40 protein-coding genes and 2 pseudogenes are annotated in these 53,409 nt (G+C 56.8%); 16 read left to right on the forward strand and 26 right to left on the reverse strand.

Features of this window, described 5'->3' with window-relative positions:
• Positions 1-1,026, reverse strand: a 1,026-nt coding sequence (locus tag RE6C_RS26355; protein WP_008661598.1) for an aminotransferase class III-fold pyridoxal phosphate-dependent enzyme, incomplete at its 3' end; no start/stop codon positions are given.
• Positions 1,027-1,216: 190 nt separating this feature from the next.
• Between RE6C_RS26355 and RE6C_RS26360 the strand changes: the two genes are divergently transcribed.
• Together RE6C_RS26360 and RE6C_RS26365 are read left to right on the forward strand one after the other, a co-directional pair.
• Positions 1,217-2,047, forward strand: coding sequence for a phosphoribosylformylglycinamidine synthase subunit PurQ (locus RE6C_RS26360; protein ID WP_008661600.1), 831 nt, complete (start codon positions 1,217-1,219; stop codon positions 2,045-2,047).
• Positions 2,035-2,895, forward strand: a complete 861-nt coding sequence (locus RE6C_RS26365) for a class I SAM-dependent methyltransferase (protein ID WP_039963533.1) — start codon at positions 2,035-2,037, stop codon at positions 2,893-2,895. Before RE6C_RS26360 ends, RE6C_RS26365 begins: the two co-directional genes overlap by 13 nt.
• Positions 2,896-3,045: 150 nt before the next feature.
• On the opposite strand, the gene ccsA is transcribed toward RE6C_RS26365, so the two are convergent.
• The 12 genes from ccsA to hpf form a co-directional block, all read right to left on the reverse strand.
• On the reverse strand, positions 3,046-6,699 hold the full coding sequence (gene ccsA / locus RE6C_RS26370; RefSeq protein ID WP_008661603.1) for a cytochrome c biogenesis protein: 3,654 nt from the start codon (positions 6,697-6,699) through the stop codon (positions 3,046-3,048).
• 67 nt (positions 6,700-6,766) lie between these two features.
• Positions 6,767-8,002 (reverse strand): hypothetical protein, encoded by a 1,236-nt coding sequence (locus RE6C_RS26375; protein WP_008661605.1) that lies wholly within the window; start codon positions 8,000-8,002, stop codon positions 6,767-6,769.
• 406 nt (positions 8,003-8,408) lie between these two features.
• Entirely contained in the window at positions 8,409-10,604 is a 2,196-nt protein-coding gene (locus RE6C_RS26380) for an FdhF/YdeP family oxidoreductase (protein WP_008661606.1), read from the reverse strand.
• A gap of 21 nt (positions 10,605-10,625) precedes the next feature.
• Positions 10,626-11,963 (reverse strand): sulfatase family protein, encoded by a 1,338-nt coding sequence (locus tag RE6C_RS26385; protein ID WP_008661607.1) that lies wholly within the window; start codon positions 11,961-11,963, stop codon positions 10,626-10,628.
• 29 nt (positions 11,964-11,992) lie between these two features.
• Positions 11,993-13,555 (reverse strand): sulfatase family protein, encoded by a 1,563-nt coding sequence (locus RE6C_RS26390; protein ID WP_008661608.1) that lies wholly within the window; start codon positions 13,553-13,555, stop codon positions 11,993-11,995.
• A 5-nt stretch (positions 13,556-13,560) separates the two neighbouring features.
• The gene (locus tag RE6C_RS26395) at positions 13,561-15,165 is read right to left on the reverse strand and encodes an Rne/Rng family ribonuclease (RefSeq protein WP_007328924.1); all 1,605 of its coding nucleotides are present in this window, start codon (positions 15,163-15,165) and stop codon (positions 13,561-13,563) included.
• Positions 15,166-15,276: 111 nt separating this feature from the next.
• Positions 15,277-15,978: a TIGR03936 family radical SAM-associated protein gene (locus RE6C_RS26400; protein WP_008661609.1), complete on the reverse strand. Its 702-nt coding sequence runs from the start codon at positions 15,976-15,978 to the stop codon at positions 15,277-15,279.
• The gene (gene ptsP, locus RE6C_RS26405; protein WP_008661610.1) at positions 15,975-17,795 is read right to left on the reverse strand and encodes a phosphoenolpyruvate--protein phosphotransferase; all 1,821 of its coding nucleotides are present in this window, start codon (positions 17,793-17,795) and stop codon (positions 15,975-15,977) included. The genes RE6C_RS26400 and ptsP overlap by 4 nt, the downstream gene beginning before the upstream one ends.
• Entirely contained in the window at positions 17,770-17,988 is a 219-nt protein-coding gene (locus tag RE6C_RS33155) for a hypothetical protein (protein ID WP_236618543.1), read from the reverse strand. The genes ptsP and RE6C_RS33155 overlap by 26 nt, the downstream gene beginning before the upstream one ends.
• A gap of 167 nt (positions 17,989-18,155) precedes the next feature.
• Positions 18,156-18,503: an HPr family phosphocarrier protein gene (locus RE6C_RS26415; protein WP_008661616.1), complete on the reverse strand. Its 348-nt coding sequence runs from the start codon at positions 18,501-18,503 to the stop codon at positions 18,156-18,158.
• A gap of 139 nt (positions 18,504-18,642) precedes the next feature.
• Positions 18,643-19,122: a PTS sugar transporter subunit IIA gene (locus RE6C_RS26420; RefSeq protein WP_007328918.1), complete on the reverse strand. Its 480-nt coding sequence runs from the start codon at positions 19,120-19,122 to the stop codon at positions 18,643-18,645.
• 84 nt (positions 19,123-19,206) lie between these two features.
• Positions 19,207-19,548: a ribosome hibernation-promoting factor, HPF/YfiA family gene (gene hpf / locus RE6C_RS26425; protein WP_008661619.1), complete on the reverse strand. Its 342-nt coding sequence runs from the start codon at positions 19,546-19,548 to the stop codon at positions 19,207-19,209.
• Positions 19,549-19,808: 260 nt separating this feature from the next.
• Between hpf and RE6C_RS26430 the strand changes: the two genes are divergently transcribed.
• From RE6C_RS26430 to RE6C_RS26470, 8 genes are all read left to right on the forward strand, one after another.
• Positions 19,809-20,099, forward strand: coding sequence for a hypothetical protein (locus RE6C_RS26430; RefSeq protein ID WP_007328915.1), 291 nt, complete (start codon positions 19,809-19,811; stop codon positions 20,097-20,099).
• Between the two features lie 104 nt (positions 20,100-20,203).
• Positions 20,204-21,214, forward strand: coding sequence for an agmatine deiminase family protein (locus RE6C_RS26435; RefSeq protein ID WP_236618547.1), 1,011 nt, complete (start codon positions 20,204-20,206; stop codon positions 21,212-21,214).
• 539 nt (positions 21,215-21,753) lie between these two features.
• Positions 21,754-23,520: a hypothetical protein gene (locus RE6C_RS26445; protein WP_008661627.1), complete on the forward strand. Its 1,767-nt coding sequence runs from the start codon at positions 21,754-21,756 to the stop codon at positions 23,518-23,520.
• Between the two features lie 87 nt (positions 23,521-23,607).
• The gene (locus RE6C_RS26450) at positions 23,608-24,525 is read left to right on the forward strand and encodes a sugar phosphate isomerase/epimerase family protein (RefSeq protein WP_008661630.1); all 918 of its coding nucleotides are present in this window, start codon (positions 23,608-23,610) and stop codon (positions 24,523-24,525) included.
• A 21-nt stretch (positions 24,526-24,546) separates the two neighbouring features.
• Entirely contained in the window at positions 24,547-24,930 is a 384-nt protein-coding gene (locus RE6C_RS26455; protein WP_201766890.1) for a group I truncated hemoglobin, read from the forward strand.
• Between the two features lie 132 nt (positions 24,931-25,062).
• Positions 25,063-26,694: a 2,3-bisphosphoglycerate-independent phosphoglycerate mutase gene (gene gpmI, locus RE6C_RS26460; RefSeq protein ID WP_081605762.1), complete on the forward strand. Its 1,632-nt coding sequence runs from the start codon at positions 25,063-25,065 to the stop codon at positions 26,692-26,694.
• Positions 26,694-28,013: a glycosyltransferase family 87 protein gene (locus RE6C_RS26465; protein WP_008661637.1), complete on the forward strand. Its 1,320-nt coding sequence runs from the start codon at positions 26,694-26,696 to the stop codon at positions 28,011-28,013. Before gpmI ends, RE6C_RS26465 begins: the two co-directional genes overlap by 1 nt.
• 150 nt (positions 28,014-28,163) lie before the next feature.
• Entirely contained in the window at positions 28,164-28,670 is a 507-nt protein-coding gene (locus RE6C_RS26470; protein ID WP_236618544.1) for a hypothetical protein, read from the forward strand.
• A 153-nt stretch (positions 28,671-28,823) separates the two neighbouring features.
• On the opposite strand, the gene RE6C_RS26475 is transcribed toward RE6C_RS26470, so the two are convergent.
• From RE6C_RS26475 to RE6C_RS26490, 4 genes are all read right to left on the reverse strand, one after another.
• Positions 28,824-29,825, reverse strand: coding sequence for an NAD-dependent epimerase/dehydratase family protein (locus tag RE6C_RS26475; protein ID WP_008661642.1), 1,002 nt, complete (start codon positions 29,823-29,825; stop codon positions 28,824-28,826).
• 109 nt (positions 29,826-29,934) lie between these two features.
• On the reverse strand, positions 29,935-31,287 hold the full coding sequence (gene accC, locus RE6C_RS26480; RefSeq protein WP_008661643.1) for an acetyl-CoA carboxylase biotin carboxylase subunit: 1,353 nt from the start codon (positions 31,285-31,287) through the stop codon (positions 29,935-29,937).
• A gap of 3 nt (positions 31,288-31,290) precedes the next feature.
• Complete coding sequence (gene accB / locus RE6C_RS26485; RefSeq protein WP_008661645.1) at positions 31,291-31,794, reverse strand: acetyl-CoA carboxylase biotin carboxyl carrier protein; 504 nt, start codon at positions 31,792-31,794, stop codon at positions 31,291-31,293.
• Between the two features lie 91 nt (positions 31,795-31,885).
• A complete protein-coding gene (locus RE6C_RS26490) occupies positions 31,886-32,992 on the reverse strand; it encodes a M24 family metallopeptidase (RefSeq protein WP_008661646.1) in 1,107 nt (368 codons plus the stop codon).
• Positions 32,993-33,213: 221 nt separating this feature from the next.
• On the opposite strand from RE6C_RS26490, the pseudogene alaS reads away from it, so the two are divergent.
• Positions 33,214-36,050, forward strand: a pseudogene (alaS, locus tag RE6C_RS26495) (alanine--tRNA ligase).
• Between the two features lie 65 nt (positions 36,051-36,115).
• Entirely contained in the window at positions 36,116-37,153 is a 1,038-nt protein-coding gene (locus tag RE6C_RS26500; protein WP_008661653.1) for a nucleoside monophosphate kinase, read from the forward strand.
• Between the two features lie 198 nt (positions 37,154-37,351).
• Here RE6C_RS26500 and RE6C_RS26505 read toward each other — a convergent pair whose 3' ends face one another.
• The 4 genes from RE6C_RS26505 to RE6C_RS26530 form a co-directional block, all read right to left on the reverse strand.
• The gene (locus RE6C_RS26505; protein WP_008661655.1) at positions 37,352-38,413 is read right to left on the reverse strand and encodes a M42 family metallopeptidase; all 1,062 of its coding nucleotides are present in this window, start codon (positions 38,411-38,413) and stop codon (positions 37,352-37,354) included.
• 1 nt (position 38,414) lies between these two features.
• Positions 38,415-38,843, reverse strand: a complete 429-nt coding sequence (locus RE6C_RS26510; protein ID WP_008671794.1) for a GNAT family N-acetyltransferase — start codon at positions 38,841-38,843, stop codon at positions 38,415-38,417.
• A gap of 273 nt (positions 38,844-39,116) precedes the next feature.
• Positions 39,117-40,085, reverse strand: coding sequence for a hypothetical protein (locus RE6C_RS26520; RefSeq protein ID WP_039963539.1), 969 nt, complete (start codon positions 40,083-40,085; stop codon positions 39,117-39,119).
• A 171-nt stretch (positions 40,086-40,256) separates the two neighbouring features.
• Complete coding sequence (locus RE6C_RS26530; RefSeq protein ID WP_039963537.1) at positions 40,257-40,838, reverse strand: type 1 glutamine amidotransferase domain-containing protein; 582 nt, start codon at positions 40,836-40,838, stop codon at positions 40,257-40,259.
• 112 nt (positions 40,839-40,950) lie between these two features.
• On the opposite strand from RE6C_RS26530, the gene tatC reads away from it, so the two are divergent.
• Positions 40,951-42,096 (forward strand): twin-arginine translocase subunit TatC, encoded by a 1,146-nt coding sequence (tatC, locus tag RE6C_RS26535; protein WP_008661661.1) that lies wholly within the window; start codon positions 40,951-40,953, stop codon positions 42,094-42,096.
• On the opposite strand, the gene RE6C_RS26540 is transcribed toward tatC, so the two are convergent.
• Both RE6C_RS26540 and RE6C_RS26545 read right to left on the reverse strand, forming a co-directional pair.
• On the reverse strand, positions 42,081-43,568 hold the full coding sequence (locus RE6C_RS26540; RefSeq protein ID WP_008661663.1) for a class I adenylate-forming enzyme family protein: 1,488 nt from the start codon (positions 43,566-43,568) through the stop codon (positions 42,081-42,083). The genes tatC and RE6C_RS26540 overlap by 16 nt on opposite strands.
• Positions 43,555-44,364, reverse strand: a complete 810-nt coding sequence (locus tag RE6C_RS26545; RefSeq protein ID WP_008661665.1) for a TrmH family RNA methyltransferase — start codon at positions 44,362-44,364, stop codon at positions 43,555-43,557. The genes RE6C_RS26540 and RE6C_RS26545 overlap by 14 nt, the downstream gene beginning before the upstream one ends.
• 385 nt (positions 44,365-44,749) lie before the next feature.
• On the opposite strand from RE6C_RS26545, the gene RE6C_RS26550 reads away from it, so the two are divergent.
• Complete coding sequence (locus tag RE6C_RS26550) at positions 44,750-45,556, forward strand: hypothetical protein (protein ID WP_236618546.1); 807 nt, start codon at positions 44,750-44,752, stop codon at positions 45,554-45,556.
• 104 nt (positions 45,557-45,660) lie between these two features.
• Positions 45,661-47,736, forward strand: coding sequence for a TolC family protein (locus RE6C_RS26555; RefSeq protein ID WP_008661668.1), 2,076 nt, complete (start codon positions 45,661-45,663; stop codon positions 47,734-47,736).
• Positions 47,737-47,758: 22 nt separating this feature from the next.
• On the opposite strand, the gene RE6C_RS26560 is transcribed toward RE6C_RS26555, so the two are convergent.
• Positions 47,759-49,366: a DUF4332 domain-containing protein gene (locus RE6C_RS26560; protein ID WP_008661669.1), complete on the reverse strand. Its 1,608-nt coding sequence runs from the start codon at positions 49,364-49,366 to the stop codon at positions 47,759-47,761.
• On the reverse strand, positions 49,366-49,671 hold the full coding sequence (locus tag RE6C_RS26565) for a hypothetical protein (RefSeq protein ID WP_008661670.1): 306 nt from the start codon (positions 49,669-49,671) through the stop codon (positions 49,366-49,368). Before RE6C_RS26565 ends, RE6C_RS26560 begins: the two co-directional genes overlap by 1 nt.
• Positions 49,672-50,238: 567 nt before the next feature.
• Between RE6C_RS26565 and RE6C_RS26575 the strand changes: the two genes are divergently transcribed.
• Complete coding sequence (locus RE6C_RS26575) at positions 50,239-51,585, forward strand: homoserine dehydrogenase (RefSeq protein ID WP_008661672.1); 1,347 nt, start codon at positions 50,239-50,241, stop codon at positions 51,583-51,585.
• 329 nt (positions 51,586-51,914) lie between these two features.
• Here the strand turns inward: RE6C_RS26575 and RE6C_RS26580 are convergent.
• Positions 51,915-53,060: pseudogene (locus RE6C_RS26580) on the reverse strand (sialidase family protein).
• Between the last annotated feature and the right edge of the window lie 349 nt (positions 53,061-53,409).

The raw sequence follows: 53,409 nt of genomic DNA on the forward strand, positions 1-53,409 counted from the left end.
GGTCGAAATCGCGGCAGTCGATCCGGTGAAGGTTTGGCTGAGGATCGGTGCCTTGGGGTGGAAGTCACTTCGGTACAGCGTCGCGCAGACCTGAGTGATCTTGCCAACGGTGACGATGTCGGCGAATTGGTCCAGTCCGTAGTGTTGGAAGGCAAATGGTCGGCTGGTTCGTGAAAACGTTTGCACTTCATCGAAGATGATCGGCACGCCCGCTTCCCGCAGTGGCTCGCACAATGCGGTGAAGAAATCGTGGCTGCCTGGGTAGTAGCCGCCTTCGCCTGCGATCGGTTCGGCCCAGAAAGCAGCGTGTTTTCCTGGATAGCGTTTGAGCAATCGTTTCAATTCCTCGACGGCCCATCGCTGAGATTTCTCGGGATGGTCCGGATGCAGGAAGGGCAAGTAGTCGACCTGGATCGCTTTGGGCAAGCCGTTTCGATAGGCGGGCCGGTCGGTCAAGGCTGCTAGCGCGATCGATCGACCGGCGAACGCATTGTCAAACGCGATGATTCGGTCAGCGGGTTGTCGGTGGTGGAAGGCGAGTTTCAATGCGTTCTCGTTCGCCATCGCGCCGCTGGTTGAAAGCAACACGTGTTCGAGCGGTGCTCCCGATTCGGAGGCGAGCGAGACGAGTCGCTGCATCATTTCGACACTGGCCGTGTTCTGCTGCAAGTTTCCCTGCATGACCGTGTCTTCGATCGCCGCATCAATGCTGGCCGAAACCAGATCCGAATTCGAGTGACCACCGCCGTGCACGCCGATTCCACCGATGAAATCCAGTTTGACGCTGCCGTCGGCCAGTTCGACGTAGGGACCGTTTCCGAGTCCGGACGCGAAATAGGGCCAGATGGGTGGGCCGCCTCGAGCGGAGGTGAACCCGTCGATCAGGGATTGGTAGCTCGCCGATTGGTCGGGATCGCGGGGCGAAACATCCGTCATGGAAGCGGAATGATCACGCATTGCTTCGGCAATCAATTGCTTGGCTTGTGCGATCCGGGGGTCCTGACGAAGTGATTCGGCGTGAAGCATGTTCAAAAGCGATTGGCGAAAACGGTATCAAACGCGGGGGATCCCCGAGCTACAACAGAGAGCACGCATCTTGGTTCCCGGTTCGGTTCTTGGCAATCGCTGCGCGACGATCGTTGCCGATCAGGGCGGAAAAAACTAAGCTCTGCGGATTGAATTCTGTTCCGCCACTTGTCTGCCAAACTGCATTCCCATGCCTCAGCCTCGCGTTCTTGTCCTGCGTGCTCCCGGTACCAACTGCGATGTCGAAACCGCCCATGCCTTTGAGTTGGCCGGTGCGGTCGCCGAACGCGTCCACGTCGGGCGATTGATGGAAAACGCGGCTTTGGCGAGCCGCTACCAAATCCTCTGTTTGCCCGGTGGATTCAGCTACGGCGACGACATCGCGGCCGGCCGAATTTTGGCGACTCGGATGCGTCGGCACCTGGGTGACCTGATGCATCACTTCGTCGACAGCGGCGACAACTTGGTGCTGGGGATTTGCAACGGGATGCAGGTGCTGATGCGGTTGGGCGTTTTGACCAGCGGCGTCGGGCAATTGCAAACCGCGGGCGGACCCGCTGAATCGGCAGACGACTCCATCCCGCCCGCCACTTTGACCTGGAACAATCACGGTCGATTCGAAGACCGCTGGGTGAACTTGGCCGTCGACAAAACGCCATGCGTGTTCCTGCGAGACATCGAACAAATGTATCTGCCAATGGCTCACGCTGAAGGCAAGTTCATCGCCCGCGACGCGGAGGTGTTGGAAGAGCTGCGATCGGCCGGGCGACTGGCTTTGCGATACTGCGAGCCATCGGGCGAGATCCAATCCGAAACGTTGCCGTTCCCGATCAACCCCAACGGTGGTGATGCCAACGTGGCGGGAGTGTGTGATGCCAGCGGCCGCGTGTTCGGTTTGATGCCGCACCCCGAGCGACACATTGATCCGACTCAGCATCCGTTTTGGACTCGTCGTAAAGAGCAACCTGAGCACGGCGAAGGATTGCAGATGTTCCGAAACGCGGTGGAGTGGTTTGCTTGAGCGAGCCCGTGGCGCCCGTCGAAGAGTCGGAAACCCGGTTCGCGTTTGGCAAGAACTGGGCGTCGTTTCTGGATCGGTTTGACACCGAAAGGTTGCAGCACGCGACGGCTTCCTTGAAGACGCTCTTGCAGGTGGAATCACTTGCAGGCAAACGGTTTCTCGACATTGGATCTGGCAGCGGTCTGTTTTCTTTAGCGGCTGTTTCGATGGGTGCCGAAGTCGTCAGCATGGATTTGGACGATGACAGCGTGGCTTGCACTCGAGAGCTTCGCGAGCGAGCGGTCACGGAGGATCCGGCTGTGGCTGAGCAATGGCAGATCCAACAAGGCTCGGCGCTCGATGCGGAGTGGTTGACTTCGCTTGGAGCATTTGATGTTGTCTACAGTTGGGGAGTGCTTCATCACACCGGCCAAATGAACGCGGCGATCGAGGCAACCTCATCAGTGGTCGCACCTGGTGGTCAGTACGCGATTGCTATCTACAACGATCAAGGTGGAGGGAGCCGGCGATGGTTGCAGATCAAGCAAGGTTATCATCGCCTGCCTGCATTTTTACGTCCGGCGTATGTCGTTCTGGTCGCAGGTTGCTACGAAGTGAAGTTCGCACTCGCGAGGCTGGCCCGAGGACGCAACCCGCTGCCGTTCGCAGATTGGCGAGCGAAGAAGTCTGACCGCGGCATGAACGCCTGGCATGACTGGGTCGATTGGATTGGTGGCCTCCCGTTTGAGGTCGCCAAACCAGAAGCCATTATCCTTCCGCTGCGTGAAAAAGGATTTGTGCTCGACAACCTCACAACGGTTGGATCCGGATGGGGATGCAACGAGTACGTGTTTCGACGTTGCAAATGAGGCGACGGAATCATCGCCGTAGGCCATTCTCACATGGCGATGGTTGTTGCCCGGACGATTTACCTCGTCAATGACATGCCCAACCGCGAACACGCCTCGCTTTGTTCCCAAGCATCGGCGTGGACGCCATGTGGAACATGGCCTACCGATTTACGATTCGTCGGAGAGCGGACTGCGAGAGGGAATGAGCAAGCCCGCGGCGATGAATGCAAATTGGGTGGCAAAGAAGATCGCTAGGTTGCGAAGCATGCCTTCGGTGAAGCCATAACTGTGCAGACCGATGCCCAGTTCGTTGGTGCCGAACCAGCTCCAAGCCGTGATGATGTTGCCGCCGATCGCCAAGATGGCAAACCCGCGTGCCTTCACCATGCCGTCCCAGCGAGCGTGGAGCATCAATGCGTTCCAGATCACGATCAAGAGCGCACCGTTTTCTTTTGGGTCCCAGCCCCAGAAGCGACCCCAGGAATCGTCGGCCCAAAGCCCGCCAAGCACGGTGCCGATGAAGCTGAACAGAATGCCAAAGCAAGAGGCTCCGTAAACACAGCGATACAAATCGCGACGGGCTCGGTCGCTGGCGTTGATCCAACCAGAGATCAAATACCCAATGCCGAGCAGGCCGGCGACAAGCGTTGCAACGTATCCGAGTGAAACGCTGATCACGTGCGTGCTGAGCCAGAACTGAGTGTCCAGAACTGCTTGCAGCACGCCCATCGTTTCGGCTTGGCCAACGTTCAGCGTCAGGTTGTAAGCGACTCGCAAAGTCATCATGCCAGCAACGGCGGCAAGCATGTTGCCGGTGCCGTAACGGAAAATTCGTTCGACCACCAAGCCGAATAGCACGGCTGCCCAGCCGATGAAGATCGCCGATGAGTAAAGGTTGATGACGGGAGCACGACCGGTGATGTAGACGCGAGACAGAATCACGATCGTGTGAATGATGAACGCGATCGCGATGGTTCCCCAAACCGCGTTGCCCAACCGAGGTGAATCCACCGCGAAGTAGATCAACCCCAAGATGATCGCCAGGATATAGAGCCCCGTTGCAATCGCGGTTGGGTTAGCGGCACCCAGCCATTGTTCCAGCGAAACGGCAAAGTGGTCGTAGCCGGGAATGTTGTAGGCTTGGACTGCGGTCAAGTGGTCGTCGAGAGCTTGGTTGAACGCAGCAGGATCGCCCTCGCCATATTCTCGAATCAATTCACCGAAAGTACGAATGCCAGGTTGGCTGCTTTTCGGAGCGATGCCGTTCTTGGCCATGTCAAAGAATGCGGGGGCAAAAGCGGTCCAGTCGGCTTGCTGTTCGCTGTCGGTGGCCTGTTCCATTGATGGTGGAATGATCGCCGGAGCCGGCATTTGAGCCAAGCTATTCATCTGACGCTCAAGTTGGCGCAAAGCGAACAATTGCCGCGTTTGTTCGCTGGTTCCTTCGGGAAAGAATTCTTCTGGAATGTCTTCTGGCACTGGCAAACGCATCGCGGCGGCGGCAACGGTGTATTGCCGGGTTCGCATGTCCAGTTCAATCGCTTTCTTGTCCTTGAAGTCTTGATCTAGAGATTCTTTCTCCCGAGCGTCCTTCACCATCTTTGTGAATCGTTCGAGGTTTTCGCCAATTTCGTCCAGCGAATAGAGTTTGCTTTCACGCCGGTCCAGATCCAGTTCGGCTCGAATTTCTTCGGCATCGATGCGGAACATGGGCAGGTAACGCAGCGCCGGTTCGTCGACGGCAACCTCCATCAACCACTGCACCGCCGACAGCTTTTTCGTTTCAACTCGATCTTTGATTTCGCTTGGGGCAGCATCCAGTGGCAATGAATCCTTGTTAGTCATTGCTTTCATTGTCTGCCGCGCATAAGCGTCGAGCGGCATCACTCGGCCGCCGTACTGCACTGGCACTTGGCCAAGAGCTGCCAAGTCAAATTCGCTGGCTCGGTCAACCGGTTTCAATTTGTTCTTCAGAGAGACGCTTGGAGCAAGAATCACCGTCACCAGCGCCGCGACGGCGGCGAGATACACGATGACGGGCAAGTTCTTCCGCGATGCTGGTTCGGCAGTGACCTCGATGCCTTCGGAGAACTTCGAGGTGCCTTCTGATTTCTCACTGCCAAATTCGGCCAACGCTCGTTCGTTTTCACGTCGTCGGCGAGAGATGAATCGAGTGAGTGTTCCCCAGAAGTGAACCAACATTCCAAGTCCGGTGATGCTGCACGCGACATAGGGAATCAGCCACCCCGAGTTGCGGACAACTTGAATTCCGGTCAGCTCTTTTCCACCGGGAAGCGGTGTGTAATTGGATTGATAGAACGTTTCGCCGCGATAGCGAAGCGGGTTGTTCATCCAGACCCTTTCTTTGCGGTCTTCGCCCGTTTCGCTGTCGACGATGCGAATGAATGATGAGTAGTCGCGAGGTGTGTCGGTGTTGCTGTAGTTGACTCGTCGAACGTCTTCGAGCTGAACCCAGTAAGGTTTGACTTCTCGGTGTAAACGCAGTCCGATCTCGTATTCTTTGCCGCCCACGGTGATCGAATCGAACGTATCTTTCGACGTCCCGTCTGGTACTAACATTTCGCGATCATTGATCGACTGGCTAACCAAAAAGACTCCGAGTGATTTGTCCGATTCTGGATCAATCAACTCGACGTAAGCGGCGGGCAAATTCATTGCCATATCTGCGCCGCCTGATTTGGGACGTTCAATAGCGGAGACTTCTAGGCCAATTCCCTTGGTGGCGGGAGCGTCATCCTGGTGATCTTGGATTCCCGCATTCTCAAAGTATTCGAGCACCTTGATTTTCACGGGAAGCGAATCGTTTTCGATCGTTGATTCTCTCGAAGCAGCAGCGGCCAATCGTTGAGCGGGAACGGCAACGACATTTTGAATGTCATCTTCGGTGTGGATGAACTGAAGTTCGATTTCGTCCAAGTTCACAAACGTGTTGGTGGATTGACCTTCAACGAGACTGAGGCGTTGTTCCATTTGGCGGTCACCAAAAGCGAACTGGCCTACCATCAACAATCCAACACCGAGATGCAGCAGCACGTTTCCGCCCTGTTTGCCAAACGCCAATTGGCATCCAACCAACATGATCAAACCGGCGCCCACACCCTTGGCGAGTTGCCAGACGATGCGAAGTCCGGGATCGTCGATGCGAGTTCCGGTAAACAAGCAATACAGCACGGTCAGCCCCAACGCTACGGTAGCGAAGTAGGTTAGCCATCGCAGGATAGGAAGTTTGACGGAGGATGCCGCCATGCCCATCGCAACGGTTCCGATCGCCAAAACCGCCATGACGACCGCCCACAATTGATCGTAGGAAAGCCAACTGGGCGGCGTGCCTTGCAGTCCATCATCATTGTGTCCGGTAAAGACAATCAGTCCGGCAACCAGAATGCCCGCAACCAAAAATGCCAGTCCGGCGGCCAAGCGACCGCCGCTGGCTTGTAATCGGAACCGAGTAATCTTGGCCGCGATCAGATTGACCATCAGCAGCATCCCGATCATTGCTCCGCCGGGAAACGGCAAGATGCCTGGGATCGGTTGGCTATGACGGTAGAAGGCTTGAGGGAAGAAGTCATCGAAGTGCAACGGAGCGATCCAAGAAAGGAAGTACCGTTGCTTGACCTCCTGCATGTTCATTTCGTCTTGAGCCAATGTGCCCACGAGCACCAGCACGATCGACATTGCAAACAATGCGACGGTGAACTTCAGCGACCCAGCCAACGCGAGAAATCGTGAAGGGGCTAGCCAATCCGTGATGGATGAGACGCGATCGTCAGTGGCGTGGGTATCGTTGGTGACGGATGCCATCGAATGACTCTTGTAAGGGTGGGTCGCCAAATGAGCGGCGGGCAGGGCAGGGCGTGTGCTTTGAAAGTCAGTACTTCAAGGACTTCAAAAAACTTCGCATCGCTTCGTCTTGATCCGCGATCACGTCGGCCGGACCAACCATCTTAATGAACAGACTAAAATCGTTTTCGAGCGGCACGATCGTCGCGTCGATCGAAGTCGCCTGGCTGTCTTCATCTTTGGGATGAAGAATAAACCGCTGGGCATCGCGTCCGGCAACGGTCAACTTTTCCGCCGATTCGAGGGCTTGGTCAACATCGGCGTCGTCGGGCTGGCCGCCTTCGACTTGTCCCATCCATCTCGCCACGTTGCCACGCAAATCGCCACCGGCGGTGATAACGGTGATCTCGGCGGAGGATTCTTCGGGGCCAGCATTGAACGCCGCCATCCGCATCATGCTCATTCGCCCATCACGCCATCCTTCGGGACGATCGAAGTCGAGAGCCGGGTCCGATTTGGGGGCGTCATCGCTGGCGGACTCTTTCGGAAATGCCTTTTCTTTTGCCGCCGGCATGGATGCGCCACTGGCTTTGGCTTGTTCAATTGCTTCCTGTGCATCGCGTGGCAAACCAGCGTGCGGATCAGCCGCCGCATCCGCGGTTCCACCCCCATTGGGGCCGCCAGCCATTGATGCAAATGGAGCTCCGCCTGCCATCATTGGCGGCCCGGAGTCCGAGGCTTTTCCAGTGACATCGACCCATATGGCAGGAACGTCGGCGAACTCATCCAATTCCAAACCTGACCAAGTCATGGTTTCTGCTGAGGCCCATTCTTTTTGGCTTTCGGCGAGCCCGACTTGCTTTCGCCATCGGTTGACATTCATGACAACCAGTTCCGACCAGTCGTCCATTCGTGTGAGCTGCGAAACGCTTAGGTCGAGTTGCTGAACAGGCGTGTTGATGTCGAAGGAGGCGAAACGCATCGTTCGGGCGGCACCCTTTCGCCAGTCCGAAGGGACAGAATCCAAATTGGGTTTGCCGTCTTCGAACTCGATGTTTTCGACGAATTCACGGAAGGTGTCGTCGATCGAGTCGACGGCCGATTCACGGCCCATGATTTTGAAGAACCACGCTTGGTCCTTTTGCGGCAAAATTGCAGCGATCATGCGAGTGTCTTCGGCAGCCAAAACCGCAGGCATCTTCGTTGGCACCTGGTACGTGATGATCGGCGCTTCTTGCGAGCAACCGGCCAGGACGCTCAGCAATCCGACGCACCAGAGGCTGGCGAGGATCGGGACGCATGACGTCCAGCGGGAATCAGGCATGCGACAAATGGGGGACGGCATAGGTGGGACGACGAAGAGAGTGGGGAGGCGGGGAGCAGCCGTGAAAGGACGCTGTGAAACTGCCAGAAGCGGGCCGTTTCAACAGGAACGCAATTTCAAATCCGGCATCCATCATGGTGACCGATTTTCACGCAAATCCAAGATCAGATTAGCTGCTATCACTATTGAAACGCGGCTGCGACCCGAATTGTTCTCACCGCGAAGTCGATGGGCCGCTCGGGGGAGGCGATTTCGACCGACGGAAGCGACAAAGCGTCGCGGGCGGGGGATGGATACCGTTTTGTGGCGGTTTCGAGTGGGTAGCTGGAAATCAGCGGAGTCCCGCTGCGGGAACGTGCGGCAGGTCAGCGAATATCGCCTGATTTGCAAGCCATTCAGGGCGTTTTCATTCCGCCGCGACCCGGACGACGACGCCTTTGAAAGCCGGTGTCTTGCTCTGTGGGTCGGCGTAGCGGGCGACCAAGACGTTCGACTCGGGGTAGTACATCAAAGCGTTGCCCGGACGGATTTTCTCATAACCTCTCGCCAGAATTCCGGGCATCGATCCGATTTCATTTTCCACCGTCACACGTTGATCGTGAGTCAGTCCGAGTCGTTGCAGGTCATCAGGATTCATCAGGATGATGTCCCGGCGATCTTGGTTCCGGTACAGGTCTTCTTCTTCATAAACGACCGTGTTGAATTGGCCCTCGCTGCGAACCGTCATCAATCGCAGTTCGTTTTCGCCGGTGCCTTTCAAATCTGGAATCGAATGGCAATGCAAAACCGCTCGCCCGTCCTCGGTACCGAATTGAGGTTCGTAGAACGTACGCCCATCGATCTGGAACTCTTCTTTGGTTTTGTCGATCGAGCTGATCTTTCCGTAGCCAGGTACAACCCGCCCGATCCAATCTCGGATCGTGGATGTGTGATGCATTTGTTTCCAGTCGATGCCTTTTGCATCGGGAAGCAAACGTTCGCCCAGTGTCGCGATGATTTCGACTTCGCTGCGAGGTCCCGGCAATCGTCGAGGACCACCGTCGCTCAACCTGACAAAGTTGAACATGGATTCTTGCGTCGTGGGTTCGGGTTCTTCATCCCGAGCGAGGACGGGCAAGATGATCGTTTCCTTGGCGAGCCCGTGAGCATGTCCCGTGTTCATCGTGGTGTTCATCATCACGTTGAGATCGAGATTTGAAAGAGCTTCGCCGGCGAAGGTTGCATCCGGGTTGGAGCCAAACAGATTGCCGCCCAAGCAGAACCCGGCTTTGATCTTTCCCGACGCGGCGTCTTCCATGCAGGCGAGTGTGTCCAGACCTTCGGTCGTTGGAAGCTCGACACCGAACTGTTCTTGCAACGCGTCAAAGATTTGTTGTTTCAATTTGGGCGTGACGCCAACGCTGCCGATGCCTTGCACGTTGCTGTGACCGCGAATTGGCATCAGCCCGCTGCCCGGACGTCCAACCATGCCGCGACACATGGCGAGGTTGGCGATCGCCTGAACGTTCTCGACACCGTGAGCGTGGTGAGTGATTCCCATCGTCCAAGAGAACACGGCTCGTTCGCTCTTGGCATACAAAGCCGCGATGGATTCCATTTCGGAGCGGTCGATGCCGGATTTGCGTTCGAGTTCTTCCCACTCAAACGCGTCCAACGCGGCGAGGTAGTCTTCGTGACCGTTGCAATGTTGCTGCAAAAACGGCAGGTCGATTTGGTTGGTCTGGTGCAGCGATTTCGCGATGCCCCATAGCAACGCTAGGTCGCCACCAATATGCGGCTTGATGTAATGCGTCGCGACCTTGGTGCCTTTCAGCAACGAGATCGGATCGCTTGGAATTCGGAACGTTACCAATCCCGTTTCTTCCACCGGGTTGATCACGATGACCTTTCCACCGCGGCGGCGGACGTGCATCAAGCTGGTCATCAATCGCGGGTGGTTGCTGGCGGGGTTACCACCAATCAAAAAGACGCAGTCGGATTTTTCGAGGTCCTCAAGCTGAATCGTTGCCGTGCCACTGCCAACACTGCTTTGCAGTCCAACGCCGCTGGCTTGGTGGCAATAGAAACTGCAATTGTTGACGTTGTTGGTGCCGTACACGCGAGCGAGCAGTTGCAACAAGAAGCCCGCTTCGTTGCTGCTACGTCCGCTGAAGTACCAAAACGTTTCTTCAGGTGACAACGAGGCGAGTTTGCCCGCGATGGTGTCGAAGGCCTCTTCCCAGGTGATCGTTTCGTAGTGCGAGTCACCTTGTCGGTAGCGAACCGGATGGATCAGTCGGCCCAGATGCTCCAGTTCGCGGGGAGTCATCGCCGCGAGTTGTTCAATGGTTGTCTTCTTCCAAAACGGCGGTTCGATCCCGGGCTGCATGTCCGCGACCATGGCCTGCAAGCTTTTCTTGCAGACTTCGGGGAAGGAGCCCGTTTCGTTAACCATGCCGCCTTTTTGGCCCCCCATGCCGACCGCGCAGGTCTTGCAAGAGTTTCGAGTTCGCATGGCTTTGTAGAGCTTCCAAACACTGCCGGTCTCACGCCCTTTTTTGAACGTGTACCAAATTGCTCGAAAGCCACCGCCACTGCCAACTTTCATCGAATCATCTTTCAAGACCGAGGGAGAAGCAAGGAATCACGCCGAGTCGGGCAAGTACCATTCATCCAGCAAGGATTGCAGGGTTTCGACCTTCTCGGGCTGTTGATCCGCCAGGTTCTGATTCTCGTGCGGATCCTTCACGACATTGTAAAGCTCCGGCGATTCCCCTGACATGCGTTTTGATGGATCGATCAACTTGTAATCGCCTTGGATGACCCAGCGGTACTGCAAACTGGGCGACGGATCGTCCATGTGTTGAATGTCGTGTTCGAAAATCTCTCCATAGATTGCGTCCCGCAGTTCCACTTCATCGGAATCCAAGACGTCAATTCCTGGCAACCCTTCGGGGACTTCGAACCCGAGAAGCTTTTGCGTGGTCGGAACAACATCGATGGTGGATGCCAAAGTCGTCGTGTCCATTCGCGGTTCGATCACACCGGGCAAACGGTACATGATCGGGGTGCGGGTGCCGCCTTCGTTGGGACTGCGCTTGCTGCGAGGTGCGTATCGACTGGCGTCGGTTTGGTTGATCCATCCGTTGTCGGTGACGTAAACGACGAGCGTGTTTTCGGCGAGCGAATGTTTGTCGAGCAGACCTAGCAGTTCGCCGCAGGTTTCATCGAACCACTCGCACATCGCCCAGTATTTGGCCATCGGCAAGGAGTCGGTTTTGTCTCGATATTTTGCAAGCAAACGTTCTGGTGGATTGTGCGGCGTGTGTGGCAAGAACGGTGCGTACCACAAATAGAACGGTTGTTTCTTGGCTTGAGTGTCAGCCAAGAATTCATCGATGACTTGCATGCCTTCTCGACCGATCTTCAATCCGTCATCGCCGTGGCGACCGTCGCGGGTGAAGTCAGCATGGGTCATCGCATCGGTGAAGCCAGCACGCGATGGTTTGCCTTCCCACCACTTTCCGGTTTGCAAACTGCGGTAACCGTGGCGAGCGAGCAGTTCGGGATGGCAATCCAATTTGTCCACATGTTGCAGGTAGTCCATTCGGTTTTGGACGTACGCTGGTTGATTGTGCGGTGGCCGACGCTCGCCGTTTTGCATGCCCGACCACGGAGGATCGTTTCCGACAATTCCATGTTGGTGTGGATAGAGTCCACTGATGATCGTGGCAAGCGATGGGCGGCATAGGCTGACCGGCGAATAGCCGCGGGTGAACGTCAGGCTTTCTTTTGCCAGCCGATCCAAGTTGGGCGTCTGGATGTGGGGATGGCCCATGAAGGAGTAATCCGTCCACGCCTGGTCATCACTGAGAATGACAACAACGTTGAGCTGATCATCTTGGGCGAATACTGGCTCGCTAAACGACAGGGCGAGACAGAGTGCTGGCAATGCCAGCAGCAATCGGTGGGGAGCGTTCATGATGGGTAGGACATGATGGAGGTGGGAAGTTACTTTTCCGAGAAGTATTCCTTCGGAAAAGCGGCTTGGGGAGATTGGTTCTTATCGCGAAGTGGAAACCGTGGGCCATGATCTTCCAGCAATGGCATCTCCATGCCGGTGCTGTTTTTCAGTAGCTGCCACAGTTGCTGGTTCAACGATTCAACGCGATCAGCATACCTGGAATCATGGATCAGGTTTTGCATTTCGCCCGGGTCTGATTCGAGGTCGTAAAGCTCATCTCGATCCCACAATCCGTGGTATCGGATGTACTTGAAACGACCGCCAATGATGGCATGCAGCGTCGGTGTGTGGGGGTAGTTCCGTTCCCAGTAGTATTCGTAAAGCAACGTGCGATCATTCAGGGACGAGGCGTCCAATGCACAAAGAGCTTTCCAAACACTCTGCCCGTTCATGTTCTTCGGAGCGGAGGCGTTGGCGGCTTCCAGTAGCGTGGGAGCGATGTCGATGTTGCCGACTAAACCGTCAAATGGAACGCCCGCTGGAATTTTGCCCGGCGCGACGACCAGCAAGGGTACTTTGGCACTGGCTTCGTAAGCGGTGCGTTTGTCGATCAGCCCGTGGTCGCCAAATTGAAAACCATTGTCGCCCATGTAGACGACGATCGTGTTCTGATCGAGATCTTGCTGCTTCAAAAATTCGCGGAGCTGACCGACGGATTCATCCACCGCCAACAATGATTCGCAATAGCGTCGGTAGTAAACCTCGGGACTGAAGCCGGGCAGGTTGTAACCAAAATCAACTCCGTGGCGACTGTTGCGTTGGTTGCGGACCCACATGGGTTTGTTGCCAGCTTCCATCGCTTCGGTAGTCGGGATTTCGATCGGCAACGGTTCGTTGTCGTATCGGCCGCGATGCCGATCGGCGGGGACGAAATCCGCATGCACCGCTTTGTGGCTGACATACAAAAAGAACGGTTTGTCAGTATCACGGCTCTTCAGCCAATCGAGCGAATATTCGGTCAATTCATCCGTGATGTAGCCGCGTTGTGGAACGCGTTTTCCATTGACGTTGAAACCATCGTAGGTGGTTTGTGGGACCTCGCGAGTCGTCCCGTGACCATCGGGCCAATACGTTCCTTGTCCACGGAACGAGACCCAGTGGTCAAAGCCACGTTGAGGGTCGTCGATGTCGCCACCCATGTGCCATTTGCCGATGAACGCGGTTTGGTAACCGGCGTCTTGCAATGACTCGGGGAAGAAAACCAAGTTTGGGTCCACGGCATGATAGTTGTCGACCACGCGATGATTATGGGCGTACTGCCCGGTCAAAATTGATGCACGACTGGGGGAACACAGCGACGTCGTTACATAGGCTCGGCGGAGCATTGCGCCGTCGCGAGCCATCGTATCGAGGTGAGGCGTTTCCAAAAACGGATGCCCCGCGACGCCAAGACAATCAAATCGATGGTCATCACAAAGGATGAACAGGATGTTGGGCGGGGAATCGTTCGCCGTTGTGTGGGTTGGGATGACCCAAGCGGCGACCAGTAGCGAAAAGAGCCCAACCACGAAACGAATTCGCGATTGGGCTTCGTTGACATCAATTTGCATTGGGTTCAGGAGTCGATTTCGACGCGTTCACCGTGCTCATCACGGCAATCCACTTCCAGGTGTTCCGGGAACAATCCTTCGCTGCCGAGAATTTGAACGGTCATGTTACCGCATTCTTCCATCTCGCTGACTGTTCGGCGTTTCTTGTTGTTCAAGAATGCGGAAACCTCATCGTTGACGCGAACGGTGACTCGAACGATGTGCTTGTTCTTCACCGCCAACGCGAGCATGCGGACGACTTCGATCGACATGCTTTCGGGCGTCTTGACCAGTCCCCGGCCTTCGCAGCATGGGCAGTCCTTGTAGATGCTGCGTTTCAGGCTGGGGCGAATCCGCTGGCGAGTCATTTCGATCAAGCCAAACGGGCTGGTTCGAAGGATCTTTGTGCGGGCACGGTCGTTTGCCATCGCGTCGCGAAGAACGCGTTCGACTTTGCGACGATAGCTTTCTTTTCGCATATCGATGAAGTCATTGACGATCACGCCGCCCAAGTCACGCAAGCGAAGCTGACGTGCGATTTCCTTGGCCGCAGCAATGTTCAGACGGAACGCGTTTTCTTCCGCCGATGCGTTGCCGCGGAAGTTGCCGCTGTTGACGTCGATGGCCACCAAGGCTTCCGTCGGGTCGATCACGATGGATCCGCCGTCGGGCAACGCAACTTGGCGTTGGTTGATCTTCACGATCTCCTCTTCCAAGTTGTATTTGTGGAACAGAGGTCCGGGCCCGTCGTAGTATTTCAAACGATCGACGACGCGAGGCATGACCATCTTCAAGAAGTCACGAGCCTTTTCGTAGGACTCTTTTTGGTCGATCAAAATGTGATCGATGTCATCGCTGTAGATATCGCGAATGGTGCGAATGATCAGATCGCTTTCTTCGTAGATCTCGCCAGGTTCAGTCGTGTTTTCGACGCGGCGAACAATCGCTTTCCACAATCGCAACAAGTAGTCCATGTCGCGTTGCAGTTCGTCTTCGCTGCGGCCGGCACCGGCGGTGCGGACGATGAAGCCGAGACCCTTGGGTGGGCTGAGCGACAGCAAGCACTTTTTCAGACGCTTGCGATCGTCTTCGTCTTCGATCTTGCGGCTGACGCCAACGCGTGACAGCGCGGGCATGAGCACGAGGTAACGACCGGGGATCGAGATGTAGGTGCTGAGCGTGGGGCCTTTGTTACCAATGCCTTCCTTGATGACTTGCACCAAGACTTCGTCGCCACGTTTGAAGATCTCTTGGATCGGTGGTTTGTTGCGAGGGCGTCCGCCTTTGAACACACGCGTGCTGCCGCGACCTGATTCGCGATTTCGTTGAGCAGCCGCTTCGGCCATCTCGTCCGATTCCCGCATGATTTCTTCGGGATCGTAACCGCCTTGGCGGAAGTATTGCGGCTCGATGTCGCTGATGTGCAAGAAGCCGTTGCGGCCCACGCCAAAGTCGACAAACGCCGCTTGGATGCTGGGTTCGAGATTGACAATCTTGCCGCGGTAAATGTTGCCGGAGTAATTCTCAACGCTCTTCCGTTCGACGTATAGCTCTTCGAGTCGATTGTTCTCGACCACAGCGATACGGCTTTCTTCGGGCTGAAGCACGTTGATCAGCATTTCACGTTTCATCTAAGTCACCTTTTCTTCGGTGTGAAATCGGCTTGATGTGATTGCCAACAAGGACATTCAAATGGACGCCGACGTTACGAAAGTATATGGGTGCTCCTGAATCAGGAGCGTTTAATTCGGGTTCGGCCCTTTGAGTTCAACGCCGGTGCGAACAATCGTCGCGCCGCGTTCGGGCCAGTCGCTCAGGTCCAACAGATCGAGCAAGTCCTGCATTTTCAGGGACGCTCCATCGGCTAAGACCATGCGGGCGAAAAGTTGGTTGTCTTGCAGTTCAATCGTGGGCAAATGTTCTTTCACGATTGCGGTGACCGTCTTGCCTTTGCGTTCGACGGAGACCGATTCTTTTTGTTTCAGAGCTTCGATGTTTTGGTTGACTTGTTCGCGTTTGGATTCGTCCCAGTCATCAGGGAACGACACGGTGTATTCGGTTGCCTTGATGCGAGCTTTCTTCACGCCTTCCGGGATCTTTTCGACCGAATGAATCGTGAGGCCGGGTTGCTCGTCGCCTCTTAGACGCTGCAGCAATTCGTCGGCTTCGAGGTCTTCGCACAAATCGATCTCGGCCACTTCGTCGAGGCTTTCAATCCCAAGTGGCAACGCCGAGGGGAATGCGATTCGAGGCGTCGGGTGAAAGCCTTCGGTCATCGACAAGGGCAGGGCGACTCGGCGTGCAACACGTTCGAACAACAGGGCCAAGTCGCGGTGGCTGATCCAACGGAGCAAACCGGTCTTCGCGAAACGAACGCGATAGCGAACCCGCAGTTGATCGGCGGGGTGCAGATTGGGTGATTGCCGAGAAGGCCGCGTTCTCATTGCATCACCAATTCAGGAGCCAAGTCGGACAGGCGATCCAGCAAATACAGGTCGACGTCGCGAGCGGCTTCTAGTTTCATCACGCGTTCGGCGATCGCTTTGCATTGATCGATTGAAACGTTGCGGATGACTTTTTTCACTCGAGGCAGCGCCGACGGCGGCACGCTGAGATTGCGAACGCCCATGCCGAGCAATAACAGAGCACGACCGGGGTTACTGCTCATCTCACCGCAGACACTCACGGGCGTTTGGCTCTTTGCCGCCACATCGATGCTGTGCTGAATCAGTCGCAGCACCGCGGGGTCGCTCGATTGGTAGAGGTCCGCCACGTATTCGTTACTGCGGTCGACAGCCAATGTGTATTGGGCCAAATCGTTGGTGCCGATGCTAAAGAAATCGACTTCGCTGGCGAAGTGTTCCAGCATCATCACCGCGGCGGGAACTTCGACCATCATTCCAACGGGCAGATCGCTGCGATACGGCAGGCCAGATTCCTGCAGGTCCTCAGCGACAACGTTCAGCAGCATGCGTGCCTGTCGAAGTTCGTTGATCGTTGTGATCAACGGGAACATCACGCGAACGTCACCGTGCACGGCAGCTCGTAGAACAGCACGAAGCTGTGGTCGGAACACGTCGAGATTGCGAAGGGACAGGCGGATGCTTCGCAGTCCCAAGAACGGATTGTTTTCGCGATGAGCCATGTTGCCACGGCCCATTTTGTCAGCACCCAAGTCGAGCGTCCGAATGACGACCGGGCGACCGTCCATCTTCTGAACGACTTCGGAGTATGCCTGGTAATGGTCTTCCTCCGACGGTTCGTCATCGGAAGACAAGTACAAGAATTCAGTTCGATAAAGACCGATCCCATCCGCGCCACGATCAAGGCAGGCCGCGGTCTCGTGGGGGAATTCGATATTCGCGTTGAGTTGAATGCGAACGCCGTCCGTCGTTTCCGCCGGAAGTTGACTGAGTTCCGCGAGCCGCACGGCCAGAGAGCGTCGATACTCCGCTCTTTCGCGGTAGTTTTCCAGGACGTCGTCGTCTGGATCGACAATCAATTTGCCGCGGTCACCGTCGACGATCACGCAGTTGGAGCCGGCGATCTGATGCAGGAAATCACCAATGCCGACCACGGCTGGGATTTCGAGGCCTTTTGCCACAATCGCGGTGTGGCCACCGGGGCCGCCGGTTTCGGTGCAGAAGCCTTTGACGAATCGCCGGTCAAGATTGGCTGTTTCGCTGGGCGTCAGCATGTGCGAAAGCACGATGACAGGTTCGCTGAGGTCCGACAGGGGTTGGCGGGTGACTGCACCGAGTTGCATCAGGAGTTGTCGCTCGATGTCCAGCACGTCTTGAGCTCGATCGGCCAGCAATGGGTTGTCGAGTCGACGAAGAGCCGTAGCGTAATTGTGGAGCACACCGCTAACTGCGAACGCGGCTGATTGGCGATCTTCACCGATCCGGCGTTGCAATTCGGAGTGCAGTCGCGGGTCATGCAACATCTGCAATTGGGCCGCGAAGATGTCGCCGGTGGAACGTCCGGCGGTGGCGGTGGTTTCCAGCCGACTGTGTTCTAGGTGGGCGCTGACCAAGTCGACCGCTGTGTGCAGACGCGCGAACTCATCCTCGACGTCAGACGCCGGGACGATGCAACGCGGGATGCGGTATCCGTCAGCGTCCAGCACGAGGGCTGGGCCGATGGCGACACCCGGTGACACGGGAATGCCTTGCAATTCAAGCATCATGCTTCGATGCCGAATGACTCGATCCGATTGGTTTCTTCTTGTGCGTTCAGCGGTCAGGAATGTGCCAGGCACAAACCAAGTTTTCCAACCAACTGATCTTCGCTCGCCGGGTGGCAGTTTCTTCACCACCCACATCAAATTTCAGGTCGTATGAATGGTCAGACTGCGTGAATTCCGGGCAGTGGATATCGCTGGGGAGCGATCGATTCCGCAACGCCAAATTCATGCAGCCCGCCGTTTCAAAACGACTGGGATGAGGCGACACCGAAAGCGATCAACGAAGTCGCCGGGTTTGGGCGAGTGGTGAGCGTTTTCGGTTTGTGGCTTCGTGACGAAGCTTCGGTGTTGGTTGTTTGAAAGGCTGTCTAAACGCGAACCGGCACCACCGGGCAATGGGAAACAGGGATCGGGAAAAACGACATTTTGATCTCTCTACGAGGGTGATTGGTCGGGAGAATCGCTGGTGCCGCCGGCCGAGCAGGCAGGCGAACCAGGGTTCTCGTCAAGTTCGTGAAAACCGAGGTCGAACAAACGACCGACGGCTTCGAGGGCTTGTTCGGCGTCTTGTCCTTGCGCGGATACCGTCAGGTCGGTTCCTTCGGTGGCACCGAGTGTCAACAGAGACAGGATGCTACGGCAATCCACCTTTTCAGATCCCTTTTGGAGGAAGATCTGGCATTGGAATTCCGACGCGCAGCGCACCAGCAAATCGGCTGGTCGGGCGTGCAAACCTTGGCGATTGACGACACGAACAGTCCGCTCGTGTATTGGGGCACTCATGCGATCACCGCGGTGCGGGTGACAGTGGAATCAACATTGCAAACGGCAGTGGGAATCGCAGAGCCAATGGCAATCGGCGCGGGTCCGGTGCTGCCTGGGTGTTTGTTCATGTTGAAGGATTGTTTTAGCAGGAAAGCGTTCAACCGGCGGCAAATTGGTTGTCGTCGGCTTCTTGCAGCAGTTGTTGGATATCGTCGGCAGTCTTGCTCTGTTTGAGGAAGCGGCAGAACGATTCGTCACGCAGTTGGCGAGAAATGTTCTCGAGAGCACGCAGGTGGTCGCCGGGGCGTTCGGGCGGGCTAATCAAGAGGAAGAACAGTTGAACACGTTCACCGTCGAGCGAGTCGAAATCGACTCCTTGCTCGCTGACACCCACGGTGCCAACAAGTTGCTGAACGCTGGGATGTTTGGTGTGAGGGACGGCGACGCCACGGCCGATGCCGGTGCTGCCGAGTTCTTCCCGCTTCATGATCGCAGCGACGATATCGTCACGTTGGTCAGCGGAAATTTCGCCGGCATCAAGAAGCGACTGGACCAGTTCGTCGATCACCGCTTCTTTGGTTGTGGCGGTCAATTCGGCGCGGATCGCGCCGGTTTTTACAAAGTCGGAGAACTTCATGGAACAAATTGTCTGAAATGCGAATGAATGGAAGCGTTTAGTGGAAATGCCGGCACGGATTCGCAACGAGGACGGGCCGAGGGCTCATTCGTCGTTGGTGTCGACGCTTTCGATATGTTTGTGGGCGGTGGCTCGATGTTCTGTCTTTTTCTCTTTCAGCTTCCGCAACTGTTGTTCAGCTTTGGGGATGGCGGAGTCCAAAGCAGCGATGACGGTTGTCGCTTCGGCGTGCGCGATCAAATCGTCAGAATGCTCGACGGAAATTCGAAATTCGACGTGTGGTTTGTCGAGATTTCCGAGGTCGATTGTGACGTCGATCGCATTCACTCGATCGTAAAGACGTCGCAGTTTGAGGGCTTTTTCTTCGACCAATGCTTGGTCGCCGGGTTGCAATGCCCCGTGACGGGCGGAAACGTTCACCTGCATGCTCAACCTCTTGCTGTTTATTATTTGACATTCGTGCGACCGAACCGGAAGGCTAGCGTTAGCCGTGTCGGGCCCGTCGTCCACAAATCCAAGCGTAGCCGACTTTGCCGTACGCGAACAGCGATCCTTTTGGGCAATTTTTCACATTGCTTGTTGCTTTAGACGCTAGCCCCGTGACAAAACGCTGGCGAATGGATACGCTTCGCAGTTCGTCTACTGGTTTTTGATTGTCCACCCTCCAACCCCCACAGCTCTGATTTATGGCTCGAAAGGTCATCAGCCGTCAGGAAAAAGCTGCCGAAGCAGAAGCCGCTGAAAAGTTGGCCGCTGAGGCCAAGCGAAAAAAAGCGTCCAGCCGGAAAACCAAGAAGGCGGCCGCCGATGTTCGCTTGCGTCTTTATTGGGGTGTCTTTAGTCAAAACTTGAAACGGGTCGCCGTTTTCGAGTTTGACCAGAAAGACGAGGCGCTCAAGCGTTCTGAAGAACTGAGCAAGGGAGGCAAGGCGCCTCACTTCGTTCAGAAGGTCAAAGAAGAGATCAAAGTCGAGTAAGGCAGTGGCGTTTGAACGTGCCCGATTCTTTATCTGCAGCTGGCGCGTCACCTCCTCGTAGCTACCGCTTTCCCGCCGAATGGGAGCCTTGTGAGGCTGTTTGGCTGGCTTGGCCGCACAACCGAGAAACCTGGCCGGGTCATTTTGAGCCTGTGCCGGCCGCTTTTGCTCGGTTTGTCCGTGCGATCCACGAGTCCACTCCCGTGCGAATTCTGGCAGCCGGTTTGGTCGCAGAGGATTGTCGCAGGCATCTGCAGGAAATTGGGTTGGTTGAGAGCGATTCACTGCGACTCGTTGATATCCCGACCAATGACTGTTGGATTCGCGACTACGGTCCGACGTTCGTTTTCGGCCCTGATTGTGAAAAAATTGCCGTCGATTGGCGTTTCAACGCTTGGGGTGGAAAGTACGAGCCCTTTGATTCGGATGCGGCCGCAGGTGCGGAAATTGCGAAAATCGCTGGTTTGAAACGTTTGGACGGCGGTTTGACCATGGAAGGCGGGGCGTTGGAGACCGACGGGGCAGGGCGGTTACTCGTGAATCCGGGATGTCTGCTCGATCCGGCTCGCAATCCTGGCGTTTCGAAAGAGCAGGTCTCGCAGCGACTGAATCAATGTCTCGGCGTGGAAGAAATTGTTTGGATCGACGGCGGTGCTCCCGCGGGCGATGACACTGACGGCCACATCGATCAAATCGCACGGTTTTTGGACCTCGAAAACGTTGTTTGTGCGGTTGCCAGTTCCGAAGACGACGAGAACTACCCGGGTTTGGAGGCCAATTACCGAAAGTTGCGTCTGTGGTCGAGGCAGACGGAAACGGCGGTGACGATCCACCGGTTGCCGACTCCGCCACCCCGGAAAGTGGATGGCGCCGCGGTGCCGCAGAGTTACTGCAATTTCTTGCGGTTGGGAATGGATCGGATGCTGGTGCCAACGTTTCGATCGCCGGATAGCGATCAGCACGCTTTGGCGTTGCTTCGCGAATTGTGCCCCGGCGTTGAGGTTGTCGGGGTGGATTGCTTCGACATCGCTTGGGGGCTGGGTGCGTTGCACTGTGCCAGTTGCCACGAGCCGGCTGTCGTGAGGTCGTCCGCGGCCGAGGGATCTGACGGCTGAGTTGGTGCAGTTCTCTGTTCGCCCGGTTCATTGAGCGAGAAAGCTGGGGGGCGAGAAATTGGTTGAGCGATCCGCAGGATGGACGGGTTGGCGATCGATGACGCTGCGGATGGCGGTTTTCAGTTCGCCGGGGCTGTGAATTCGGTTCGAAACCTTCGAAATCGGGCTGGGGACGTTGATTCACCCTTGGGCGAAAATCGTCCGAACGTTATACCTAGCGGCTTGACAATCCGACGGATCGTCCATTGATGCCGCGCACGCCGCGATGCCTCGCCGCCCCATTGCAAAATTGCTCGAGAAAATTCGGGTATCACAGGGACACTCTTGTAGAGAAAAGGGTGTCAGAGATGGGGAGCGGAGCCCGATCAATCGATGTCGGTCGGCCCACGAACCGGTTTCCTGCACGCAGGCAGAGTCCACGCCGCGATTGAAGCCAGTTCAGATCATTGCACACTTTTTGTCGACGCCTAGCTAACGCATCCCGAGCCATTTTTGATCGGCTCCATCGATTCGCTGGTTGGCGTCGCATTGGAAACCACATGCCAGACAATTGGAATATCCTCGCGAGTTTGTTGGGGACACCCAAGCCGCCGGATCGCCCCGCCGCCAAAGTCGAACCTGAAAAACCTGCTGCTGAACCTGAGCCCGTCGCGGAATCCTGCGAATCGAAAGACAAGGAATCTGACGCAGCGCCAGAGCAAAAAGAAACTTCGGAAACCGCACCCAAGAAAGCCTCTGCTTTCTCGAGCGACGACGAAGGCGCCGATGACGTGCTGCAGGCACTCGCCGCCGTCAAGCCACCGCCTAAGTTGCCAGGTTTTGGCGTCGCCGATGAGGACGACGACGCAGGCGAAGCCCCATCCGGATTCGGTGTGGCCGAAAACAAAATCTTCAAGCGAGAATCGCAACTGAAAACGGGTGGAGACGAATCTCCCGCTTCCAAACGCGATCGCAAGCACCGTGGCAGCCCTGATCTGGGCGAGCCTCCACGCAAGAAAGGTGGCGGTGGCGGGTTCGCTAGCGGTTTGCTCGGTAGCGACGACTCAGATGACGAAGATACTTCTGACGTGGAAGCCTTCGATGATGAGTCCGATCTGATCGCATCCGATACCGTTGAAATCGCCGGTTGGGATGCAGATTCGGTCGACGAAACTGATTCGGTTGACGAAGACGATCAAGTTCCCGCCGCTAAGTCCGGTCGAGATCGGAACGCGGGCGGCCGAGGACGTGGCGGACGCGGGCGACGAGGTCGTGACGCCGACGATTCACAGGACGACTCCGGTGAATCGAAGCCTTCAAGCTCATCGCCAGCGAGCGGAGGGCGTGGTGGCCGTCGCGGTCAACGTCAAAAAATGTCCGAGTCGGACGTTGTTGTAGAAGCCCGATCGGAATCGCCTCGCGGTGAACGCGAAGAATCTGATTCCGATTCGTCCGAAACTCGCGGGCGTCGTCGACGTCGTGGTGGACGACGTGGCGAACGATCGGATTCCGATCGCGGTGCAGAAGATCGCCCGAAAGCAGATCGAACCGATTCGGATCGGTCCGGTTCGGAACGGTCAAAGTCCAAACGTGGTGAGCGAAGTCGCTCCGGTGGGCGTGAAGAGACTCGCGCCAAAGCTTGGGATGATTCCGATCTGGAATCCAACGACGATTCCTTCGCGGCCGACTTGTTCGTCGACGATGGCTCGGTTGATGAGCCCGTTGCGGACCGAGACTCCAAGCGATCGCAAGAAGATTCAGATGATGGCGAACCCCGAGCGGGCCGTCGACGTTCGCGTCGCGGTGGTCGTCGACGCGGCGGACGCGGACGCGAAGAGCGTGATTCTTCCGAAGTGAAGGCTCGCGGTGGTCGCGGTTCGGAATCCGACAAAGATGACGACTCATTTGACGACGAGTTACCACGATTCGCATTTGCCGATGATGACGATTCGGTCGATACCGAACCCGAAGAAGCGGCCAGCGAAAAAGAGCCTCGATCTCGAGGTCGTTCGCGATCTCGCGGTGGCCGTAATCGTGATCGGGACAATGACCGAGAACGCTCGGGCGGTTCTTCGCGAGATGGCGGTTCAGATCGTTCGAGTGGTTCAGAGCGTTCCGGCGGCTCAGCCCGCGATGGCGAGCGATCTTCGTCACGTGGACGTCGCGGCGAACGCAAGGATTCTCGCAAGAAAGATCCAGATGTTCCGACTTGGGACGAAATCGTCAATCAGATTGTCGACAGCAATTTGAAGGGTCGTAAGACTCAGCCTCCACGCGGAGGTCGCGGTCAATCAGGCGGCGGAAATTCTCGCGGCCGTCGTCGTTGATGCTGATTGCGGCGTTGGTCGCCGCATTCATTGTCCCAACCGTAAAACCATCCAAAACAATCCAAGCAAATCAATCAAGGAATCACCATGTTTAAAAACTTCTGTCCTTCCGCACTCGGCATCAACGGTCGTCAAAGCGAGTTGATCGAACTGGCCCTGACCTACGCCTTCCGTGGCATGGACGTCGACATGCACGACATGCTTCGTCGTTCGCAACGAACTTCGTTTGACGACGCTTCGAAGTATCTGAAGGCTTCGGAAATCAAGATCGGCTCGTTCCAATTGGCAATCGATCTGGACTCGGACGATGACACTTTCACCGCAGCCGTTGCTCAACTGCACCCGCTCGGCGAAATCGCTCAGCAATTGGGTGCCGAGCGTGCGTTGATTCGTGTTCCCGCGGCAACGAATCGTTTGCCGTTCAACGAGTTCTTCGACGTCCAACGCAACCGTTTGGGGCAAATCGCTGACGTCTTGGGACAACGCGAAATCAAACTCGGAATTGGCTTCCGTGCCGGTGCTGAGTTGTTGGAAGGCAAAGAGTTCACCTTCGTCAACAACGTCGAAACCTTCCGTGCGTTGGTCGACGCCGTGCCAAACGACAACGTTGGCTATGTCATCGATACCTGGGATTGGGTTGTCGGCGACGGTGCGATGGATCAGCTCAGCGAAATCTCGGGCGAAAAGATCGTTGCTCTGCGTCTCGGTTCCGTTCCTGAAGAAGCTGACTTGGCAACTGTTAAGTCGACCGATCGTTTGCTTCCTGAACTGAATGGCATGACTTTGGATCACGTGAAGGTCGTCAGCCACCTGAACGAGACGAACTTCAGTGGCCCGATGAGCCCCACGGCTTCGACGTCACAGTACAAAGGACAGACTCGCGAATTCTTGGTGCAAAAGTCTCAAGAAGCGATCGATGGAATCTGCAAGGAAGCCGGCATGACCGTGGCTCCTTTGCCCATGGATTTGATCGAAGACATTCCTTACGAACCGACCCCTATGTAATCTGACTGGAGATTTTCCATCATGAGTCAATCCGAACCCGACTTACTGGGCCAGCTCGGAGGAATGGATGGCGTCCGTCGTGTTGTCGACGAGATGTACGTTCGGGTTCTTGCGGATCCAGAGTTGACTCACTTCTTTGATGGGGTCCCGATGGAAAAGCTGGCTCGGATGCAAACCGAGTTCATCGCTTCAATCACTTCCGGTGATATTCAGTACACCGGCGCGGACCTGACCAAAGTTCATGCCGGCCGTGGGATCACCGGAGTCCATTTCTCCAAATTCTGTGGCCACTTGACCGATGCGTTGGAAGCAAACAACGTGTCGTCACATGCCATCGATCAAGTGCTCGGCAAATTGGCGATGTACAGTGACAAAATCACTGGTTCGTCAAACGTCGACGGCTAATCTGTCGTCGCCAAGCTTGATGCATTCATCGTTTGCGATTGGTTGATCCTGGCCCGTGTTGGTTCCTGCCGCACGGGGCTCCGATCCTTGGCGTGAACATTCGACTGGGATCGTTCCTGTTACGCACATTCTTTGGTTTTGACTTTCATGACTGCCACCCGTCGTCGTCCCGTTGTTTTGATCGTTCGTGATGGTTGGGGCCAAAATCCTGATCCAAAATGGAACGAGTCCAATGCCGTTCATTTGGCCAGCACGCCAGTGGATGACAAGCTGACTCAAGAGTATCCCAGTGTGCTGATTCATACGTCTGGTGAAGACGTTGGATTGCCCGCCGGTGTGATGGGGAACAGCGAAGTTGGTCACCAAAACATTGGTGCCGGACGGATCGTTGACCAAGAGGTCATGCGAATCACTCGAGCGATTCGGGACGAGTCGTTCTTCAGCAACCCGGTTGTCACCGGTGCAATCGAGCACGTCAAGAAAAATGGCGGGCGGCTGCATTTGTTGGGACTGATGTCCGATGGCCGAGTGCACAGCGATTTGCAGCACGGGATCGCCGTGATTGATCTGGCGAGACGGAACGGTTTGACGGGCGACCAATTGGCGATTCACGCAATCACTGATGGCCGTGACACATCGCCTCGTGGCGGGCTGAAGTTTGTTTCGCAATTGACTGACCACTGCGAAGCTTCTGGTGTCGGCGTCGTCGCTTCCGTGATCGGGCGTTTTTACGCCATGGACCGTGACCTTCGTTGGGAACGAGTCGAGGCAGCGTACAAGTTGATGACACAGGGCACGGGGCAAACCTTCCCGAGTGCCAGTGCCGCAATTGAAAGCTACTACACGAATCCAACTGAAAGTAGCCGTGATGGCGACGAGTTCATCACCGCTTCGTCCATCGTCGCAGGAGGCGGATCGCCCATCACGGTTCAGCCTGGCGATGCTGTGTTGTTCATGAACTACCGTGGCGACCGTACACGCGAAATCACCAAGGCGTTCACGTTCGACGATGCGGCATGGAAGGACATCCCCGGCGGCGGATTCGATCGTGGTGAGAAGATCGACAATTTGTATTTCGCGACGATGACGGGATACGAAACCGGGTTGCCGGTCAAAGTGATCTTCGAGAAGCCCGCCAAGATGCCGAACATCCTTGGCGAGTACGTTGCTTCCAAGGGACTGCACCAATTCCGTTGTGCGGAAACCGAGAAGTACCCGCACGTGACGTTCTTCTTCAACGACTATCGAGACAATCCTTTTGATGAAGAAGAGTGGGGCATGGCTCCTTCGCCACGCGATGTTTCCACCTACGATCAAAAGCCTGAGATGTCTGCCGAAGACATCACCGAAAAGGTGCTCGAGCAAATCAAATCGGGCATGTGTGACATGATCATCGTTAACTATGCCAACGGTGACATGGTCGGGCACACCGGTGTCTTGAACGCAGCGATCAAAGCGGTTGAAAAAGTGGATGCTTGTGTTGGCCGGGTTGTTGATGCGACTTTGGCTGCTGGCGGATCATTGGTTGTGACTGCTGACCACGGCAACTGCGAGCAAATGATCGATCCGGAAACCGGCGGGCCTCACACGGCGCACACGACTTATCAAGTTCCTTTGATCGTGGTGGATCCCGAGTTCGTTGGCAAACCGCTTCGCGAAGGTGGTCGTTTGGCTGACATCGCACCAACCGTTTTGGCTCTGATGGGTTTGGAAGTGCCGCCTGAAATGACCGGCCGTCCACTCATGGAAACACAGACCGCCTGATGTCGGCTGCCCCGCGGGAAGGTTGGACCGTCGGGAATCGAGCCGTCGCGATCATCGCTGCCACGTTATTGTCGGTGGGTTTGATTGCGACGTTCTCACGCATTGTCGTGGACTATCAGACGCCAGGCCCTTTTGATCCTGAGAATCAAGGGCTGTGTGATTTTCACAACGGAATCTATTTTCCAACGCGAGCAGTGTTGGCGGGGGAAAGTCCGTATAGCGATGCTTACGCCGCGAAGTATCCGGTCGCGAGACAGATCCCATTCTTTTCGCCAGTGATTCTGTTGATGCACGCGCCGCTGGCGTTGCTGCCGCTGCATGTTGGCGAAGTGTTGAATGTGATTCTGCAACTGTTTCTGCTGGCGGCGATCGCAATTTTGGTGGCTCGTGAAGCGGGGTACCCAAAGCGATATGACGCGGTGCTCTGCATTGCCATGGCGATGGTTTACAGTCGCGGTGGTCACATCACATTGTTCAACGGCTACTTCACTTTTCAGTTGGTGTTGGCAACGTTTTTGTCAGTCGTTTGGGCTGATCGCCGGCCCGTTCGGGCGGCGTGTGCGTTGTTGGTGGTCTCGGCCAAGCCAACTTATATCTTGCCGCTCGGGTTCCTGATGCTGGCTCGCGGCAATTGGCGAGCATTGATCGTCGGTGCTGTGCTCAGCATCGCTGGCGCCGCGTTGCCGCTGGCTTGGGTCGCTCACCACGAAGGTGACGGCGATGTTGCAGCGGGTGTTTCGATCCTGCAGCAGCAGATTGTCGACACGCAGGAAGTTCACCGTTCGATGGACGACGAGTCTCCCGTGTATTCTTGGACACGGCTTGATCTGTTTGCGATCATCGCGAAATGGCGAGGGGAAGACCCGGGGGATCTGCCGCATATTCTGGCGATGGCGGCGCTGTTGATTGTCCCGATGTGGGTTCTGTTTGTGCGAGCCCGACGGGGCGAGGACGACGGGATTGCTGGCGTGACCGGTGGCGTTTTGCTGACCGCTTTATTGGTCAGTTTGTACCATCAGTCGTACGACTCGCTGCTGATGATCGCGCCCGTTGCCGGGGCTTGGATGGCGAGGCTGGACGGTTGGGCGAGTGTCTCGCCTAAACTTCGTTGGGTTTTGTGTGCCTTGATGGCGTTTCCGGCACTCAATTATTTGTCGACGCGAACGTTCTTGTTGCGGTTCGAATTGACCGAGGTCATGGTGAGAATCTTCACCAGCCTCAATGGGGTTTGCTTGGCGATTTCGTTGGTGATCCTGTGTTGGATCGCGTATCGAAAGCAAGCCGACGAGAAGAATCAGGTCAGTGGGAACGTCGAGTGAGCTAGATTGGGATGGAACTTTGGGGGAATGCATTCGTCCAAAGTTTGTTCATGGAACATCTCCCCCTTGTTGAGATTCGCTCAAATGCTCGATCGATTCCTTTCTTGCGTCCGCTCGCGTTTTGCTCCGCTTGTTCTTGCTGCAGTTCCGGTGGCACTGTTTTCCGCGATGGACGCCCAAGAAGTGGTTGCGCAGCAGGAGGTTGCCGCTGGTCGATCGGGTCCGATCAAGGATGTTTCTTTTCAGGCGTTGTGGTTGATCGAATCCGACGACGCGAACCGGATTGAATATGCGGGGCCCGCGCGCGAGGCATTGACGACGGTTGGATTTGGCCGATTGGTTCCTGCGGGCAGCGCGATGGCATCCGTCACGGTTGGATTGGACGCTCGTGTGGACGGTGGCTCGCGCTACGGTCAATTGCAGTGCCAGGTGCGGTTTCTAAACACGACGGAGTCGGGTGAAGTTCAGGCTCAGGTCGAGTTTAGGACGCAGCCACAATCGGGCATGACCATCGCGACCACTGTCAGAGCACCGGTTGGAAAGTGGTTCCTAGTTGGGGCGGCTGACTCACGAACGGGATTGCCCACTCACGCTGATGATGGCAAACGAGCGGTGATGATCATGAAAGTGACCAAGGATGTGATCACCCTGGAGTGATCGCTGTCTTGGACCAAGGTGTTCGCTTGGTTGGCGATTGAACGCAAAGACGCTAAGTCGCGGAGACGCGTGGCGTTGTTTGGAACTCTTTGCGAACTCGCGGCTTGGCGTCGTTTCGTTAGTAATCTCGCCAAGTCTCGGTGAATCGTCGGCTTAGTTGCCGAGGTGGTGCTGGCGGATCCAGTTGGCCGCGTCGGTGAGGCTTTCTTCGAAGGGGCGGATTTTGTAGTCGAGTTCGCTTTGGGCTCGCGAGCTGTCGTAGTAGTGGTATTGGCTCGACATGCCCACGGCGGCGCTGTTGAAGTCAACTTCGTGTGGCAGCAGTTTGCCGACCACGTCGCCGGCGAGTCCTGCGATCCATCGCTGAGCCGGTCCGGCTCGCATGATGGGCTGGCGGGCTCTCATCGCCTCGGTCATCGCCTTCCAAAGTTCGAGATAACGCATGTTGTGACCGGCCAAAATGTATTGTCGGCCCGATGGGATTTCGTTGGCAAGCAGCTTTTCCGCGGCGCGGATGGTGGCGGCGGCCACGTCGCGGGAATCGCAGGTGCTGTTGCCGCCTGAAGGCGAAAGCGGACGCCAGGCTTTGCTGACTTCCAGCAACATTCGCCCGCTGCTGGGTTTCCAATCCCAGGGACCGAGCATGAACCCCGGGTGAACCAAGACGGCTTTCAGGCCATCTTGGACGCCCTGCAAAACGACTTCATTGCCGGCTCGTTTGCTGAGGACGTAGCTGCACGGGATTTGCCCGCCGGCGTGGTCCAGCGGGGTGTCTTCGTTCGCCACGCCGTTGCGGTCCGCGATACCGAGCGTGTTGACGGTGCCAACGTGAACGAGTTTGCAATCGTGATGCAGGCAGGCATTGACGATGGTTCGGGTGCCGTCGCGGTTGACGGCCATGCTGTCGTCGAGGCGTTTCCAACCCAGGTGGATCATGCCGGCGGAGTGAATGACCGCATCGCAGTCAGCCACCGCATTTTCGATCGCGGTCTTGTCCTGCAGATCGCCGTGAGCGAACTGAGTGTGGATCCCATCGAAGACTTGCGAGTCGGGTTCGCCTCGTACCAGCGCGATTAAGTCGTGACCGGCGCCCGACAGTTGGCGAAGGATCGTGTTGCCTAGCAAGCCAGTGCCGCCAGTCACAAAGACTCGCATGGTTATTCCTTGGGGACCAACGGAATCAGGAGTGGCAGAGTTTTAGCGGAACGGCGCAAGCCGTCCGGTGCCGTGGAACCGGAGGGCTCGCGCCCTGCCGCTAAGATTCTTAAGACGTTTGGCCTTTGTAGTTCCGGTCGACGAACTTGGTGTCCACCGTGCCGCTCACAAAGGCTTCATTCTGCAGGATCCAGTTGTGGAATCCAACGGTCGTGGTGATCCCTTCGACCTGCAGCTCTTTCAAGGCACGCAGCATCGTCGCGATGGCTTGTTCTCGCGTGGGACGATGGACGATCAGTTTGCCGATCATCGAATCGTAGTAGGGCGGAACCACGTAGCCGGACTTCACATGCGAATCGAATCGAACGCCCATGCCGCCAGGCACAAACATCGACTCAATTTTGCCGGGACAAGGTTGGAAGTTCTTCGTTGGATCTTCCGCGTTGAGACGGCACTCGATCGCGTGGCCCGTGCATGTCAGTTCTTCTTGACGGAAGGACAGCGGCAGTCCCGCGGCGACGCGAATTTGCTCTTGGATCAGGTCGACGCCGGTGATCATTTCGGAGACCGGGTGTTCGACTTGGATTCGCGCGTTGACTTCGATGAAGTAGAAGTTGTAGTCCTTGTCGACGATGAACTCGACGGTTCCCGCACCGGCGTAGTCCGCACCGGCGATCATTCGCACAGCGGCGTCGCAGATCGCTTCGCGGCGGTCTTGCGGCAGGTCGGGGCTGGGGGCTTCTTCGACGAGTTTTTGGTGTCGTCGTTGGACGCTGCAGTCACGTTCGAACAGGTGGCAGACGTTGCCGTGCGTGTCCGCGATGACTTGGACTTCAATGTGGCGTGGCTGCTGAATGAATTTCTCCAGGTACACGCCGCCGTTGCCGAAGGCTGCGATGGCTTCGTTGCGAGCCGCTTCGAGTTGGCTCTTGAGGACATCTTCGGTCTCGGCGACCCGCATGCCTTTGCCACCACCACCGGCGGTGGCTTTGATTAGCACGGGAAAGCCAATTTCCTTGGCGGTGTCGATGGCTCGATCGAAGTCCGTGATCAACCCGTCACTGCCGGGAACGACCGGGACGTTTTGAGCGATTGCCATGGAGCGAGCGGTGTTCTTGTCGCCCAGTTTGTCCATCGCGGTTGGCGAGGGGCCGATGAATTCGAAGCCGCTGCTTCGGCATTGCTCGTTGAATTGAGCGTTTTCCGCCAGGAAGCCGTAGCCAGGGTGGATGGCATCAACGCCGGCGACTTCTGCCGTGGCGATGATGCGATCGATTTTCAAGTAGCTGTCCGCACTGCGATTTGTCCCGACGCAGTAGGCATGGTCCGCCAGCTTGACGTGCATGGAGTCTTTGTCGGCTTCGCTGTAGACGGCGACCGACTCGATGCCCATTTCACGGCATGCGCGAATCACACGCAGCGCAATCTCGCCTCGGTTGGCGATCAAAATACGTTCGAACATGGATCAGCCGTCCACCTGGACGCGGAACAAAGGTTTGCCGAAATCGACGGCTTGTTGATCGCCGACGAGCACTTCAACGATCTTTCCGCGGCATTCGGCGGGAATTTCGTTGAAGACCTTCATGGCTTCGACGATGCACACCACGGTGTCTTCGCCGACGACATCACCGACCTGAACAAACGGTGGGGATTCCGGGTTGGCCTTGGAATAGAACGTGCCCACCATCGGCGAATTGATCGTGATGGTACCGGCCGTGTCGGCTGGAGCATCGCCACCGGACGCAGCTGCAGGAGCGGCGGCGGGTGCAGCGGGAGCGGCCGCGACAGGGGCTGCCGCAACGGGAGCGGGAATCATGGCCGGAGCCGTGCCGCCACGCGTCAATTTGATGCGATCATCGCCTTGTTGCAGGTCCACTTCGTTCAGTTCGTGTTGCTCCATCAACTCGACGATCTGGCGAATCCGATCGATGTCAAACACATCCCCGCCGTCGGGTGTTTCCGATTTCATACGAAGTCCGATACCTGCAAAGTCCAATGTTTTTCGAATCCAGATCGGACCCGATCAACCTTTTCTGATTGAAGATTAAGTTCGCAACGTTTTACACAACAAGACGACAATCATCGAGACCCTTCGGAAGGGTGCTCAGTCGTTCAAATCCATCGGCGGTGACGAGGATGTCATCTTCGATGCGAATCCCGAATTCTCCCTCGAAATACACGCCAGGTTCCACGGTGAGAACCATCCCCTCGCGGAGCACGTCGGTCGACATCGGACCCATGCGTGGATCCTCGTGAATTTCCAAGCCAAAACTGTGTCCGAGGCCGTGTTTGAAGGCGTCGCCCAAGCCCGCTTTTTGAAGGACCTGGCGAGCTGCCCGGTCGACTTCGATGGCTTCCACGCCATCTCGAATGGCTGAAATCGCGGCTTCTTGGGATTCCAAAACCGCTTGGTAGGCGGCTTCAAATCGATCGGAAGTTGCTGAACGCACGTCAGCTTTGTGCAGCGTTCGAGTCAAATCGCTGCAATACCCGTCGACGCGAGCCCCCCAGTCGATGAGCAAGGTGCGGCAATCCGCCAAAGCGATGTCGTGCGGATGATAGTGGGGCAGGGCACCATTGGGTTCGGCACCCGCGATCACATCAAAGGCAACGCCGGAGGCCCCCAGGCTTCGCATGGTCGCTTCCAATTCGTGAGCGATTTGCAGTTCGGTGGTTTGCGGCGTCAGTTTGTTGGTGACGCTGAGAAAACTTCGCTCAGCAATCGAAATGGCTCGCCGGATCGTCGCCAATTCGTCGGCGTCTTTGATGGAGCGCAGCGTTTCGACCAACCCGGATGTTTGAGTCCATTCAACGGATTTGATTTGTTCTTTCCACTGGTGCAGCGTGGAAACTTGCACGTGATCGGCCTCGAAACCGATTGTTTTCAGCGACGAATCAGCCAAATACTCGGCCAGCAAGGCCACCAAAGTCTGGCTGGGTGGCCGAATGGCACTTTCCAGAGTCGGGCATTCATCGGCGATTTGCGTTTCGTAGCGGCGATCGGACAACAAGGTGGCTTTGCCGTCGGGACGGACCAACAACCAGGTGCTGTCTCCGGTGAATCCGCTGAGATATCGCACGTTGACTTCGCTGCAGATCAGAATCGCATCCATCTGCTGGCCCGATTCGGCGATGGATTGCACAAGTCGTTCAATACGCTGAGTCATGAAGTCGATATCCAGTGGTGAAGTTGAGTTGGCGTTTCGCGGCGGATCATTTCATCTGGCCAGAAAAGCTCGTCGGTTGCCATTTGGCGGCCGGCATTGTGGGCCGAAATTCGGCACCTGTCACCCGTTGGGCATCGACTGATATCATGCCGGCGATGGAACGCGAGCCCCCGTGGCTCAATCCCCGATCTCTTCCTTGTTGAATCCACCCGCACATCCTGATGAAAACTGACGAACTGCGCGAAAATACTTGGCGTTCTTTGAGACCAAAGGTTGCGTCCGCCAACCCAGCGACGTGCTCGTTCCGGCTTGGGATCCATCGGTTTTGTTCACTCCCGCGGGGATGAACCAGTTCAAAGACCACTTCCTGGGAAAGGTCAAGCTGGACTTCACTCGCGCGACCACCTGTCAGAAATGCTTGCGAACTGGTGACATCGACAACGTCGGTCGAACCGCGTTCCACCACACGTTCTTTGAAATGTTGGGCAATTTCTCGTTCGGTGATTACTTCAAAGAAGAAGCCATCCACTGGGCTTGGGAATTTTTGACCGACAAGAAGTGGCTGGGCATTCCCGGCGAGCGACTGACGGTCACCGTTTACAAAGACGACGACGAAGCGTTCGGCATTTGGCACGACAAGATCGGATTGCCAACCCAACGCATCACTCGGATGGACGAAGACGAAAATTTCTGGCCCGCGTCGGCACCCAGCGAAGGCCCGGACGGAGTCTGCGGCCCCTGCAGCGAAATCTATTACCAACTGGAAGACGGCAGCGACGTCGAAATTTGGAACTTGGTGTTCACCCAGTTCAATCGCGTCGGCACGCCTCCGGACAACTTGCATCCACTGCCCAGCAAGAACATCGACACCGGCATGGGGCTGGAACGAACCGCCAGCGTTCTGCAGGGAGTGCCGACCAACTTCCACATCGACAGCCTGTTCCCGATCGTCGAAGCGGCGTCGGAAGTCTGCGGCGTGAAGTACGAATACGAGAGCGACAACGGCAGACGCTTGCGTCGGATCACCGACCACGCACGAGCCAGCGTTTTCGCAGTTCATGAAAACGTGTATCCCGGTCCCAAAGACGCTCGCTCGGTCATCCGCCGCTTGATCCGTCGCGCGGTGCTGGACGGTTATCAAATGAATCTCCGCGAGCCCTTCTTGTACAAGTTGGTCGAAGCCGTTGCGGATGCATCCAAAGCCGCTTATCCAGAACTCGGCCAAACGACTCAGCGTGTCAGCGAAGCGATCGAATCGGAAGAGAAAGCGTTCTTCTCAACGATTGATGGCGGGATGAAACGTATCCATCGTTTGTTCGAAGAAATGAACGACGAAGCATCCGTGATGGTTCCCGGTGCCGAAGCCGCTGATTTGCTGACCACGTATGGCGTGCCGCCTGAGTTGGTTCAAACGTTGGCCGCCGAGCAGAACTTCACGTTCGATTGGTCCGGTTTTCGCGAAGCGATGGACAAACACGCTGACGAAAGCGATGGCGGGCAACGTGTGCTGTTCCAAACCGGACCGCTGGAAACGCTGAAAGAGGCTTTGCGAGAAACGCCATTTGTCGGTTACGAACAGACGGAAGCCAGCGCGGTCGTCAAAGGCATCATCACCGGCGACGGCAAAGGCAAGGGCGATGATGGGCAACTGCTCAGTCATCTCGATCGTCCTGGTGACGCGATCTTGCGATTGGTGCTCGATCACTCGCCATTTTACGGTGAATCGGGCGGCCAAGTTGGCGACATCGGCGTGATCTCCAACGACAACTTTGAATTCGAAGTCATCGACACTCAGCGACACGCTTCGCTGATCGTCCACCACGGTCGCTTGACTCGTGGCAAGATCAACGAAGGCGAAACGTGCACGGCAAAAGTGGATGTCGAGAACCGTACGGCGCTCGCACGAGCCCACAGTGCGACTCACATTCTGCACCACGCTTTGCACACACATGTTGGACGGCACGCCGAGCAGCAGGGCAGCAAGGTCGAACCGGATCGCTTGCGATTTGACTTCACCAATCCCAAGGCCATCGACGACGAGACGCTGGTCAAGATCGAACAAGACGTTCTGAGCATGGTCGGCAAAGGCGATGAAATTCGCTGGGACACCGTGTCGCTCGCCGATGCTCGCGAAGCCGGTGCGATGATGTTGTTTGGTGAAAAATATCCCGACCCATGTCGCATGGTTTCGATGGGAACGTTCAGTCGCGAATTGTGTGGCGGGACTCACCTGACCAACACGAAACAAGTCGGCTCGTTTGAGGTCGTCGTCGAAGAAAGTGTTTCCACGGGAACTCGCCGCATCGAAGCTTTGACGGGCGATCGAGCCAAGGAGCACCGCGAACAAACTCAAGCGTTGCTGAACGAGGTGGCTGGCAAACTGAATTGCGATCCTTCGGTGGCTGCTGCGGCCACGGTTGCGTTGATCGAAGAAGTTCGCCGGCTGAAGAAAGAACTGTCATCTGGCAAAGCCGCCGACTATCCCGCCGAGTTTGTCTTTGATGCCAAGGCAGCCAAGGCGGAAACGACTGACATCAGCGACTACAACGCGGTGCGTGCTGCGGTTCGTGGCTTGACTCGTCGTTTGAACGTCGCGATCACCGATGTCCTCGGCCGATTGGATTCGTTGTTGGCGGATCGATCGAAATTGGTTGAGCAACTGAAACAGGTGACTGCGGGTGGCAAAATCTCGGCGGACGATTTGATCGCCGACGGGACTCAGGTCGGCGACACCTTGCTGGTCGTCGCTGAAACTCCAGGTGCCAATCCGAACATCATGCGTGGTTGGATCGATCAGATTCGTAAGAAGAGCGACACGCCGACAGCGGTGTTGTTGGCTTCGGCGATGAATGACAAAGTCATGCTGGTCGGTGGATTGAGCCGAGATTTGGTCGATCGCGGATTGAAGGCGGGTGACTGGGTGGGTGCGGCAGCCAAAGTTGTTGGCGGCAGCGGCGGTGGACGGCCGGACATGGCCCAAGCCGGTGGCAAAGACGCCAGCAAGTTGCCCGAAGCTCTCCAGCAAGCTCGCGAAACGATGACCGAGAAGCTGGGCTAAACGCACCCCTCTTGCTGCCTTTCATTTCCTGCCACGGCCACCGAAGATGGGATGCTTTACTCCTCATGAATGAATCCAACGAGTTGACTCCCAATACGTTCTATATCGAGGTGACCGGTGCGGGACTTCCCGAAGTGGACGGGCTCTTTGTGCCCTCCACGGCGCCGCCAGCCGAGTCGGAATCGGGCACTGTTTCCAGCTTGGGATATTGGAATGGCAAGATGGCGTGGGACCGTGCCGATGGAAAATGTGCCCGAAGCCCTGCGTTGTCTTATTCCAACACGTATCGGTCGTGGAGGATTTGTCGGTTGGATGGGCATCTCGCTTACGACATCACTTGCGAAGATGAGTTGCCGCCGACGGACCGGCCTTGGCATGTCTATAAGAAAGGCGTGGCTCCCGCACCCAAGGTTGTGATCCATCACTGCGATCCACGATTGCCATGCCCCAAACCCAACGTGGTGTTTGTGCTCGGCGGTCCCGGTGCTGGCAAAGGGACGATGTGCGAGTTGGCCGAGTCTCAACTGGGCTGGGTCCATCTGTCGACCGGCGACTTATTGCGTGCCGAACGCGAAGCCAATGGACCGCATGCGGCGACCATTGAGGAGATCATCGCGGCGGGGAATTTGGTCCCCAGCACGATCGTGGTGAAGTTGCTTCGGGACGCGATGGAAAAGATCACACGGCTGACCGGCAATCGCAATTTCTTGCTCGATGGGTTCCCGAGATCCGAGTCCAACCTGGAAGCGTGGTACGAGGTGTTTGGCCGCGATTCAGAGTTGCCCAAGATGTTGTTCTTTGAATGCCCGTATGACGTTCTTGAGAAACGCGTTTTGGCTCGGGCCAAGTACACCGGACGGCAGGATGACAACCTTGAAAGTTTGAAGTCGAGGTTCGACACCTTCAAATCAGAAACGTTGCCGACGGTCGAGTTTTTTAAACGTCAGAACCGATGTGTTGAGTTGGACACCAGCCGGAGTCGTCAGGCTGTTTACGAGCAAGTCTGCCAGCAACTGTCCGAGCACACCGATTGCACGTTGGCAAACCAACCGCTGTCCGAACGAGCCGAGATGCTGCTCGGGTTGAGACCCTTCCCGAACTAGATCGTTCCCAAAAACTTTGCCACGGCGGTCCCCCGCCGTGAGTAAAAGTCTGGCAACAGCTCGGCGTTTGAGAGGGTCGCGGCAGACCGTGAACCTTCCAGTTGACTCACCGGGCGGCTCGCGCCGCTCCGCTAATTGTCGTCACGCAACTCGTTTGCTGCAACGTTCTCAATGGGGGACCACCGAGCTGCAGTTTGTTCAACCGGGAATGAAATCGCATTCTGGTGTCAGCGACTGAGCGAACAGCGTCAGCAGTTTCGCGATCGCTTCGATGTCACCGAGGCTAATCGTTTCCACCGCCGAGTGCATGTAGCGGTTGGGAATCGCGACCAGTCCCGTCGCGACGCCTGAGCCGGAAACTTGCAGCACGTTGGAATCATTCGGTGCGGCTCGTCCGAGCGCGGCGGGCTGATACGCGATGTCGTTGTCATCCGCCAACTGCATCAATCGCTTGGCAACTTTGGCATTGATGTTAGGGCCACGGAAAATCACTGGACCGCCACCGATCTTGATGTCGCCTTGTTGCTGCTTGTCGATCGTCGGGCAATCCGATGCGTGCGTGACGTCGACTGCGATGGCCACATCGGGCTGAATGCGTCCCGCAGCGGTCTTGGCTCCGCGCAGTCCGATCTCTTCCTGCACGGTCGCGACGCTGTGCAGTTCGCACTGCAACGCTTGATCGGCGGTGGCACAACGGCGAGCCGTTTCGATCACCGTCCACATCCCGGTTTTGTTGTCCATACCAGGGCCGCTGACCAAGTCGCCCAGCAATTCTCGGTAGGCGAGGTTCAGCGTCACGCAGTCGCCGATGCGGACTTTTGATTTGGCTTCGTCACCATCTTTGGCACCGATGTCCAGCCACATTTGTTCGAGCTTGACGACCTCGCCGCGTTCCTGCTGAGACAGAAGGTGAATCGGTTTGCGACTGATGACCGCGGAGACCGGACCGTCGTCGGTCCACACTGTCATGGATTGACCGATCAGTTGTTGTGGGTCCCAGCCGCCAATCGTTTGGGCGTACAAGAAACCTTGCTCGTCGATGTGTGAAATCAGCATGCCGATTTGGTCGCAGTGACCGGCCAGCATCAGTTTCGGGGCCCCGGCTTTGCCGACTCGCGCGGTAAGGTTGCCGTGCACATCGATCGAGACTTCATCGCTGTGCGGTTTCAGGTATTCGCCGATCAGTTTTTGGATCGGTTCTTCGTAACCGGAGGGGCTGGGCGTCAGAATCGATTGCTTGAAAAATTCGAGCGGTTGCATTTCAGTTGTCATCGAAGTTGCGAGGACGGAGTTGGCAGAACAAGGCTTTCTTCTGGTCAGGCAACGAGTAATCGAAGCCACATGATTTGAGGAAGTCTTCGGAGGAGCTGATCGCGAGGATCTCCATCACACCCAGCGTGCGTGCTCGTTCGATGCAGTGACCGACCAATTTGCGACCCAGCCCCAAACGTTGGGCTTCGGGGTGCACGGCCAAGCATTGCAGTTCGGCAAGCTTGGGGCTATAGACCTCGATCGCCGCAAAGCCAATGCAGCGAGGCCCGACCATTGCCACGAACCCGTGGCGGGTCAATTCGATGATCTCAGCTTCGGTCCGCGATAGCAGCAGATGCTGCGAAACAAACGGACGCATCAATGCGTGAATGGCTTCGGCGTCCAGCGGGGTGGATTGCCGCACGGTGACTTCGTCCATTGACAGCGATTGGCCGGGTGGCGAGACCGGTGGCGCGTTGACAATCGGGGCAGGATCGGGAGAGGGAATGTCAGCCAAAGCGAGTGTCTTTCATAAACGAAGTTCCACCGGTTCAGATGCGATCAGCAGTCATCGAAAACAGAAGTTTAGCAAATGGTGGCAAACCTTCGCGGGGGCATGCCTGGATCGCGAGAATCTCGCTTGTGTGGGAGACACGAGCTACCCGCCTCGGGTGCAAGGCGGCTCAACCACGCCGTAGGTGTCCGCTGGCGATCAGGAAGACGGCAAGTCGCTGATTCTTAGCAACAGCATCACATGCTGGTCGTCTTGCATGTGATCGGCATCGCGAAGCATTTGCCTGGCCAAACCAAACGTGGGGTCGTTTTCATCCGGTTGGTGCATCGGAGCGATCAGCAATGTCAGATGCGGGTTGGCGGCCCACGAAAGATTCATTTCCGGCAGTTCCCAAATGGAACGTCCGGTTGCCAAACGCGTCGCCGCCTCGCTGCTGATGAAGCGTTGCTGGACCGAACCATGTTGGATTTCAGGTCGGATCTCCAATGTGACTTGTCCAGGTCCGGGACCCAGCGTTGGTGTCAGCGACAGCGACATCTGGGGCGAATCCAACGATCGGCCCGTGAGCTTGCCGTTCTCCTGAGCCAGTACCACATGGGAACCATCCAGGATCGCGGAGATTGGAAGCTCGTGCCGCTGCGATGGACGCAGCGGAATGGTTTCGATACCCGATGGACTGCGGCCCATCACCCCGGCGGTTGAAAGCAAGCGATTGATTGGATCATCCCCCGCGGCAACATTTTCTTCGACTGTTTCGGGCAAGGCGTCCGGCGTAGCAATCAAGCCGATGCGAAATCCATTGGCCAGCCAAGCTTCGCGGACCTTGGGCGGAAAAGCGGTTTCATCGACGTGTTGCCACAGCGATTCGTCTAGGTCTTGTGTGCTGACGTGGCGAAAGTCCGCCTGCAACGAAATCGTTTTTCGGCTCTTGTGGGTGAGCTTCGAAACTTGTGTGTGCTTCGACTTCGAGTTTAGCTCACCGGAAGCCCCATCCGTCCAGACACCGTTTTGAAACAGCGAGCATCCTGATCCAAGCGTCACAATCGCCAGCGCGCAAGTTGCCCACCAACACCGCATCGGTGCCGAGAGAGTCATTCGTTCGTGGGAACGAAAATACACGCGGGAACGCCGTCCAACCAAATCGGAAAGAACCTTGGGATCATCTATCGAGCCGACACTACGAATCCGCGACAAACGATGTCAAGTCAACTCCGCCAAGGATTCACGACGCTTCAGTTTCACAGAATGCGACAGCGATCAAAAAACCTGTAGCACGTCGGTCCCCGCCGTGAGTTCATGCTCGTCTCGGTGGAGGACCACCGAGCTGCAGCTTTGGGATCATGCGAGCAGCGCGATGAAGTGGCGGCAGAAATCGGGCAGGTCGTCGGGGCGGCGACTGCTGACGTGGTGCCCGTCGACCACGACCGAAGCGTCTTCGAAGATCGCTCCAGCGTTGACGAGGTCATCCTTGATGCCGGGAGATCCGGTCACGCGAATGCCGCGGTAGACGCCGGCCGAGATAGGGATCCAGCCACCGTGGCAAATCGCGGCGATCGGCTTTTTCGCGGCGTCAAAGTCTCGAACGAGCTGCAAGACCTTCGGGTCTCGCCTCAGTTTGTCAGGCATGAACCCGCCGGGAACCAGCAGCCCGTCAAAGGAATGAGCCTCACACGCGTCGATGGCGAGGTCGCTCACACAGGGATAGCCCAGTTTGCCGTTGTATTTTTCTCCCGCTTTCGGGCCCGCGACAAAAAATTCTGCTCCGGCCTCGATCAGACGGAGTTTGGGGTACCAAAGCTCCAAGTCCTCGTAAATTTCGCCCACAAACGACAGAACTCGTTTGCCCACGAGTGTCTGAGGCGATACCGAATCGATGGAAACGGCGGTCGCGGGATTGGAAGAGGAAGTTGGATCGGTCATGAATGGCACCGTGCGAGATTGGAATGGTCAGTTAGAATGGCTTAGCGCCGAGAAGTCGGCATCGACTCGTTCGGCACAATGGTACCCTCCCTCCCCTGGTGGATAGAAACTCGTGGAAGCACTGACGCGACCCAAAGACGATTTGTTCGACAATTCGACGATGACGTTCGGGGAGCATCTCGAAGAACTCCGTGGCTCTCTGGTCAAAGCAATCATTTGGTTGTTGATCGGATTGGCAGTCGGTTTGATGTTTGCCAACCGAGTCGTGCGATTCATCCAGGAACCGCTCAAACAAGCGATCATCGAGTACAACGCCGATCGCGATCTGAAAGAGATGGGGCTGCCTGACCGCAAGGAAGATCCGCAGGTCAGCCGTTTTTACGAATTCTTGACCGCCAATTCGCTGGTTGCTGACGTGGTGTACACGCTGCCATCGGCCAGCATTCCGTTGCTGACAGAAGATCCGGTGGTGGAGTCCAATGCGGCAACTGAATCCACTTCGGAAACCGAGAAGGATGAGGAAGCCGGTCCCGATGACAAATCGGAAGATGGTGAAGCGGAGGCACTGGTCGTTCCGGCGAGAATCACGACAGCGGAATTGATGAAATCCATGGGGGCGATCCCCAACCCAGATGAATTGGTGCCGGCCATTCATCTTCGTCGCAGCGAACGCGGTTTGAGCTCGCTGAAGATCGAAGAGCCCTTCATGATTTGGGTGAAGGCCGGTTTGATCGTCGGTGCGGTGCTTGCCTCCCCGATGATCTTCTATCACCTGTGGTCATTTGTTGCCGCGGGATTGCACAGCCATGAACGCCGCTATGTGTACGTGTACCTGCCGTTCAGCGTGGTGCTGTTTGTTTCAGGTGTCGTGCTCGCGTTCGGGTTGGTGCTGCACTACGTGCTGACGTTCTTGTTGCAATTCAATGGATCGATGGACGTCGCGGTGGAGCCTCGGCTGACGTACTACGTCAACTTTGTGTTGATGTTGCCATTGGGATTCGGCGTCGCGTTCCAGTTGCCATTGGTGATGCTGTTCCTGCAACGCATCGATTTGATTCAAACGCAGGACTACATCAACAGTTGGCGAGTTGCGGTGCTGGTGATCTTTGTCATTTCGATGATCGTCACGCCGGCCGACGTGACCAGCATGGTGGCGCTCGCGGTGCCGCTGTTGTTCCTGTATTTCCTTGGCATCGTCATGTGCGCGTACATGCCACGGGGCAGGGGACTGGGCAGCGAAGCTTACGACCCGGCCTGATTGCCGTTGGCGAATGAGTCGCGAGTGGGAAGTCGGCGCTGACGAATGATTGGTCGGCGTGGGGTTCCCTTGGCAGTGAGTTCGCCGGTGTCGATGGACAATGGTTCGGATAACTCGAGTTGCTTCACGTTGGTTCCTGGCGGAAGGCCCTCGGCCATGCATGATTCAACTGGATCGCGGCCGGTCTGATCATCGGCGGTTGCTTGTGACAGGTCGCGTGAAAGCAGCAGCCAGAGTTGGCCTTGGTGATGCAGCAGGACCGCTTGTTCGATTCCCTGCAACTGCAGCAGTTGCCGTTCGATGGTGGTGGGAAAGACTTTGAAGCCGTTGTCCAGCACGATCACATCGTCGGCTCGACCCAGGATCTGAAATTGGCCATCGTCATGAATCTCAACCAGGTCGCCGGTGTCGAGCCAACCGTCCGGTGACATCTTCTGCTGAGTCGCGGATTCGTCATCGAGGTAGCCGAGCATCACGCCGGGGCCCCGGACGAAGAGGCGTTTGTCTTCGACTTTGGATTCCCAGCCCGCGACCAAGGGACCGACTCGATTGGGAGTCGCATTGTCAGGCGACGCACTGCAGATGACCGGTGATGTTTCGGTGCAGCCGTATCCTTGAATGACGCCGATGTTGTTTCGCTGACATCGCTCGAATTGCTGGGAGGACATCGCGACGCCACCGCAGCCGATTAGACGCAGCGATTGCAGGTTGGTTTGACCGGATTCGATACGGTTCAAGATGTCATCGATCAAAAGCGGCACGGCGTTGATCAATGTCGGCGAAAGGCGTTCGGGCAGCGAACGCAATGTGGAACGGCCTCGACCGAGACTGTATCGGCAGCCTGACAACAACCACGTTCCCATGTCGCTGGTTCGTGCGTAGGCGTGAGCGATGGACAGCAACGACAGTCGCAGATCGGAGTCCTCTTGAGGGACCGCCAGCAATTTCGCTTTCGCGTTGGTGGTCAGATTGTGCTGGGACAGCATCACTCCGCGAGGTTCGAAGGTCGTGCCGCTGGTCCACAGAACCAGCGACGTCGAGTGAAGGTCGACTTCGCGGGCCGATGCTTCCAAGTCCGAGATCGCGTTGGTCAGGTTGGTGGAGGAAACCGAGCGAGCATGCGTTTCGTGATCCCAGTGCAACGCTTTGGATCGTCGGATCAGGGCATCTTGTTGCGTGGCAGGCAAGAACGCGTCGATGGGGATCTCTGTGACCCCGGCAGCGATGCAGGCCAAAGACAACACCACATCGTTGGGATGGTTGGTGCATCGATAGGTCAAACGTTTGGACGCGTCCGTCCATGGCAACCGCGTCTGCAGAATGTTCGCGGTCGCGTTGACCATGCGAGCCAGTTCTCCCCAGGTCCAAACGGAGTGGCCCGTGGGAGAATCAACCAACGCAACTTCGTCCGGCCGCTGTTTCGCGTGGCGAATCAAGGCCGACAGCAAGTGTGGCACATCAGCCGTTTGCATGATCAGCGTCCTGCAATCGAGTCAACTCGTACAGGAAGATGGCTGATGCGACCCCCACGTTGAGGCTGTCGGTGTTGTTTCGCATCGGCAGGATGCTGCGGTGGGTGGCTGCTTCGGCGATCTCCGGTGGCAAGCCATTGGCCTCGTTGCCAACCATCAAAACACGTCGGTCTGATTGGATCGCTTTGGGCAGATCGATCAGTGGAATCGCGGAGTCATCCAAAAGCGTTGCGATGGATGCGATGCCCGCGTTTGCCAAGTCTCGCAGTTGTTCCGCTGGTTTGTCGAATCGATAGAAGCGATGTCGAAACACCGATGCCATGCTGACTCGGATGACGCGGCGGGTCATCGGTGAGATTGTTTGTGGCCCGAGCAGGATGTCGCGAACACCCAATGCGGCAGCGGAGCGAAGAAGGCTGCCCACGTTTTCGGGATCGCTCAACCCCACCAGTGCCAATGCGAGCGAAGATTGGGGTGAGTCGCGAAATTTTTCGAGTGGTTCGATGGTGGGGCTGGAACCATGGGCCAGCACACCACGATGAAAATCGTAGCCGGCCAGTTCTTTCCCGAGTTCTCGATCGATCAAGTACACGGGAACGCTGCCGGGAATCAGTGGCAAGTACTTTGATTCGCGACCGGTATGAATCAGCACGGATTGAACGCCGAGGTCGCTTTGCAGCAGCCGCCCAACCACCAAACTGCCTTCGGCGATGAAACCGTCGTCAGTTTCACGGTGTCGCAGGTTTCGGTAGGGCGAGAGCCGGGGGTCGTCGAGGTCCCTAATTGTCTCTGGCAATCGTTCGGGTCCGTTTGTGCGGGTTGTGCTGAATGTGTGCCGATCCGGCGTAACAAACGCGCAAGGTGGATCAACTGATTTGGAGTGATTGTTTATCACGACCCGAAGGATGCACGGGAAGGTCGTTGTTTGAACGAGCTTTCACTTTTTGCATGACCCGTCAAGGAAGACGATCGCAATGCTGGAATCTACATGGGATTGGTGGTTCGGTGATGGCCCCGTCCGTCGTCGGAACACATCGAGAATGTTCGTAGAGCTCTCGGTCAATCGATTTTACGATTTGATGCGTTGGGTTAGGGGGATTCGGCCGAGTCGGCGTACGTTCGCATGGGCATTGTGTGGATGCTTGGCCTCGACCGCGACGGTCGGCAGCGCTGACGAACCGATGGCGTTGACCACTCCAGATGCACAAGTAGCGTCGCTACCCAGTGGCTTCTTCGCCGCGGCCGGTTTCGCGATGATCGACGACGACGTGGTCGAAGACTCCGCCGCAGCGAGCGACGTCCCGAGCGATGCTGAACCGGCGAATGCCGACGAGGCTCGTCGCCAGCGTTTGCGAGACTTGCTACGCACCGGCGCGGAAAACGATCGTGCGGAAGCCACCAACGACAAAGATCGAATGTCGCTGCGGGACGAAATCATCGCCGACGCGAAAGAAGATGAAGAGAATGAGGACGGTTTGTTCTCGCAACCTTTCATCAGCGAGCGATTACCCGATGTGACCGGTGGTCGCATCGTGTTGCCTTCGCTCCGAGCCGTTTCGTTGGACACGTCGACGATTGGCAACGGTCGTCTGCCGGATGATTTTGATTCTTCCGAAGACGTCGCTGCGATTGCTTTGCCGGAGGATCCATTCGCTCGCGGAATGGTGGCGGCAGGAGCGGTTTTGCCTTGGGCTGCACCAAACACATATTCGCATCCGTTGTACTTCGAAGACCGAATGTTGGAACGACACGGTCACGAACGATGGGGGTGCATGCAACCGATCGCTGCTGGCGCTCGGTTCTTCACGACGATTCCAATGTTGCCGTACTTGGCAACGATTCAGGAACCGTGCGACATCGTTTACAGCAAGGGGTACTACCGAGCCGGCTCGTCGGCTCCTTGCGTGATGCAGCGTCCGCCGCTTGAACGGCGTGCTGTTGTTGTAGAAGCCGCCGCAATTGCGGGCGGAATCATCGCTCTGCCTTAGCGTCGAGTGATTTGACAACGAAACTATCCGCCTCTGCGACTGGGCACCGACAAGGATGTTGGTGCGAGCGGAGGGAACCATCCTGATATGGAATCGAGATTGCCATGGATCGGCAAACGTCTCTCTCTTCGCGCAAGCAAACCCGTCGTCGTCGCTTGGCCTCTTGGCTGGGCGTCGCGGTGGCGGCATCCACGCTGACCAGCGGATGTCATTGGGCGCAGAAAATCCCGGACGGTCCGCACGATACCAAAACGTCGTACCATGACCATTCGGCAATGCGGATCGAGTACCCCGAGGTCAACCAATGTGCCACGCCAGTCGTTTCGGCTGCCGTGTCTGCGGTTCAGCCTAATACGCTGGAAGACCCGGCCAATCTGCCCAGCGTGGAGTTGACGCTGGAACAAGCGGTCCAACAAGCGTTGCGATCCAGCCCTGTGCTGCGAACGATCGGTGGTGCGGTGGTGAGCGCTCCTCAAAGCGCAACGACGGTCTTCACGCCGGGCTTGGCTCACGCGGATCCGTTGGGTGGTGTCGAAGCGGCACTGGCCAACTTCGACGCTCAATACAGCCAATCGTTGTTCTGGAACAAACTGGATCAACCTCAGAACATTGCAACCGGTGGCTTGGGGGCGGCTTTCACACCGAACACATTCCAAGCGACCCAGGCGACGTTCACCAACGAATTGTCGAAACGCACCGCAACCGGTGCACAATTCGCGTTGCGTAGCAATGTCGGATACGACCGCAATAACCGTCCGTTCCGCCAATTTCAAAGCGATTTCATCGGGTTCCTCGAAGCCGAGTATCGTCAGCCTTTGATGCGTGGTGCCGGAACAACTTACAACCGGATCGCCGGATCGGCTGGGGCCAGCGGAGCCGTCGGCCAATACAATGGCGTTCTGATCGCTCGAGTCAACGAAGACGTCGCCTTGGCTGATTTCGAAGCCGCGGTGATTCAGTTGGTTTCCGATGTCGAGCAAGCCTACTGGGACCTGACGACATCGTACCGATTGCTGGAAGCGACAGCGAAAGGTCGTGAATCGGCGTTGCAAACGTTCCAGTACCAACAGGTGCGTTTGGAAGTTGGCACGGGGCGACGCGACGAAGAAGCGCAAGCTCGTTCGCAGTACTACCAATTCGAAGCACAAGTCAAATCCGCTCTGGCGGGCGAAACTGGTTTGTACGCTCGCGAACAAGCGTTGCGATACTTGATCGGTTTGCCAGCGACCGATGGGGCGTTGCTGCGTCCGACCAGTGACCCACTCAATGCGAAAGTGGTGTTCGATTGGCAAAGTGCTTTGGGCCAAGCTCTCGACCGCCGCGTCGAAGTGCGTCGTCAAAAGTTCACGGTCAAACGCCGCGAAATGGAATTGCTGGCGTCCCGTTTGAATCGTCGTCCGCAAATGGACTTTGTCGGCCAGTATCGTTGGCGTGGTCTCGGCGACAATTTGATCGGACCTGGCGATCAAGGTCTCAACGACAACTTGGTCGATTCGATCACCGGCGGGAACTACCAAGAATGGACGGCCGGTGTCGAATTTTTGGCACCGATTGGATTGCGTGCTGCGAGTTCCGCGGTCGCTCACGCCAAGCTGAACTTGCAACGTGAACGTGCTGTCCTGGCCGAAACCGAATTGCGGATCAGTCACGATTTGTCTGACGCGGCACGTGCCATCGACCTGACGTTCGAATTGGTCGAAACCAACTACAACCGCTACCTAGCCGATTTGCGTCAGGTGGAGGTTTTGCGTCGCCGCTATCGTGACGGGACCGACAACATCAACTTCCTGTTGCAAGCCCAACGGCAAGTGGTCACAAGCGAGTCGGAGTTCTATCAATCGATCAGCAACTACAACCTCGCGATTCGTGACTTCCACCGTGAGAAGGGATCGTTGCTGGCGTACAACCAAGTCAACTTGACCGAGGGAGCTTGGTGCCCAGGTGCAGAACGCGATGCGTACGAATTGGGACGATTCCTCGAACCACGTCGTCATCCTGAGAAGGTCTCCGCACCACGTCCGTTGACGTCGGGGCAGTTTGATCCTTCAGCGGTTCAGTCGACTATGGGAGCCACGTCCTACGAAGCAGTGCAACCAGCACCCGCAACGTCAGCGATCGCTCAGCCGGTCCCAATGGAGGACGATGGCATGATCGAAGTGGACGTCACGCCCGCCGAATGAGTTGACGAATCGGGAATATCGGTCATGCGGCACGTCGCTGAGGCGACTGCTGCGGCTGGTTGGCTGTTTGAGAGACGTCAGCCGATTGGGAGGCAATGACCGATTCGGATGATTCCGAATTGTCGTGGTGCATCGCGTTGTCACGTTTGAGTTTGATCATCGCGTGAGCAGCGTCGCCGATGATGATTTCCAATCGGTTCGATGTTGGCGGGTTTGCCCCGCGTAGATATCGACGACCCGAGTAGGTTGCCGAATAGTCTTCGACCGCGGATTGCAACGTCGTCACATCGGTTTTGGCCAGGGCATCGGTGGTCGTGTAACCCGCACCCACCAACAGTTGGACTTCGCGGGCCAGCATTGATGGCAGTTGGCACATCAACATCGTTTGGCAACGCCAGGCATGGATCGTGTCCACCGTGATCCATCGCGTAGCCAATCGCCGCGCCATGGTTTTCTCGTCGGCTTTCAAAAAGTCACCAACGGTGTGAATGCCGATGCCGGCAAACCGAGCAGCGGTCTTTTTGCCGATCGACGGTGCGTCGACCAACGGATCCGCCACATGCAATCGGACATTGTCCTCGGTGCTGACAAACGGCAGCACGTTTGCGTCGTGCGATTCGGCTTGGCGTTCCGCTGCTTCGGAAGCCACCAAGGCTTCGCGAGCGGCGGCCAGTTTGGCCTTGGCCTGGCGGTACTCTTTTTCGCGGTGGTAAATAGTTCGCACGCGTTGCAGCACGCGAACTTCGCTGGGAAGATTTTGCTCCACATCGCCGGTTCGTCGAAATTCATCGACCAGCCGCTGCACCTTTTCTCGTTCCTTTTGATAGGTGATCCGTTTCAGCCACATGCGATCGGGGACGCGGATGGCGGAAAATACCATCGGCAACGTGAGGCTAGCCGTGGGAATGGATTGGCCGCTTCGCTGCTCGGCGTCGGCCGCGGCGCGTTCGAGGATGCGGGCCCAACCGGTCACGGATAACCCGACCAATTGTGAAACGATGCGACGGGAAACTTCGTTGAGGCCTTGTTTGGAATCGTGTTCCGCGGCCGCCAAGTCAAAATTGTCCAGCAGGGTTTGGTAGTGGCTGTGGGCCAAGCGAGCAGATTGCAGGATCGCTTCGCCGAGCCAACCTGGTTGGTCGGACAATTGAAAGACGATTCGCGTGGGATCCTGTCGCCACCGGGCGAGGAGATCCATGTAGTTTTGAGTGATGCACCATTCGATCGGTCGATGCAGAACCTTTTCCATCGGCGTCTGGGCCGTGTGCAGCGGCTGGATGGGATCGGTCACGTAATGGCTGAGCACACCGGCGGCATGGGCCGCGTCATCAAACCGTGATTGGTGCAGGTAACGCTGCAAGCGGTCGTACCACTGGTGAGCGACGCGCGGTGCGCCGCCCCAGTAGCCGTCGTCGACGTGCACGACGTGATTTTGAAAATCGCGAAAACGCACGTCGGGATCTTTCGCACCCGCCAAATAACGAGCGTGGTGCCGTAGCAATTGCGAAACCAAACGCTTTCCCGAATCGGTTTGAACCAATTCAGTCGCGTCCAAGGCGAAGTGATGATGCGTGCTGCGGCAGTGCGCGGCACGCAAAATTTGCCGAAGCGTTTGGCCTCTGTCGCTCATCAGGCAGCGTTGGTCTTGTTGAGAGTCTTGCTCAATGGATCCACGCCGTAAGCTTCCGCTTGGCGAGACAACCGGGCTCGGAATGCAGCGCCCACCTGGGAAGGGAGGGAGTCGTAGTGCAGCACTCGTTGCACGAACGTTTGGCGTCCCAAAGGACGGAATTCGCAGTGCCCCTTGGGAGGTGGCGTGCTGCCGTATTGAGCTTGCAGACGAAACGCGTGGTCCCGTTCAGCAATGGCGTGATAGAGGTCGTACAGGCGATCGATCGACAACGTGGTGGTGTCGGTCAGGGGGCCGATTGCCATCGGAGCATCCTTGCAGCGGCGGAAGCGATTGGTCGGGAATATTCGAGACGGAAAGTTTCGAATCTCACTCAAGTTTCTCAAAGCAATCGGATCGGTCACAAGATCGAAAGTGAATAAATCTGGAATGTGACGGGCCGAATTGCCTTAACCGGCAAGGTCGACCACGGTGGGCCGATGAAGTCGGCTTTCTAGCGGAATTTGCATTCGCTCGGGGCTCGGTTATGCCGAACATTACGACTAGCCGGCGTGGTCAACCAAGTGGAGGACCCGACGCTATGGCCGAAACGGACAGACGGGGGCACGTGTCGTGGTGTGGGATTGCGACACCGAGACCCGGCTGCATGTTTCTTGCGATTGAAAATGAGAACGGCGGGGCAGCGTTTGGGCACGTTGCACCGCCGTTTTCTTTTGATTGCCATCCAATTCGCCGGATTCTGAAGGCGGACGCTTTTCGGGGGCCGAACGAACCCGACCGACCGGAATCTCCGTTCGGCACCGCGGACTTCGTCGCGGAATCTGGATGACCCCCGTGTTCAATGATCGTGGGCTCTGATTACCATCCCCCACATGAACGCTACATCCACCAAGCAAAAATCATCGGACCGGACCAACGTTGCCATCATCGGGATGGGAACCGTCGGTGCCGGCGTGGCTCGTCTGTTGATCGATCATGGCGATCGAACCGCTCGTCACGCGGGCAAAACCATTTGGTTGTCCAAGGCTGTCGTCCGCGATCTCAGCAAACCTCGCGGGATTGATCTGCCCGAAGGCGTCCTGACCGATTCGATCGATGACGTCCTGAATGACCCCGAAATCGACGTTGTCATCCAATTGATGGGCGGATTGTCACCGGCTCGCGAAGTCATGCTGCGGGCGATGGAAGCCGGCAAGGACATCGTCACCGCCAACAAAGCGTTGCTGGCCGAACACGGCGCCGAATTGTTCACGCGAGCCCGCGAACTCGGACGCAGCATCGCGTTCGAAGCAGCCGTGGCCGGTGGCATCCCGATCATCGCCAACATCAGCCAGTGCTTGTCGGCCAACCAAATTGAATCCCTCGAGGGGATTCTCAACGGAACCAGCAACTTCATCGTCTCGCAAATGGACGAAAAGGGGGCCGGCTACGACGAGACCGTCAAACGGGCTCAGGAGTTGGGTTACGCGGAAGCCGATCCAGCGATGGACGTCGACGGAACCGACGCGGCTCAGAAATTGGCGATCCTCTCGCACTTGGCTTTCGGAGCCACTGTGGACTGGCGAGACATCCCTCGCAACGGAATCGATGGGCTGGATCCAGCCGATTTGGTTTACGCTCGCCAGCTCGGGTACCGGATCAAGTTGCTCGCCACCGCTCGCTTGGTCGATGGCGAATTGGAATTGTCTGTCGCACCGACCTTGGTTGCCATCGGCACACCCATGGCTGAAGTCCGTGACGCGTTCAACGCGATTCGCGTGGTTGGTGACGCGGTCGGGCCCGTCTTCTATCACGGGTTGGGTGCGGGGCAGATGCCGACCGCTTCCGCCGTGGTTGCGGACGTCATCGACACCGCTGTTGGACGCACGCCGATCACGTTCGAAACGCTCGAATACTTTTCGGTCGAGCGGCCACCACGAACGGCGCAACGAGATGTCGATCGGCTGCGAGGTCGGTACTACTTGCGATTGCGAGTCGCCAACGATCCAGGGACTTTGGCGGCGATCGCTGGTGTTCTGTCGAGCCATTCGATATCCATCGCTTCGGTCATCCAGCACGAACCGAAGTCGAAAGACGAAGCCAACGCGGCGGAGAACACCGTGCCGTTGGTGATCATGACTCACGAAGCCAGCGAGGGTGCTGCTTCACGAGCGACCACCGACATCGAAGCTCTGCCCGCCATCAGCGGCCAAGTCGTCCGAATGCCGGTCCGCGAGTGATTTGCTGGCGTGCTGCGAGTCTATGCAAAAGCCCCGCCACACACCGTTTCCCGACGCTCGGGCTACCTCCCCATCGCTTCTGAATGGCGTCGCTGGATCTAGCAAATCGCTGTTGCTGAGTTTCAACTGTCCTTCAGTCGATTCGCTGTGACGCCCAATCGGCATTCGCTCTGCCGAAACGGTTGCTTGCTTTCGGATCGCGAACATCTCATTCGCTGGAATTGCTGAGACGTTCGATTTCGGTAATTGAATCGTCAGAAGTCATCCCACGCCAAAAGTCAGTCCGTTGCGTTCTGATGGTGGGGGCCAACTCCGAATGCCAGTGTCTTTTATAGCTTGCTCGGGTCAACGATCGCGTGTTTGACGCCTTCCCGGTTGTACGTGTAGACCATGTTGAGCATCCCGTCAGAGGTTTGGATGATGGCCGGGTAGCTGTACTCACCGAAATGCCGGCGGCGATCCGCGTCCTTGGGGTGAGGTCCGGTTTCATTTTCCAATGTCAGGACAGGCTTCCACGTTTTGCCATCGGATGAAATCGCCAAATTCAGAATCCGGCGAGGCTTCAAGTCCGGGGCGTCTTTCCGTCTCACCATGCCTTCGGAGTGGTTGTAGATCAAAACTTGTCGTCCGTCTTGAAGTGTCACCGCATCGGTGCCGGAGTTGGGATTGGGCAAGTCGGTGGCGGTGAGTGTGCTCCAGGTTTTTCCGCCGTCTTTGGACCAGCTTTCGACAATGCGTTTCTCTTGGCTGCGGCAAAGGATCTGCAGACGGTTGTCGGGATAGGTCAAGATACTGGGCTGAATCGCATGGAAGGTTTCCCCAGTCTGGATCGGCCCAATGACCTCCCAAGTCTTGCCGAGATCCTTGGTGACTTCGAAGTGAACTCGCCAATGGGAGGATCCATCCTCCTACTCGATTTCGGTGCTGGAAGGGCACAAGATCGTTCCATCGGCGAGCTGAATTGGTTTGTTTTTGACTGGCCCAAGGAGGTGGCCGATCGTGTGGGCTTCGCCCAGTTTCGTTGGCCACGTCCACGTTTTGCCACCGTCTTCGGACGTCGTCAGCATGCCCCACCATTCCCGTGGATTGGGGCCAACTTTGTAAAATAGCATCAACGGGCCTTCGGTGGGTTGAAACAGCACCGGGTTCCAAGTGGGATAGCGGAGCGTCGATGACTGAACTCCGTTGACGACCTCGACCGGTTCGGTCCATTGGCCGTTTTCATTGCGAGAGACGCGGATGCCGACATCGGGGTCACGCTCCCGAGTGCCCGCGAACCAAGCCGCGACAAGACCGGTTGGTGTCTCGACGATGGTGGACGCATGACTCTCTTTGGTGGGCTTGTTGGCCAGGTCGAAGATCTGTTGTGACGAAACCAACGCACCATCACCCGCGATGGCGACAGCAGGAAGTTCTTCTGCCTGGATGGAAATGGTCAGGGTGAGTGCTAAGAAGACCGCAAGGGATACTTTCATAATGCTTCGGGAGTTTCAGGTGGATGCGCGACACGATGGAGAATTCAATGAGGTTGCCCCGGAAGAGCGAGCCTAATCTAACCGAAACGCGGAGCCCAATTTGGGGTATCCGGCTTTCCAAGTAGCCGACGGAGGCTCTCCGTCGGCAAACGAACGTCAGCAACGCCAGAGCCATCAGCTTGCTATTGCCACGTGTTTGCTGGGGAGCCCATCGCTTGTAGCGATGGTTGTGTTGATGCCGACTGCGAGCCTCAGTCGGCTACGAGGTGGCTGGCGGATGAACTCGATTTCGGATTGGGGCCTGCCGTGAGTCCTTGGCTGTTGGCCGCCACGGATGGAGAGCTGAATT

Origin of the sequence: Rhodopirellula europaea 6C, assembly GCF_000338295.1 — a bacterium.
In the GTDB taxonomy this organism is placed as follows: domain Bacteria; phylum Planctomycetota; class Planctomycetia; order Pirellulales; family Pirellulaceae; genus Rhodopirellula; species Rhodopirellula europaea.

Excerpts from the sequence above, each read along its gene's own strand:
- RE6C_RS26445 (WP_008661627.1), top strand. The coding sequence starts at position 21,754 with ATGCCAGACAATTGGAATATCCTCGCGAGTTTGTTGGGGACACCCAAG.
- RE6C_RS26560 (WP_008661669.1), bottom strand. The coding sequence starts at position 49,366 with ATGAGCGACAGAGGCCAAACGCTTCGGCAAATTTTGCGTGCCGCGCAC.
- accB (WP_008661645.1), bottom strand. The coding sequence starts at position 31,794 with ATGAAATCGGAAACACCCGACGGCGGGGATGTGTTTGACATCGATCGG.
- RE6C_RS26395 (WP_007328924.1), bottom strand. The coding sequence starts at position 15,165 with ATGAAACGTGAAATGCTGATCAACGTGCTTCAGCCCGAAGAAAGCCGT.
- RE6C_RS26465 (WP_008661637.1), top strand. The coding sequence starts at position 26,694 with ATGTCGGCTGCCCCGCGGGAAGGTTGGACCGTCGGGAATCGAGCCGTC.
- ccsA (WP_008661603.1), bottom strand. The coding sequence starts at position 6,699 with ATGGCATCCGTCACCAACGATACCCACGCCACTGACGATCGCGTCTCA.
- hpf (WP_008661619.1), bottom strand. The coding sequence starts at position 19,548 with ATGCAGGTGAACGTTTCCGCCCGTCACGGGGCATTGCAACCCGGCGAC.
- RE6C_RS26565 (WP_008661670.1), bottom strand. The coding sequence starts at position 49,671 with ATGGCAATCGGCCCCCTGACCGACACCACCACGTTGTCGATCGATCGC.
- RE6C_RS26475 (WP_008661642.1), bottom strand. The coding sequence starts at position 29,825 with ATGCGAGTCTTTGTGACTGGCGGCACTGGCTTGCTAGGCAACACGATC.
- RE6C_RS26420 (WP_007328918.1), bottom strand. The coding sequence starts at position 19,122 with ATGAAGTTCTCCGACTTTGTAAAAACCGGCGCGATCCGCGCCGAATTG.
- accC (WP_008661643.1), bottom strand. The coding sequence starts at position 31,287 with ATGTTCGAACGTATTTTGATCGCCAACCGAGGCGAGATTGCGCTGCGT.
- RE6C_RS26430 (WP_007328915.1), top strand. The coding sequence starts at position 19,809 with ATGGCTCGAAAGGTCATCAGCCGTCAGGAAAAAGCTGCCGAAGCAGAA.
- RE6C_RS26400 (WP_008661609.1), bottom strand. The coding sequence starts at position 15,978 with ATGAGAACGCGGCCTTCTCGGCAATCACCCAATCTGCACCCCGCCGAT.
- RE6C_RS26540 (WP_008661663.1), bottom strand. The coding sequence starts at position 43,568 with ATGCAAACGGCTGATGTGCCACACTTGCTGTCGGCCTTGATTCGCCAC.
- RE6C_RS26490 (WP_008661646.1), bottom strand. The coding sequence starts at position 32,992 with ATGACTCAGCGTATTGAACGACTTGTGCAATCCATCGCCGAATCGGGC.
- RE6C_RS26530 (WP_039963537.1), bottom strand. The coding sequence starts at position 40,838 with ATGACCGATCCAACTTCCTCTTCCAATCCCGCGACCGCCGTTTCCATC.
- RE6C_RS26555 (WP_008661668.1), top strand. The coding sequence starts at position 45,661 with ATGGATCGGCAAACGTCTCTCTCTTCGCGCAAGCAAACCCGTCGTCGT.
- RE6C_RS26575 (WP_008661672.1), top strand. The coding sequence starts at position 50,239 with ATGAACGCTACATCCACCAAGCAAAAATCATCGGACCGGACCAACGTT.
- RE6C_RS26385 (WP_008661607.1), bottom strand. The coding sequence starts at position 11,963 with ATGAACGCTCCCCACCGATTGCTGCTGGCATTGCCAGCACTCTGTCTC.
- RE6C_RS26505 (WP_008661655.1), bottom strand. The coding sequence starts at position 38,413 with ATGCAACCGCTCGAATTTTTCAAGCAATCGATTCTGACGCCCAGCCCC.
- RE6C_RS26550 (WP_236618546.1), top strand. The coding sequence starts at position 44,750 with ATGGCGTTGACCACTCCAGATGCACAAGTAGCGTCGCTACCCAGTGGC.
- RE6C_RS26375 (WP_008661605.1), bottom strand. The coding sequence starts at position 8,002 with ATGCCTGATTCCCGCTGGACGTCATGCGTCCCGATCCTCGCCAGCCTC.
- RE6C_RS26510 (WP_008671794.1), bottom strand. The coding sequence starts at position 38,843 with ATGGACGAAGTCACCGTGCGGCAATCCACCCCGCTGGACGCCGAAGCC.
- RE6C_RS26450 (WP_008661630.1), top strand. The coding sequence starts at position 23,608 with ATGTTTAAAAACTTCTGTCCTTCCGCACTCGGCATCAACGGTCGTCAA.
- RE6C_RS26415 (WP_008661616.1), bottom strand. The coding sequence starts at position 18,503 with ATGAGTGCCCCAATACACGAGCGGACTGTTCGTGTCGTCAATCGCCAA.
- RE6C_RS26500 (WP_008661653.1), top strand. The coding sequence starts at position 36,116 with ATGAATGAATCCAACGAGTTGACTCCCAATACGTTCTATATCGAGGTG.
- RE6C_RS26360 (WP_008661600.1), top strand. The coding sequence starts at position 1,217 with ATGCCTCAGCCTCGCGTTCTTGTCCTGCGTGCTCCCGGTACCAACTGC.
- RE6C_RS26455 (WP_201766890.1), top strand. The coding sequence starts at position 24,547 with ATGAGTCAATCCGAACCCGACTTACTGGGCCAGCTCGGAGGAATGGAT.
- RE6C_RS26390 (WP_008661608.1), bottom strand. The coding sequence starts at position 13,555 with ATGCAAATTGATGTCAACGAAGCCCAATCGCGAATTCGTTTCGTGGTT.